The 57671-nt window shown below is 39.1% G+C and carries 52 protein-coding genes and 8 pseudogenes (2 of these 60 cut by a window edge); 22 read left to right on the top strand and 38 right to left on the bottom strand.

From position 1 onward, the window contains the following. Window positions 1-1482, bottom strand: partial view of a sensor domain-containing diguanylate cyclase gene (locus VSAL_RS16875; RefSeq protein ID WP_231850957.1) — the 5' portion only. 63 nt of this gene lie to the left of the window's left edge; 1482 of the gene's 1545 nt are visible here — the first part of the coding sequence; its start codon is at window positions 1480-1482; the stop codon falls past the left edge of the window. Between the two features lie 155 nt (window positions 1483-1637). On the opposite strand from VSAL_RS16875, the gene dbpA reads away from it, so the two are divergent. After that, window positions 1638-3026 (top strand): ATP-dependent RNA helicase DbpA, encoded by a 1389-nt coding sequence (gene dbpA / locus VSAL_RS16870; RefSeq protein ID WP_012551552.1) that lies wholly within the window; start codon window positions 1638-1640, stop codon window positions 3024-3026. A 129-nt stretch (window positions 3027-3155) separates the two neighbouring features. On the opposite strand, the gene emrD is transcribed toward dbpA, so the two are convergent. The 6 genes from emrD to VSAL_RS16840 form a co-directional block, all read right to left on the bottom strand. Next, entirely contained in the window at window positions 3156-4358 is a 1203-nt protein-coding gene (gene emrD, locus VSAL_RS16865) for a multidrug efflux MFS transporter EmrD (protein WP_012551551.1), read from the bottom strand. Window positions 4359-4655: 297 nt separating this feature from the next. Next, entirely contained in the window at window positions 4656-6068 is a 1413-nt protein-coding gene (locus VSAL_RS16860; RefSeq protein ID WP_129546109.1) for a sensor domain-containing diguanylate cyclase, read from the bottom strand. 168 nt (window positions 6069-6236) lie between these two features. Further along, on the bottom strand, window positions 6237-7685 hold the full coding sequence (locus tag VSAL_RS16855; protein ID WP_012551549.1) for a sensor domain-containing diguanylate cyclase: 1449 nt from the start codon (window positions 7683-7685) through the stop codon (window positions 6237-6239). 301 nt (window positions 7686-7986) lie between these two features. Further along, window positions 7987-9474 (bottom strand): DEAD/DEAH box helicase, encoded by a 1488-nt coding sequence (locus VSAL_RS16850; protein WP_012551548.1) that lies wholly within the window; start codon window positions 9472-9474, stop codon window positions 7987-7989. 205 nt (window positions 9475-9679) lie between these two features. Further along, window positions 9680-10402 (bottom strand): YebC/PmpR family DNA-binding transcriptional regulator, encoded by a 723-nt coding sequence (locus VSAL_RS16845; protein ID WP_012551547.1) that lies wholly within the window; start codon window positions 10400-10402, stop codon window positions 9680-9682. A 92-nt stretch (window positions 10403-10494) separates the two neighbouring features. After that, complete coding sequence (locus VSAL_RS16840; RefSeq protein ID WP_012551546.1) at window positions 10495-10701, bottom strand: DUF3283 family protein; 207 nt, start codon at window positions 10699-10701, stop codon at window positions 10495-10497. Between the two features lie 291 nt (window positions 10702-10992). Between VSAL_RS16840 and VSAL_RS16835 the strand changes: the two genes are divergently transcribed. Next, complete coding sequence (locus VSAL_RS16835) at window positions 10993-11484, top strand: hypothetical protein (protein ID WP_012551545.1); 492 nt, start codon at window positions 10993-10995, stop codon at window positions 11482-11484. Between the two features lie 85 nt (window positions 11485-11569). Here VSAL_RS16835 and VSAL_RS16830 read toward each other — a convergent pair whose 3' ends face one another. Further along, the gene (locus VSAL_RS16830) at window positions 11570-11770 is read right to left on the bottom strand and encodes a hypothetical protein (RefSeq protein ID WP_012551544.1); all 201 of its coding nucleotides are present in this window, start codon (window positions 11768-11770) and stop codon (window positions 11570-11572) included. A gap of 336 nt (window positions 11771-12106) precedes the next feature. Between VSAL_RS16830 and VSAL_RS16825 the strand changes: the two genes are divergently transcribed. Then, the gene (locus VSAL_RS16825) at window positions 12107-12463 is read left to right on the top strand and encodes a YkgJ family cysteine cluster protein (protein WP_012551543.1); all 357 of its coding nucleotides are present in this window, start codon (window positions 12107-12109) and stop codon (window positions 12461-12463) included. Window positions 12464-12466: 3 nt separating this feature from the next. Here VSAL_RS16825 and VSAL_RS16820 read toward each other — a convergent pair whose 3' ends face one another. The 3 genes from VSAL_RS16820 to gbpA form a co-directional block, all read right to left on the bottom strand. Further along, window positions 12467-12958: a M48 metallopeptidase family protein gene (locus VSAL_RS16820; protein WP_012551542.1), complete on the bottom strand. Its 492-nt coding sequence runs from the start codon at window positions 12956-12958 to the stop codon at window positions 12467-12469. A gap of 525 nt (window positions 12959-13483) precedes the next feature. Continuing rightward, window positions 13484-14023, bottom strand: coding sequence for a cytochrome b (locus VSAL_RS16815; RefSeq protein WP_012551541.1), 540 nt, complete (start codon window positions 14021-14023; stop codon window positions 13484-13486). Window positions 14024-14084: 61 nt separating this feature from the next. Further along, window positions 14085-15557 carry an N-acetylglucosamine-binding protein GbpA gene (gene gbpA, locus VSAL_RS16810; protein ID WP_049940440.1) on the bottom strand — a complete coding sequence of 491 codons (1473 nt, stop codon included), beginning with the start codon at window positions 15555-15557 and terminating at the stop codon, window positions 14085-14087. 658 nt (window positions 15558-16215) lie between these two features. Between gbpA and VSAL_RS16805 the strand changes: the two are divergent. From VSAL_RS16805 to VSAL_RS16780, 6 genes and pseudogenes are all read left to right on the top strand, one after another. Continuing rightward, window positions 16216-16959: pseudogene (locus tag VSAL_RS16805) on the top strand (SLC13 family permease); the annotation flags it as partial. A gap of 82 nt (window positions 16960-17041) precedes the next feature. Continuing rightward, window positions 17042-17356 (top strand): IS66 family insertion sequence element accessory protein TnpA, encoded by a 315-nt coding sequence (tnpA, locus tag VSAL_RS16800; RefSeq protein ID WP_012548925.1) that lies wholly within the window; start codon window positions 17042-17044, stop codon window positions 17354-17356. Continuing rightward, window positions 17353-17700 (top strand): IS66 family insertion sequence element accessory protein TnpB, encoded by a 348-nt coding sequence (tnpB, locus tag VSAL_RS16795; RefSeq protein ID WP_012548924.1) that lies wholly within the window; start codon window positions 17353-17355, stop codon window positions 17698-17700. Before tnpA (VSAL_RS16800) ends, tnpB (VSAL_RS16795) begins: the two co-directional genes overlap by 4 nt. Window positions 17701-17771: 71 nt before the next feature. Further along, window positions 17772-18629 (top strand): annotated as a pseudogene (locus VSAL_RS16790) (IS66-like element ISVsa2 family transposase); the annotation flags it as partial. 80 nt (window positions 18630-18709) lie between these two features. Next, the gene (locus VSAL_RS16785; RefSeq protein ID WP_012548955.1) at window positions 18710-19903 is read left to right on the top strand and encodes an IS91-like element ISVsa9 family transposase; all 1194 of its coding nucleotides are present in this window, start codon (window positions 18710-18712) and stop codon (window positions 19901-19903) included. A 165-nt stretch (window positions 19904-20068) separates the two neighbouring features. Beyond that, window positions 20069-20698: pseudogene (locus VSAL_RS16780) on the top strand (IS66-like element ISVsa2 family transposase); the annotation flags it as partial. Window positions 20699-21529: 831 nt separating this feature from the next. On the opposite strand, the gene VSAL_RS16770 reads toward VSAL_RS16780, so the two are convergent. The 10 genes from VSAL_RS16770 to VSAL_RS16725 form a co-directional block, all read right to left on the bottom strand. Next, on the bottom strand, window positions 21530-22351 hold the full coding sequence (locus tag VSAL_RS16770) for a tyrosine-type recombinase/integrase (RefSeq protein ID WP_012551538.1): 822 nt from the start codon (window positions 22349-22351) through the stop codon (window positions 21530-21532). 342 nt (window positions 22352-22693) lie between these two features. After that, on the bottom strand, window positions 22694-23578 hold the full coding sequence (locus VSAL_RS16765; RefSeq protein ID WP_012551537.1) for a metal ABC transporter substrate-binding protein: 885 nt from the start codon (window positions 23576-23578) through the stop codon (window positions 22694-22696). 42 nt (window positions 23579-23620) lie between these two features. Continuing rightward, window positions 23621-24496 (bottom strand): metal ABC transporter permease, encoded by an 876-nt coding sequence (locus tag VSAL_RS16760; RefSeq protein WP_012551536.1) that lies wholly within the window; start codon window positions 24494-24496, stop codon window positions 23621-23623. After that, complete coding sequence (locus VSAL_RS16755; RefSeq protein WP_012551535.1) at window positions 24496-25260, bottom strand: metal ABC transporter ATP-binding protein; 765 nt, start codon at window positions 25258-25260, stop codon at window positions 24496-24498. Before VSAL_RS16755 ends, VSAL_RS16760 begins: the two co-directional genes overlap by 1 nt. After that, a complete protein-coding gene (locus VSAL_RS16750) occupies window positions 25260-26183 on the bottom strand; it encodes a metal ABC transporter solute-binding protein, Zn/Mn family (RefSeq protein ID WP_012551534.1) in 924 nt (307 codons plus the stop codon). Before VSAL_RS16750 ends, VSAL_RS16755 begins: the two co-directional genes overlap by 1 nt. 22 nt (window positions 26184-26205) lie before the next feature. Beyond that, window positions 26206-26769 carry a DUF6162 family protein gene (locus tag VSAL_RS16745; RefSeq protein WP_012551533.1) on the bottom strand — a complete coding sequence of 188 codons (564 nt, stop codon included), beginning with the start codon at window positions 26767-26769 and terminating at the stop codon, window positions 26206-26208. Beyond that, entirely contained in the window at window positions 26766-27083 is a 318-nt protein-coding gene (locus tag VSAL_RS16740) for a hypothetical protein (protein WP_012551532.1), read from the bottom strand. Before VSAL_RS16740 ends, VSAL_RS16745 begins: the two co-directional genes overlap by 4 nt. A gap of 57 nt (window positions 27084-27140) precedes the next feature. After that, entirely contained in the window at window positions 27141-27971 is an 831-nt protein-coding gene (locus VSAL_RS16735; RefSeq protein WP_085941893.1) for a DUF4198 domain-containing protein, read from the bottom strand. A gap of 50 nt (window positions 27972-28021) precedes the next feature. Then, complete coding sequence (locus VSAL_RS16730; protein ID WP_231850980.1) at window positions 28022-28504, bottom strand: DUF2271 domain-containing protein; 483 nt, start codon at window positions 28502-28504, stop codon at window positions 28022-28024. A 75-nt stretch (window positions 28505-28579) separates the two neighbouring features. After that, window positions 28580-29224, bottom strand: a complete 645-nt coding sequence (locus VSAL_RS16725) for a PepSY-associated TM helix domain-containing protein (protein WP_012551529.1) — start codon at window positions 29222-29224, stop codon at window positions 28580-28582. Window positions 29225-29453: 229 nt separating this feature from the next. Here VSAL_RS16725 and VSAL_RS16720 point away from each other — a divergent pair, with 229 nt between their 5' ends. Next, the gene (locus VSAL_RS16720) at window positions 29454-30647 is read left to right on the top strand and encodes an IS91-like element ISVsa9 family transposase (protein WP_012548955.1); all 1194 of its coding nucleotides are present in this window, start codon (window positions 29454-29456) and stop codon (window positions 30645-30647) included. A 175-nt stretch (window positions 30648-30822) separates the two neighbouring features. Here the strand turns inward: VSAL_RS16720 and VSAL_RS16715 are convergent, their stop codons facing one another. The 7 genes from VSAL_RS16715 to VSAL_RS16685 all read right to left on the bottom strand — a co-directional run bounded on the left by VSAL_RS16715 (window position 30823) and on the right by VSAL_RS16685 (window position 37858). Beyond that, window positions 30823-32025, bottom strand: a complete 1203-nt coding sequence (locus tag VSAL_RS16715) for a tetratricopeptide repeat protein (RefSeq protein WP_012551528.1) — start codon at window positions 32023-32025, stop codon at window positions 30823-30825. Continuing rightward, window positions 32022-32642: an energy transducer TonB gene (locus VSAL_RS16710; protein ID WP_012551527.1), complete on the bottom strand. Its 621-nt coding sequence runs from the start codon at window positions 32640-32642 to the stop codon at window positions 32022-32024. Before VSAL_RS16710 ends, VSAL_RS16715 begins: the two co-directional genes overlap by 4 nt. Beyond that, window positions 32642-33046, bottom strand: a complete 405-nt coding sequence (locus tag VSAL_RS16705; RefSeq protein ID WP_012551526.1) for an ExbD/TolR family protein — start codon at window positions 33044-33046, stop codon at window positions 32642-32644. Before VSAL_RS16705 ends, VSAL_RS16710 begins: the two co-directional genes overlap by 1 nt. Then, on the bottom strand, window positions 33043-33552 hold the full coding sequence (locus tag VSAL_RS16700) for a MotA/TolQ/ExbB proton channel family protein (RefSeq protein WP_012551525.1): 510 nt from the start codon (window positions 33550-33552) through the stop codon (window positions 33043-33045). The genes VSAL_RS16705 and VSAL_RS16700 overlap by 4 nt, the downstream gene beginning before the upstream one ends. Continuing rightward, window positions 33552-34907 (bottom strand): MotA/TolQ/ExbB proton channel family protein, encoded by a 1356-nt coding sequence (locus VSAL_RS16695; protein WP_012551524.1) that lies wholly within the window; start codon window positions 34905-34907, stop codon window positions 33552-33554. Before VSAL_RS16695 ends, VSAL_RS16700 begins: the two co-directional genes overlap by 1 nt. A gap of 1 nt (window position 34908) precedes the next feature. Next, a complete protein-coding gene (locus VSAL_RS16690; protein WP_012551523.1) occupies window positions 34909-35676 on the bottom strand; it encodes a DUF3450 domain-containing protein in 768 nt (255 codons plus the stop codon). A 100-nt stretch (window positions 35677-35776) separates the two neighbouring features. Further along, window positions 35777-37858, bottom strand: coding sequence for a TonB-dependent siderophore receptor (locus tag VSAL_RS16685; RefSeq protein ID WP_012551522.1), 2082 nt, complete (start codon window positions 37856-37858; stop codon window positions 35777-35779). Between the two features lie 348 nt (window positions 37859-38206). On the opposite strand from VSAL_RS16685, the pseudogene VSAL_RS16680 reads away from it, so the two are divergent. The 4 genes and pseudogenes from VSAL_RS16680 (at window position 38207) to VSAL_RS16665 (ending at window position 43486) form a co-directional block, all read left to right on the top strand. Beyond that, window positions 38207-39299, top strand: a pseudogene (locus tag VSAL_RS16680) (NapC/NirT family cytochrome c). A 10-nt stretch (window positions 39300-39309) separates the two neighbouring features. Further along, window positions 39310-40878, top strand: coding sequence for a molybdopterin-dependent oxidoreductase (locus VSAL_RS16675; protein WP_269447626.1), 1569 nt, complete (start codon window positions 39310-39312; stop codon window positions 40876-40878). Continuing rightward, a complete protein-coding gene (locus VSAL_RS16670; protein ID WP_012548955.1) occupies window positions 40857-42050 on the top strand; it encodes an IS91-like element ISVsa9 family transposase in 1194 nt (397 codons plus the stop codon). Before VSAL_RS16675 ends, VSAL_RS16670 begins: the two co-directional genes overlap by 22 nt. Window positions 42051-42295: 245 nt before the next feature. Beyond that, window positions 42296-43486, top strand: a complete 1191-nt coding sequence (locus VSAL_RS16665; protein ID WP_012548923.1) for an IS91-like element ISVsa9 family transposase — start codon at window positions 42296-42298, stop codon at window positions 43484-43486. A 166-nt stretch (window positions 43487-43652) separates the two neighbouring features. Here VSAL_RS16665 and VSAL_RS16660 read toward each other — a convergent pair. Beyond that, window positions 43653-43985: pseudogene (locus VSAL_RS16660) on the bottom strand (four-carbon acid sugar kinase family protein); the annotation flags it as partial. 2 nt (window positions 43986-43987) lie between these two features. After that, window positions 43988-44893 (bottom strand): L-threonate dehydrogenase, encoded by a 906-nt coding sequence (gene ltnD, locus VSAL_RS16655; protein WP_173362145.1) that lies wholly within the window; start codon window positions 44891-44893, stop codon window positions 43988-43990. 287 nt (window positions 44894-45180) lie between these two features. Between ltnD and VSAL_RS16650 the strand changes: the two genes are divergently transcribed. Further along, window positions 45181-45936, top strand: a complete 756-nt coding sequence (locus tag VSAL_RS16650) for a DeoR/GlpR family DNA-binding transcription regulator (RefSeq protein WP_012551520.1) — start codon at window positions 45181-45183, stop codon at window positions 45934-45936. 69 nt (window positions 45937-46005) lie between these two features. On the opposite strand, the gene msrB is transcribed toward VSAL_RS16650, so the two are convergent. Then, window positions 46006-47151 carry a peptide-methionine (R)-S-oxide reductase MsrB gene (gene msrB, locus VSAL_RS16645; protein WP_012551519.1) on the bottom strand — a complete coding sequence of 382 codons (1146 nt, stop codon included), beginning with the start codon at window positions 47149-47151 and terminating at the stop codon, window positions 46006-46008. 227 nt (window positions 47152-47378) lie between these two features. Between msrB and VSAL_RS16640 the strand changes: the two genes are divergently transcribed. The 6 genes and pseudogenes from VSAL_RS16640 to VSAL_RS23425 all read left to right on the top strand — a co-directional run bounded on the left by VSAL_RS16640 (window position 47379) and on the right by VSAL_RS23425 (window position 51278). Then, window positions 47379-48485: a M20/M25/M40 family metallo-hydrolase gene (locus tag VSAL_RS16640; protein WP_044583528.1), complete on the top strand. Its 1107-nt coding sequence runs from the start codon at window positions 47379-47381 to the stop codon at window positions 48483-48485. Between the two features lie 169 nt (window positions 48486-48654). Then, window positions 48655-48747: pseudogene (locus VSAL_RS24280) on the top strand (IS6 family transposase); the annotation flags it as partial. Between the two features lie 406 nt (window positions 48748-49153). After that, window positions 49154-49417 (top strand): annotated as a pseudogene (locus VSAL_RS16635) (hypothetical protein); the annotation flags it as partial. 122 nt (window positions 49418-49539) lie between these two features. Next, window positions 49540-50712 (top strand): alpha/beta hydrolase, encoded by a 1173-nt coding sequence (locus VSAL_RS16630; protein WP_012551516.1) that lies wholly within the window; start codon window positions 49540-49542, stop codon window positions 50710-50712. 132 nt (window positions 50713-50844) lie between these two features. Next, window positions 50845-50967 (top strand): annotated as a pseudogene (locus VSAL_RS24315) (DUF4344 domain-containing metallopeptidase); the annotation flags it as partial. A 140-nt stretch (window positions 50968-51107) separates the two neighbouring features. Next, the gene (locus VSAL_RS23425) at window positions 51108-51278 is read left to right on the top strand and encodes a hypothetical protein (RefSeq protein ID WP_231850956.1); all 171 of its coding nucleotides are present in this window, start codon (window positions 51108-51110) and stop codon (window positions 51276-51278) included. 12 nt (window positions 51279-51290) lie between these two features. Here the strand turns inward: VSAL_RS23425 and VSAL_RS16625 are convergent, their stop codons facing one another. From VSAL_RS16625 to VSAL_RS16605, 5 genes are all read right to left on the bottom strand, one after another. Then, on the bottom strand, window positions 51291-52778 hold the full coding sequence (locus VSAL_RS16625) for an IS66-like element ISVsa2 family transposase (RefSeq protein ID WP_012551496.1): 1488 nt from the start codon (window positions 52776-52778) through the stop codon (window positions 51291-51293). Between the two features lie 40 nt (window positions 52779-52818). After that, complete coding sequence (locus tag VSAL_RS16620) at window positions 52819-53700, bottom strand: IS982-like element ISVsa6 family transposase (protein ID WP_012548944.1); 882 nt, start codon at window positions 53698-53700, stop codon at window positions 52819-52821. A 156-nt stretch (window positions 53701-53856) separates the two neighbouring features. Continuing rightward, a complete protein-coding gene (tnpB, locus tag VSAL_RS16615) occupies window positions 53857-54204 on the bottom strand; it encodes an IS66 family insertion sequence element accessory protein TnpB (protein ID WP_012548924.1) in 348 nt (115 codons plus the stop codon). Further along, window positions 54201-54515 carry an IS66 family insertion sequence element accessory protein TnpA gene (gene tnpA, locus VSAL_RS16610; protein WP_012548925.1) on the bottom strand — a complete coding sequence of 105 codons (315 nt, stop codon included), beginning with the start codon at window positions 54513-54515 and terminating at the stop codon, window positions 54201-54203. The genes tnpB (VSAL_RS16615) and tnpA (VSAL_RS16610) overlap by 4 nt, the downstream gene beginning before the upstream one ends. A gap of 48 nt (window positions 54516-54563) precedes the next feature. After that, on the bottom strand, window positions 54564-55169 hold the full coding sequence (locus tag VSAL_RS16605) for a LysE family translocator (protein WP_044583526.1): 606 nt from the start codon (window positions 55167-55169) through the stop codon (window positions 54564-54566). Window positions 55170-55247: 78 nt separating this feature from the next. Here VSAL_RS16605 and VSAL_RS16600 point away from each other — a divergent pair, with 78 nt between their 5' ends. Further along, window positions 55248-55706 (top strand): outer membrane protein, encoded by a 459-nt coding sequence (locus VSAL_RS16600; protein ID WP_012551515.1) that lies wholly within the window; start codon window positions 55248-55250, stop codon window positions 55704-55706. A gap of 167 nt (window positions 55707-55873) precedes the next feature. On the opposite strand, the gene fruA is transcribed toward VSAL_RS16600, so the two are convergent. Both fruA and pfkB read right to left on the bottom strand, forming a co-directional pair. Next, window positions 55874-57613: a PTS fructose transporter subunit IIBC gene (fruA, locus tag VSAL_RS16595; RefSeq protein WP_012551514.1), complete on the bottom strand. Its 1740-nt coding sequence runs from the start codon at window positions 57611-57613 to the stop codon at window positions 55874-55876. A 30-nt stretch (window positions 57614-57643) separates the two neighbouring features. After that, window positions 57644-57671, bottom strand: partial view of a 1-phosphofructokinase gene (gene pfkB, locus VSAL_RS16590; RefSeq protein WP_012551513.1) — the 3' end only. 950 nt of this gene lie beyond the right edge of the window; 28 of the gene's 978 nt are visible here — the last part of the coding sequence; its start codon lies beyond the right edge, outside the window; it ends in the stop codon at window positions 57644-57646.

The raw sequence follows: 57671 nt of genomic DNA, 5'->3' as shown, positions 1-57671 counted from the left end.
CAATCGATCATCGGCAATACTAAGAAGTTCAGGAATCGTTACTTTTGGATCCGTGATCGTGCTTATGCCCATGCTGCACGTCATACTTAATTCGATATTTTCAATTGGCACCGCAATCTTGCGGATCACCGCTTGCAGCTTTTGAGCAACAAAATGCGCCTGCTCATGACTTTGTTCTGGAAGCAAAATGACAAATTCATCGCCGCCAAAACGGCCTAAAATATCAGAATCACGCAAGTTAGCTAAACACGCTTCAGCAAATGAGGTGATCATCGTATCCCCCACTTCATGGCCGTACTTATCGTTGTATTCTTTAAAATTATCAATATCACACATAATAATTGAAAATGGTTTTCGATTACGGCGATAAGTCGCAAGCACTTGAGAACCCTTTAGGTCAAACGAGCGGCGATTATTCACCCCTGTCAGGTAATCGTTATACGCTAACTCGGAGTATTTTTCTTTTTGTTCTTTTGTTCGTTTCACATAATGTAAATTAAACATAAGAAGCGCAATAATGACGAAAAAACAGCCCACAATACTCAGCAACGATAAAGACACAATGGTTCGCCAATAATCTTGCTGCTTGGTGACCACAATAATGAAAGGCAAATCTTTAATTTTACGAGCATAAATCGTATCAATAGTGCCATCGTTGTATATGTCAGAACTGAACACCACTTCGCCATTTTTATACAGTGTTTCAAACACCTCTGGTTTGATTTTTGACACATTAAGCCTTTTTCCAATGATCTCACTTCCTTTTGGCACTGCTGACAACAACTTAAGATTAGAACTTAAAATTGCAAGCCCTGTTGATGAAGGCAATTCCAAATGACGGATGGTCGAATTAAAAAAACTTAAATTCGTCGAAATACCCACCATACCTAAAAAGTCGTTATTTACATTGGTTATTTTGTGGCCTTGAATAACGACATCTCGGCCAGCCAGATCGACTAAAGGCAGAGTAACAACCTCGGTTCTTTCTTTGTTTTTCTTAAAAACCCGGCAATACTCGCGTCGAGAAACATCAACGCCACTCAGTGTTTTACTGTGCGTTAATATACAATTCTCATCAATAATAAAAGCTAAAATAGCGTTAGGGAGTGCATCTTCTTTTTCTCTAAGGTAATCAAGTTCTTGCTGATATTTTTCATTATTTCGATCAGCAGAATGAAGCCCTCCAGAAGAAAGGTCCTCAACCATATCCTTTAAGACTAAAGACGAATCATGGAAAGATTTAGTCAGCCACAAATCAACAAAACTGGCATTAAATTGCAAACGATCAATCACTCGGTTGCGGTCACTTTGATACGCGCTATAAATATAGGATGCAGAAAGGAAAAAAATAAGAAACCCAATGATCAATGAGCTATAAAAAAATGCACTTCTCTTCCTCATACCTTTCCTATTTTTGTGACAGCCATTCCATTTCAAGCGGGAATATAACATAGGATAATAATTTGTAAAATCAATGGCCAAATTTTAAGCCTTTCTAAAGTAATGAATCTTATACAGTTGATTTTTTTATAGCGACATAAAATGTGATCTCCCTTGCTTTTTAGCCCTCTTCTTATTACTCTCCCATCCACTAGGTAATTATTACTTTACCCCTACTTGTTTTATAGGAAATCACCTTGAACCAAACATCTTTCTCATCACTTAATCTGAACCCATATCTTCTGCAAAACCTAGACACTTTAGGCTATACAGAGATGACCCCAATTCAAGCTCAAAGCTTACCATTCATGTTGGAAGGGAAAGATGTCATTGCCCAAGGAAAAACAGGGTCAGGTAAAACAGCAGCATTTGGTCTTGGCTTACTTGCGAACTTAGACGTAAAGCGTTTTCGTGTTCAATCATTAGTATTATGTCCAACACGTGAATTGGCTGACCAAGTTGCGGTAGAAATCCGAAAACTTGCTCGTTCTATCCATAACATTAAAGTACTGACTTTATGTGGTGGTGTTCCATTTGGTCCACAAATTGGATCGCTTGAGCACGGTGCACACATTATTGTGGGTACCCCTGGTCGTGTTGAAGAGCATCTTCGTAAAGGTTACTTAAACCTAGACAATCTAAATACGTTCGTATTGGATGAAGCGGACCGCATGCTAGAAATGGGCTTCCAAGACGCGATTGACCTAGTATTGGATCACGCACCAGCTAAACGTCAAAACTTATTGTTCAGTGCAACGTTCCCACCGCAAATTAAATCAATTGCCGATCGCATCATGAATAATCCAATCATGACGAAAGCAGAAGATAAAATAGAAGAAACGTCGATTACACAGCACTTCTACAAAGTAGACGATTTTGAAGACCGTTTAAAAGCACTTCAAATCTTATTGCTTAAGCACCGTCCTGAATCAACGGTTATCTTCTGTAATACAAAACGTGTTACTCAAGAAGTCGCTGATGAGCTTCGTCATTTCGATTTCAGTGTGACAGCACTTCACGGTGATTTAGAGCAACGTGATCGTGATAAAGCATTGGTTCGTTTTGCTAATAAGAGTACCTCTATCCTAGTTGCAACCGACGTTGCGGCTCGTGGTCTTGATATTGACTCTCTAGATGCGGTGATCAACTTTGAGTTGTCTCGTGATCCTGAAGTTCACGTTCACCGTATCGGTCGTACTGGCCGTGCTGGTAAAAAAGGCATCGCATTAAGCTTGTTCAACAATAAAGAAACAAACAGCTTTGCTCAAATCGAAGATTACATGAGCTTAACTCTTAATGATGAGCCATTACCTAGCGAAGATCACCTAAGCGAACAACCTCATTTCCCTGAAATGATCACGCTTTGGATCGACGGCGGTAAGAAAAACAAATTACGCCCAGGCGACATTCTTGGTGCGCTTACCGGTAAAGACGGTGTTGATGGCAAGCAAGTAGGTAAAATCAATGTATTTGATTTCCATGCTTATGTTGCTGTTCATACTTCAATTGCAAAGGCAGCACTACAGAAGCTAGAAACAGGTAAAATGAAAGGCCGTACGTTCCGTGTAAGCCGCATGCGCGGTTAATACCACATATAAATAAATAGTAGCATCAGCTAACGTGATAAATCGCTTAGCTGACGTTACATACAAAAAAGGCCGAGTAGATACTATCTACTCGGCCTTTTTTATTACTGTCTATTTAACGATTAAGTTTTATACCGCTAATGGCATTTCGCTTGATGGTGGTGTTGAGTGTACTTTTCTCAAACCATAAATCGCTAATAACGACATCAAGAACATAATCAACCCCACAGGCATTTGACTGTTGGCAGGGATCATTGATGCTGCCATTGTTGTCAAACCTGCGCCTAGGTTTTGCATGCCCCCTAATAACGCACCAGCCGTTCCTGCATGATGTGGAAAAGGAGATAAAGCCCCTGTTGTCGCAGCAGGAAATAAAATACCCGCGCCTAAGAAATACAGCACAGCGCCACCAACTAAAGTGAGTGCCGTGGTTAACCCCATGATCCCAGGGATCAAGACAATCGCAGAACCAAAGACGATAGACACTAAACCAACATCTAATGATTTTTTCTCAGACCAACGCTTTGCAATCACAGCCGATAGACCAGCTCCAGCTAAATAACCAGGAATAGGCAAGATGAATAGGATGCTCACCATCGTTGCCGGTAATTTTAATTTACCTCCAAGCAAAACGCCTGCCGCCGCTTCAAACACGGCAACACCCGCAAACGTAGCCACTAAACAGATTAAATAACCTTGAAAGCGGTGCTCTGATAATACATAGCGGTAACTTTTTAATACAGGTTCTTTACGGCGAACCTCAAGTGGCAATGTCTCTTTCATTGACGTTGTCATAATGATCATCACAGCAATACTAAACAAAGCTAAAAATAAATAGCTTGAACGCCAACCAAACGCTTCCGTTAAATAACCACCTAACACTGGTGCCATTAACGGAGAGAACATCATGCACATACTAATTAAACTGTTCGCTTTATGTAACTCCGCACCAGAGAAACAATCTCTTGGTACAGTACGGCACATCGCTCCAGCAGAACCAATACCTAGCCCCTGAATAAAGCTACCAACAAGGAAATAAGTATAATCATGAGCAAATAATGCCAATAATGCCCCAACAATATACAAACCAAGACCCGATAAGATAACAAATCGACGTCCTAAACGATCAGATAGTGGTCCATAAAAAAACTGTGACAACCCGTAAGGGATTAAGTAAACAGCCATTACTGCTTGTAATGATGCTGGACTTACTTTGAATTCACTTGCCATGTACCCAATTGAAGGTACATACATAGTTTGAGTCATTTGACCAACAGCAACAAGGATTACGATCAGAAAGCTGAAGGTACCAAGTGAATAAGATTTTTGCATGACTGCTCTCCAGAAAAAACAGTAATAGATAAGAAAAAAGAATAAGTTAAATTGGTTTGTGACAAATTATTTAAATAAACGGTTTGTTATTATCACGACCCTAATGGCGCGAGATAATAGTCTTATTCAGTAAACCTAGCAATTTAAATTCATGTAATTTCAGGAGAGTTTTTTTACGAATTTGGATTAGTTTTTATAATGAAATAATTCTCGTATTAACCGCAATCAAATTGGCTATCTTTGATACAAAAAAAGCCAGATAAATACCTTTACCTGGCTTATATCAAAAAATTAGTGTTAAGCCTTTAAAACCACACAGTTACGACCTTGTTTTTTCGCTTGATAAAGTGCTTTATCTGCTCTTTCTAACCACTTAGCAATTGACTCGTTAGGCGAACGTACCTCTGACATTCCGATACTGCTCGATACCGATATTGATCCTAATGGTGTTTCAACGCGTATCGCTCTTATCTTATCTAACAGCTCATTAATACATTTCGTGGCTTGTTGCCCATTTTGGTTTGGTAAAAGCATGACAAACTCATCACCACCGAGTCTCGCAAACACATCGCAGTGAGTGATGTGTGCTTGGCATATTTGAGTAAAGCTTCGTAATACTTCATCCCCTTTATCATGCCCATAGGTATCATTAATCTGTTTAAAATAATCAATATCAAACAAAACCGAGACAATTGAGGTTGGGCTGGATTTTGCCAACTCAAGTACCTGTTTGGTATTTTTTTCAAATCCTCGACGATTTAGAACCCCCGTTAATTCATCATGTAATGCGAGCTTAAAATAATGATCATTTTGGGAAAGTAATTTGGATAATAGAAACGTATTTTTCATTAATAACGCAACCACCAACGAAATAACTAAAATAAAAGAAATAATAGAAAGGTACGCATAATCAGCCCAAAAATACTTAGGCTTCGATACGATTAAAATAAAAGGGTAACCCGGTACTTTTTTTGCAAACACCATCTGATTAAAACCGTGGTGCTTTCTCATCGCTTCAAAAAACACCTCTTGATTATCAGCTAAACCCTGAAGTATTTCAGTCGATTCTTTACTAATCACAGGGCGGCTACCGATCTTAAGTAATTCAGTTCTATTGGTCGCTAATACCATAAGATCAGAACTTAAAATTGACACGGATGATTTTGTCGATATATCCAAGGCACTTAAAGCACTAGAGAAAAAGTCTAACCCGCTTAAAATACCAACCATACCTATAAACTGATCTGATTTATTGGTAATCCTAACCCCTTGAGCAACAACTGTTTTCCCAAATAAATCCACGAACGGATCAGTGAAAATAGTATGCTTATTGCTTTCTTGTATTTGTTTACAATACTCACGAGAAGAAAGATCAGCACCAACGTCTGAAATTGCATTAACTAAAATACATTTGTTGTTAATAGCAAATATAGTTGATGCATTAATAAGCATCTCCGCTTCTATATTGAGTAATTTTTTTTGCTCATTTAATACCATTGGATTCAAAGGAACAGTCAATAAGTGATTGTTATAAAGATCCGTTGCCATTCCTTCTAAAACGTTATTTGAATGCTTGTATACTAAATTTAACCACGTAGAAACAAAGTTTGCATTAAACCTTAATTCACTTTCCAATCTTTTATTATGCTGCTGATAATTATTTGAAATAGTAATAATTAATACTGTAGAAATTAACATCACAAATAACATAGAGCTATAAAAAACCGTTGTCCTCTCTTTCATGTAAAAAACCAACTAAATAACACTTATGGATAACGCTACACTAATAATAGTTACATCAACAAGAGAATCTTTACTTTAATTTTCCATGTGTATAGTTTACGAAACATGCACTCTCAATAAAGAAACATAAATGGATTATCTGACGACGACGCCATTTCGACCACTTCTTTTTACTTGATAAAGCGCTTTATCTGCTCGCTCTAATAGAACCGAAAAATCATCATTCTTTGTTTTCATTTGTGTAATACCAATACTGCTCGATATCTTCAATTCACCTTTTGAGGTCATGACTGATAATCGCCTAATTTGATGTAATAGCTCAGTCATAATAAGTGCTGCTTCTTGGCTTGTTTTATTCGCCATTATCATTACAAATTCATCACCACCCAAACGAGCAAAAATATCTTCTGGTGACATCACACTAGAGCACGTTTTACTAAAAACTCTAAGCACTTCATCTCCTCTATCATGGCCATAAGTATCATTAATGTCTTTGAAGAAATCGATATCAAAAATCACTAACGAAAACACAACACCTTTCTGTTTATATTCCTCTAAAAAAGATGACATGACTTTTTCAAAACAGCGGCGATTACATACCCCCGTTAATTCATCATAAAGTGCTAATTTAGAATAATGCTCAGCTTGGTATATCAATGTCTGAAAATAATACGCATTTTTAAAAATGAAAAAAGATAAGAGAATCATTAACATCGATACAATAAAAATAGTAATGTAAAGGGGAGTAAACCAATAATACTTTGCTTTAGTCACCAATATCATAAAAGGTAAATCCGATACCTTCTTAACTAAAATACCTTGGTGCTCACCATTATAAGTTTTAGCAGAATCAAACATCACCTTTTGATTATATTTTAATCCTTTAATTTTATTTTCAGGGATATAAGAAAAATCTAATTTTTCACCTATAGGTAAATGTTGTGGCGCTGTTGATGCCAATACAGTGAAATCACTGCTCAAAATAGAGATTGTTGAATTCTCAGATAATTTAACATTTTTCAATACCTGATTAAAAAAAGTGAAATCTGTTAATAAACCAACAATACCTGCAAAGTTATTCTTTTCATCCGTGATTTTAACACCCTGAACGATCACATTACGATTTAAGAGATCTTTAAAAGGAGAGGTAATGATAGATTCAACACTCTTATCATCTTGCTTTAATATTTGACAATACTCTCGGGAAGAAAGATCAACGCCACCAATCGTTTTTGTATTCAATAAAATACAATTTTTATTAACCACAAAAACATGAATTGCGTTAATCAGCGTTTCATACTGAAACTCAAACACATCACTTTGTTCTTGATAAGATTTACCAGACAGAGGCAATGTTGCAAACCCATCTTGCTCTAATGTATCCGAGAGTTGATGTAGTACATCATTTGAATGATAAAATGCGGTTTTAAGCCAAATAGAAACAAAATTGGCGTTAAACTCTAAATCACTTTCTATTAGTTTACTTTGCTTATTGTTACTTTTAACCACATAAGTAATAGAGCAAGCTAGAGCCACACTAAGCAGTAATAGCGACCCTACTGAAACAATATTTTTTACCCTCATTATCACCTACAAACATTCACAGCCACGAACAATGTTAACAAGGTACATTAATAACATTTACATCAACATGAATCATTTGCCCGTTTAATGCCCGTATCAAAAATGATACACATTCTTAATATGAATAAAATTTATTCATAAAATATGACTCACATCACACTAAGTGGAGGCATTGGTTTAATTAATGACCACGGCACGACAACCGATAAGATATCAAGGTGATATATTGAGTTATTCAAAACAAAAAAAACCAGCTAACGTATTAGCTGGTTTTTTGAATTAAGCATTATCGGTTAGATAATTATTGAGCTACTGGCTTACGCGCTGGACGTGGGCCTTGGCGACGTGGTTTTGTCGCATCTGATTTTGGTTTACCACTACCAAAGTTACTGCCATTACCGCGGTTTTCACCATTGCCTTTCGATCTAGGTTTACCACCATCAGTAGGACGTTTCTTAGCATTACCGCCTTCTTTCTTAGCAGCACCGTCTTTATTCTCAGTGTTACGTCTTGGAGCCGGTTTCGCGCCTTGCTTATGACCACTGCGGTTTTCACCTGAACGTTGACCATCTTTATGCTCTACACGTGGTGCATGTGTTTTCTTTGGTTTCTTTGCTTTGATAGGACGAGAATCTAATCTTGACTCAGGCACTTTCATTTCAGGTTCAAAACCTTCTAATGTATGACGAGGTAAGATTTTTTGAATTAGACGCTCAATCGCGAACAATTCACTTGCTTCATCTTCACTCACAAAAGAGATTGCTTTACCCGTTGCGCCAGCACGACCAGTACGGCCAATACGGTGAACGTAATCTTCAGGCACTTTTGGTAAGTCAACGTTGATAACTTGTGGTAATTGCTCGATATCCAAACCACGAGCAGCAATGTCTGTCGCTACTAATACACGAACTTGACCGCTCTTGAAGTTAGCTAATGCTTTCGTACGTGCACCTTGGCTCTTATTGCCATGGATAGCCGCAGAGCTAATGCCTTTCTCTTCAAGAGTCTTCGCTAAACGGTTTGCACCATGTTTAGTTTTGCTGAAAACCAATACTTGTTTCCAGTCATTGTCTTTAATTAGCTTAGTAAGAACACGCGCTTTTTTCGTTTTATCAACAACGTAAACTGATTGTTCAACCGTTTCTGCCGTTGTGTTACGCGTTGCTACTGAAATCTCAACGGGGTTATTTACAAGCCCTTTTGCTAACTGACGGATCTCATCAGAGAACGTCGCAGAGAAAAGTAGATTTTGACGGTTCTTAGGTAATTTATTTAAGATCTTTTTAATGTCGTGAATAAAGCCCATATCTAACATACGGTCAGCTTCATCCAAAACTAGAATTTCCAGTTGATCGAATTTAATTGCATTTTGATTCGCAAGATCCAACAAACGGCCAGGGGTTGCAACCAATACATCAACACCTTTACGAAGGCGTTGCATTTGTGGGTTTGCTTTAACGCCACCAAATACGACATCAGAAGTTAGTGGAAGATTCACACTGTATTTTTCAACACTTTCATGCACTTGCGCTGCAAGCTCACGAGTTGGTGTTAAGATTAATGCACGAACTTGGTTAAACTTAAGTTTTTGACCTTTTGATAAACGCTCAAGAAGAGGAAGTGTAAAGCCTGCTGTTTTACCTGTTCCTGTTTGAGCCGCCGCCATAACGTCCTTCCCTTCAATTACCGCTGGAATCGCTTGTAATTGGATTGGTGAAGGCGTGCTGTAACCTTGAGCTTCTACAGCTTTTAAAATAGGGGCAGATAAGCCCAGAGAGGTAAAACCCATACTAAAATTTTCTCTAATAATGATCATTAAGCGCAAAACTGCGAGCGCTGTAGGATACAGTAACTGAGAGATTACTCAATCTTTGATTACTGTAACCAATAAAACCTTAATTTATTCAAACCGTATAATTGGCTGAATAAATTAAGGCTATAAAAAAACCGAGTACTTCTACTCGGTTTTTATGAGGCTAATTGAGCAGTGTCAATTAATCTTCTAATTCCGCGTTATGATAAACTTGTTGAACGTCATCACAATCGTCTAATAGATCTAAGAATTTTTGGAATTTCTCAGCATCTTCACCCGTTATTTCCATTGGGTTTTGAGGAACAAACGTAATTTCTTCCACATCGACCACTAGATCAGGGTATTCAGCAGCCAGTGCTGTTTTCACTTTAAAGAACTCAGTGTTTGGTGCAAATACGGTGATCACGCCATCTTCAAGTTCAATGTCAGTGACATCAACGTCTTGCATCATTAATGCTTCAAGTACTGCTTCTTCATCTTCACCTTTAAACTGGAATACAGCTTGGTGATCAAACATGTGAGAACTTGTACCAGGGCTACCAATTTTAGCGCCTGTTTTAACAAAACATTGACGAACGTCTTGGAAAGTACGGTTGCCATTGTCTGTTAAACAATCAACGATTACGCTTGCGCCGCCTGGCGCAAAACCTTCATAGCGTGCGTGTTGGTAATCTTCACCACCACCGCCATTTGCTTTGTCGATTGCTTTATCAATAATGTGTGTAGGAACCTGATCTTTTTTCGCTTTCGAAATAAGATGTTTTAGAGACAAGTTCATGTCTGGATCAGGACCGCCATTCTTAGCACACATGTAAATTTCTTTACCGTATTTAGAATAAACTTTGATTTTTGCGCCTTGTGTTTTAGCCATTGAAGACTTGCGCACTTCAAAACTTCTTCCCATCGGAGTTCTCTCTTTTTTGTTTATGGACTTTAAATTATGGCGGGATTCTACCAAATTACAGATATGGTGCGCTACTAAAGATCAAGGAACCTTTACGCTACGCCCATTTTTGACTTGTATTTTTCAATAGATTGCTGAAAAAATAGACGTTCTGACTCATCTTCAAGCTTACCCGCCTCGGTTACCCAAAGGTCAGGACCTGCTTTTGCATTTTTTACCTTCCAAACAAAGAACGCAGCTTGCTTATCTAATTCGATTTTATTTTTTTCTTTTGGAGGCAACAGCGACAGGTTTTTCATAACAAGCTCATTTAATTAATCACCGCCTAAGTTTAATCTCTTGCCTTGCTATTTTCTAGCATTAAAAAAACATCCATAATCAACACGTTAAAATTGTCTCATTTGCGCATAATTCCTGCAATTATTTAGGATACTTATAAAGTTAATGTGTATTTTATCAACTAATGATATAAAATCAGCACCCTACCTGCGATTAATGCAGGTCGATATGTTTGCAATTTACATCAATTTTTATGCAACCATTACATAGCTAATACTAAATATACATTTAAGTTAATGAGTCGCTCTTTTATGAAAAACAATAAAAAATTCACTTCTACAGAGTTAATCATTGTTGTGGTTATCTTAGTGATATTAGGTCTTGCTGCCACGCCTTTCTTACTCAATATTCAACACAATGCAAAACAAAGAGTCATTAATGGTGTTAAAGACGCTACAGAGCACGCAGATAAAATGGCACATGAACAATACAATCAAGGGTATACGGTTCAAATTGGCACAACTGACCGTTATTTTTTAGATTTAAATCAAAACAGTTTACAAGACATCAATGAGCCAATATTAGTTCTAGGCCATTTAGACAATGCGTCAGTGGTAACCTCATTGAATCTTCAAGGTAAATTGCTCGTTTCAGAGTCAAAAAATACGAATAACGACGCATTATATATTGGCTTTGCAAACTCGATTGATGAGCTTGAGAGCTCACAATGTTATTTCCGTTATGAGCAAGCAACACCATCTACTCCAACGCCAAGCTTTATTGTTGAGAGCAGTGGGTGCTAATAACGACACAATAAAAATGCGCTCCAATTAAAACTGGTGCGCATTAATGATAAAACAATGAAGGTATGAAGGTAGAAATCAAAAATTAATGAATAAGGCCTAAGTCTTTCGCTTCTGCAAGCGTAAGACCACTCTCTCGAATTTCTCGCATTGTTTCAATGCGACGACGTGCTGCTGTTTTTTTCTGACACTCTGTAATATTTGTTACTACTTCATCGGCAATATCGTAATCATACTTGCCTTTCATTTCGGTGATATCACCGTGATCAATAGAATTAATAGACATAATAACCTCCTAAATCCATACCTTTCAGCCGTATATTTAGCAAAGGAGTGTCTGCTTGGTAAGTCTGTTTATTCTATTCTGTGAGCTAACCATTATTTGTGATTTCTTTTATAAAAAAGACTATCTTTAATAGTATCAGTTGGACTACATTTAAAGTTCTACCCTTGATAAAAAGACACGCGTTTTCTCTCATTTTTTCCACCATCAATCTTCTACCATTTCAATGATGCTTGTCCCTTATCGATTTAATTATTCGCGGTGTTTTCTTTTTATTATTCGTGATATCGGTCTTGGTGAGTTACCCTAGTCACAATATTGCTTACAATCACGATAATTATGACCATCAACTCAATCGACATTACTGTTCTAACTGAATCTTCTCCTACAGAGTCTCTATTAACTACGGCATCATTAAATACAGGATCTGGCATTACTTGTGAAAATTGCCAAGCTTGTTGTTGTAAGTTAGAAGTGATGATCATTACAGACACTGGCGTACCAGAAGTCTACATAGACCGTGATGAATGGGGAAGTGAAGTGATGTTACGCTCAGAAGATGGTTGGTGTGCCGCTGTCGATCGCGACACCCTAATGTGTACTATTTATGAAAACCGACCATGGATATGCCGTGAGTTTGAAATGGCCTCTTACGAATGCGAAGAAGAACGCAAAGAACAGGGCATCGATAAATAGACGCTATATCGTTTCTAAATACGTTAAATACAAACGCGCATCAAACTCTAATTGATGATACTCAGGCTCCATATGACAACACAGCGCGTAAAAGGCTTTGTTGTGGGCTTTCTCTTTGATGTGCGCTAATTCATGAACCACAAGCATACGTAGCAATGGTTCAGGTGCCTTACGAAACACACTTGATATGCGGATTTCATTTTTTGCTTTCAGCTTATTACCGTGAATACGAGAAACAAACGTATGCAAACCCAACGCATTATTGACAATATGTATTTTAGGATCGTACACCACCTTACTTAACGGTGATGATTTCTTAATGTATTTGTTTTTGAAAGCTTGAGTGTATTCAAATAAGGCTTTCTCTGAGGTAATGTCATGCATTGTTGGGTATTTATTTTTTACCCACTCGGCTAACTTCCCGTTATCTATCATCAGCTCAATCTGTGCCAGAATATGCTCAGGATACCCTTTTAAATATCGCAATTTAGTCATGGTTTGTACTCATGATCTCATTTTACTAATAATAGCCTATTGTACCCTACTTTCTTTGTCGCTACTCTACCCCTCAACGTTCTTGCCCTTGTCATTATTAATCAAAGAGATCTTATGAGTTTTCGTCGTTCCGTTACTAATACCCTCACTCAAATCAAAACGGCTATTGGTGAAGTCATTGAATTTTAATCACGAATTTGGATCATTAACATTCATGAAGGCACTCTAAATGATGAATCTTTTGTTATTAATGAAGATAACTTTGAAGAACCAATGCAATGGATGGTAAAAAGAAAATACAGCGCGGAAATGATAGAAAAAGTGGATATAATGAAACGTTCACAAGTGATTGTTTTAATGCTTAATAACGTCGAGCATCGACTGATTCGAGTAAAATAACCCCTCATCTTTTGCCCTGCACAACCAATGAATCTCTTTTATTCGTCGGGATGTGAATATGTGCTCACTCACATAACAAAGGGCCTCCATGGTTAGAAAGCCCTTAAATTAATACTCTTTACTTATTTAAGATTGCTCTTTGTATTTCGTCATTCTATCCAGTAATCGATTTTTTCGGATAAAGTGATGATGGCAAGCCGCTGCAACATGAATAATCACACTCAAGCCTAATAAAGCACACCCAGCTCGATGAATCATAAAAAAGAATTGATTAATGGCAAGATTTTCAACCACATTATTGACATCAAATAACCAGAAAAATGTGTACGGATGTTCTAACATCAAAAAGCCAGAAACAAAAACAACAAACATTAAGAAATACAACAATGCATGCATAAAACCAGCAACATTCGCTTCTATTGCGCTCTTATGATCGACTTCTTTTATTGCTGGCCGGAAATAAGACCAAAACCATCGAATAATAAATAGTAGGGTTCCAATCGTTGCCAATGACATATTAATGATTGATAACACATAAAAAACAACTGGATAATTATTAATAACTAAATGCATCACATAGCCTGCAATTGTGGCGTAAATGATGATGGTAGCCATTACCCAATGCAATATTTGGCTAAAACGATCATAATAAGTTGGTAAGTTCATATAACCTCTTTGAAAAATTAGCCATACCAAACGATATGGCCAATTAATTTACAGACTTTGGTTAGATTTTATCCCAAGCCATTGCCCAATCAGAGCCAACACCTGGGGCAAAATTCGTCGCAGTTTCTGTCCACTGAACACAGTAGCCAGAATATGGGAATGGTTTACATTGGTAGATAGCACCATCTTCAGCTAATACTTTAGTACCTGCTGTGTAGTTTTTTACATTTTCAGGGAACACAAACTCATAATCACCCGCTGGAGGTGGTGTTTGCGCTTCCATCAGATGGAAATCAGACGTAATTTGATCGATTAACTCACCTTTTGTATTTTTGATAATAGAAACAAGCATATGATGACCTTTTTCTGACTTAGATAACGTCATAACTATCGGCTCAACATCTCCGTCTTTCATATCAACCACCGTATTCGCTAACGCTTCTTTCGCGTGGTTATATACCGTTAGTTCCACATTCATATCACCAGTAGCCGCAAGCGTAAGATCTAACTCTGTTGCTTCTTCACCGATAGTATACATAGGTTCTAAGCCTTGAACATTTAGCTCATAGCTTGGTTCTGGCGCTTCAATTTGGTAACCAATTTCTACGTTATTTAAGCCGCTGCCTGATTTCAAATACACTGGATTTGAACCAAAGCTAGGTGAGAATTCACCTTTATCATTCAATTGACCGGCACCAATATTTTCTTGCTCTTTATTGATCTTAGTTGCTAACGCATAAGTCCAGTTATTTGCTTGACCTTGTGTTGCGTTATCAATAACCAACCGTGTTGATAATGCAGAGTTCTCACCTGATGTAACAAATACACGTGTGTAAACCTCATCACCAACGTTTAAATCACGAGTTGGGTTAATTTGCCCACCTTGAGTCCAAGTTGGATCAACCACACCACCGTCGCCACTAAATTTCACATCAATCACGTTATAAAATGCTTTTGATGTATCACCAACATCCCAAACCGCTAGGATAACTTGATAACCTTCACGCTCAGGAACCACACACTCATGAGAAAAGGTTTCTGGAGCAAGTGGCGGTTGGTTCATGTTATAGCCAAGTTCACAAAATGGCGTCAGATCAAAAGAGTCACGCGTTAAAACGGCATTTTGATTCCAGTTCTGCTTTGTCATGTAATACGTCCACGTTTTTGTTACGTGGTTTGCTCTAAATGTCCATTCAAACGTTTGTTTCCCAGCTGTAATAGGTCGCTTTACCCAACGATCAGACGTTTGTTCATTTAATTCTGAAAACTGCGATAGACCCGCACTTGCAATTTGGCCATCAGCAGGACCGAATTCAGGGAAGCCCTCATCGCCTTCAACACTTTGTGGTTCCCACTGAACAGAACCACAGTTTGTGTTTTTTTCTTGAGTATCAGACGTCGGATACTTACATAGCGCAGCACGAGATCCCGCAATACCATCATTTGTTTCTGATACGTAACCATGAGCAGCAACACCTGAACTAGCAGCAATCAATGACAGTGCAAGTAGTGTTTTCGTTGAGCATTTATTCATCATTTATTCCTTAAAATTATAATTATTTTGTTCATATCACACAGCCAAGGATGAACATTGTTCAATATTCATACAAATCAAACCGAATCCATTTACCACAACCAGAAACGTAAAATAAGGCATTGTTATTTATTATTTATATCAACAAGCCTACTGCGTGAGTGATGGAATGTAGTCTAAAGTCCAAATCAACACGATAAACATCGATATAAAATGGAAGTCAAATCACAAAAGAAATAAATTTAACCTGTTGTAAATAAAGAAAAAATCCAATATTCACATCAATACCAAATTCAACATACATTAAAAAAACCAATCAATAACAATTAATTACTCAACGATTAACAATGTAACTCAATACCTAGACGTCAAGTACCAAGGTTGATACAGGACTAAATTTGTTAATTTTATTAACAAATTTACAATTAACATAAAAGCAACAATCTTGTACCCAATTGTGTTTAAAACGTGAATGAAAGCATACTTATGAAATTACAGAAACGATCAAAACGACAAACCCCATAACCTCTTATTTACTAAGGTTACTATTCTGTGACAATAGCAGCCAAAGTTAGTCAATAACTATCGATCTAGAAACTGTGCTCATCAGGGAATTCTTGGTCATCAGAAACAATTCATCGTCAGAATGGAGCTCAACATGCACAAAAACGAAAACATACCTTTACCCACAAATACCACGGAATGGTTCCTGAATAAAAACAGTCTGATCATTCTCTTCGACGTTATTCTTTTTGCTCTTCTCTATAATTTCTTACCTTTCGAACGAGACGTTGTGCTTGGATTAAGCATCTTAGTCTTTGTCGCCATTCTATGGCTCACAGAAGCACTGCATGTGAGTATTACCGCCCTTCTTGTCCCTGTACTTACCGTGGCTTTTGGGATCTTTGATACAGGCAAAGCCTTGAGTAATTTTTCGAACCCAATTATCTTTTTATTCTTAGGCGGGTTCGCTCTTGCAGCCGCATTACACAGACAAGAATTAGATAAAGCCATTGCAGATAAAGTTCTTGTATTAGCAAAGGGAAAAATGAGCACCGCCGTCTTTATGCTGTTTGGGGTAACGGCCGGTTTATCAATGTGGATAAGCAACACAGCAACCACAGCCATGATGCTGCCACTCGTGCTGGGTGTATTGAATAAAGTAAATTCTAAAACAGGTCACAATACGTATGTGTTCGTTCTGCTTGGTATCGCTTATTGTGCCAGTATCGGTGGCATTGCAACCATCGTTGGTAGCCCACCAAACGCGATTGCCGCGGCAGAAGTGGGGTTAAGCTTTACGGAATGGATGGCCTTTGGTGTGCCAGTCACGCTGGTTCTATTACCGATCACGGTTGGTCTGTTGTACTTTCTATTAAAGCCAAACCTTAACGAAGTGTTCCGTAAGCGTGCGGGGAACTACACCTAACAAATAAAATTCATTATGCGTATCTTACGATCTTTCATTTAACGAGAACGTAATTATGCAAAAAGATAAAAAGAGAACACCAGAGCAATGGCACGCTCTATTTGAATCTCAGCAATCTAGCAAGCTTAGTGCCGCTGAATTTTGTCGTAACCATAATATTCTGCCAAAGACATTTAGTGCACGTAAAGCACGATGGAAACAAAAGATTAACGCTTCTACTTTCTTGAAAGTAGAAGCGTTAACATCAACTATCATCGCCACTCCACAATTACCAGATATTCAACTTTCTATCGGAAAATTGCGATTAACATTGCCAGCTAATACTGAACCTCACTGGATAGGACTCTTATTAAAAGGGTATCAATCATGAATGTATTTACTGATGTTTCCACCATTTATCTTCATCGTGATTTTGTCGATTTTCGCAAGGCCATTAATGGCCTTGTCGTGATTGTTGAGCAAGAAATGCAACTATCACCGTTTAGTGATGCTCTATTTATATTTTGCAATAAGCCTCGTGATAAACTCAAAATATTGTATTGGGATAAAACAGGATTCGCTTTATGGTACAAGCGATTAGATGAAGACCGCTTCAAATGGCCACGAAATATAAATAACGATACGTTAGCATTATCAGAGCAGCAACTGACACTGCTATTACAAGGTTTTGATATCTTAGGACATCAACCGGTACATTATCAAACAACCCTTTAAATAGTTGATTCTCAGTCAAGAATAGGAGGCAACCGATTGATTACCTGTATTATCGTTATATAGTCATCTACATGACTGATAAAATAAAACCACTTCCTGATACCATTGACGAGCTGAAAGCACTTGTGCTTCAGCTTGAAAATAAATATAACCGTCTTCTAGAGCAATTTCGACTGGCTCAACATCAGCGCTTTGGTAAAAGCAGTGAATCTGACTCGACTCAATTTGATTTATTCAATGAAACAGAAGAAGAAATCATCATTGAAAATGATGACACACAAACGATTACCTACACTCGTCAAAAGCCAAAACGCCAACGCTTACCTGAAGACTTACCGCGTACTGTTATTATCCACGACATAAAAGATAAAACTTGTAAGTGTTGCGGTCTAGAGATGCATGCGATGGGTAAAGACATCAGTGAAAAGTTGGAATTTGTACCAGCTAAAGTGGAAGTTATTCAACATGTTCGTCCTAAATATGCTTGCCGAAATTGTGAAAAAAACAATACTTCAGTAGACATTAAACAAGCCCCAATGCCAGCGTCACCAATCCCTAAAGGGATTGCGACCGCAAGTTTACTTGCTCAAATTATTACGGCTAAATTTCAATACAGTCTTCCACTTTATCGTCAAGAAACGTTATTTCAGCAATGGGGTATCATTATTGGACGGCGAACGATGGCGGATTGGTTAATAAAATGCTCGGTACTATTTACCCCTCTTAATAACGAGTTACATCGTATTTTGCTTGAACAACCCACTCTGCATTGTGATGAAACAACGGTAAATGTGTTGGATGTTGAAAAAGCAAAATGTTATATGTGGGTCTACTGCTCTGGCTATGATTCTCCAGGCTCTGGTGTTTTGCCTGGAATTGTACTTTATGATTATCAATCTAGCAGGCATGGCTACCATCCAGTTAACTTTTGAACAATAGGCGCCTACGGCGCAAATCAAAAGGACTCAACCTCTTCCATTGTTGCCAATAAATCGTTTATCCTATCGCCATGCACGCATATAAACCCCTGAAACAATTATTTAATAGTCAAAATAACTGGCTTAAATTTCTTCATAATAACAAAGCTAACCTAAGAGCGGTCGTGATTGAAAATGTCACAAAGATGCTGTCCTGTGGGACAGCGGCTTTTGGCTCTCGCGAATATCATTGTTGCAACCCTGACTGTACCCATATCAAATATATTCACCAAACCTGTAAATCTCGAGCGTGCAGTAGCTGTGGCATGAAAGCCACAGAGCGATGGATACAAAAGCAACAACATGTCTTCCCTGAATGCGAATATCAACACATCACCTTTACCCTTCCAAACACGCTATGGCCTATCTTTCGTCATAACCGTTGGCTGTTAAATAAATTATTCAAATGTGCTGCAAACATTCTGCTGGGATGGGCAAAAGATAAAGGAATAGATGTCGGTATCTTTTGTGCTCTTCATACTTACGGTCGAAAACTGAATTGGAATACGCACTTACATTTATCGGTCACTCGTGGGGGAATTTGTGAACGTACCGGTTTATGGAAACCCATTTACTTCCAAATGAAAACGACAGAGCCTTGTTGGAGAGCGGCTATCGTCAGTTTATTGGGTAAGGCTTATTATGAGCTTGATTTATCAAGCGAAGAATGCCCCTATATCCGTAATAAAACGGATTGGTCACGCTTTTTAAGCAGTCAATATAATCGTCGTTGGAAGCTTCATTTTGCTAAAAAGACAAATAATGTAAAACCGACGATGAACTATCTTGGTCGGTATTTAAAACGGCCCCCAATTTCAGCGTCACGTTTAAGTCATTACGCCAAAGGCGGAATGATAACGTTTAATTATTTAGACCATCGAACAGGAACAACAGACAGCCTAACATTATCACCAGAAGAGATGATAAGACGGATAGTAGAGCACTATCCTGATAAACATTTCAAGATGATCCGATACTACGGTTTTTTATCAATGCGTCGTCGTGGAGAAGCTCTGCCTAGAGTTTATGCAGCTTTAGGTATGACAATAGAAGCTGAGCCGAAAATGCCAGGGTATGCCGCAATGTTAAAAGGATATGTAAAAGTAGATCCGTACGAATGTATTTTATGTGAAAGTCGTCTGGTGTTTACGAATTTCCGAGTCGGAAATTCGGTCAATGATTTAGTCACCCATGCGATAGTTCAGTCAGAATTGAGGGCAGCATAATAAGGTTTGTAGGATAAGTGTATCTAAAACTCATGAAATAGGGCTAAAACAGTTATAAAATCCCCGATAATTATATTTTCGATACCTTTTAAAAAAACAGCGATGGTGAAATTGGCTTTTTTAGACGGGCCAATGCTAACTCAGCAACATTCAAATTCCTTACCTTTAAAAGGTTATAACGGGTATTTACATACCGATGGTTACCAAGGTTATGAACAAACTGAAGCGATTTTAGTTGGCTGTTGGGCACACGCACGTCGACGATTTATTGAGGCTCAACGTGTTCAAGTAAAAGGGAAAACAGGGAGTGCAGATTGGGTATTGAGTAAAATCCAAAAGCTATACCGGATCGAATCGTTATTAAAAGAGGCTTCCCCTGAAGCCAAGTATGTTGCTAGGCAGACAGAAGCCCGCGATTTACTTAAAGAGCTCCGTGATTGGCTTGATAGCGCAGTTAGTCGAGTATCACCTAAAACAAAATTAGGTGAGGCGATTAGCTATACATTAAATCAATGGGATAAATTAGTTCGTTATATTGATGATGGATTGTTATCTATTGATAACAATCGAGCAGAGCGAGCGGTTAAACCGTTTGTTATCGGCCGGAAAAACTGGTTATTTTCGGGTTCAACGGCTGGTGCAGATTCAAGTGCAATGCTTTACAGCATTGTAGAAACAGCAAAGGCAAACGGATTAATCCCTTACGATTATATTAGGTATTGTCTAGATCGTTTATGTGTTGGATCGCCAGATATCGATTCACTTTTACCTTGGAATGTAAAAGACAAGGTGTAGTTCCCCGCACGCTTACGATCATTTTATTCAAATCTTCAATGTAAAACATAAAATCATACCTTAAATAAATAATTTTAATTGTGAATGTGGCTACTCTCGATATATCTATAGATTATTTTTTAAAAAGCACATTAATGAATTAGCTGTATCTAATTTATCAAAAGTACCGTTATGTTTAATACTTCTATTCCGATTGCTCATCTTTAGCGATTTTTCCATTTTCAAATATGAATACAGAGTACGATTTTTTTTAGATTGAATAATGCTATTCATATTTACGTGATCCATTTCTATGGGATCAAATGAGTTATCAGTTCGATAACCAGATTGATATACAAAATAACTGTCGATTATTGACTCTAGAGATAAGTAGCCAGAAACATTGACCGCCTTATGAAATCGGCTGTAAACCCTTTTTCTCAGCATGTCCATAATTAGAATTCACCGTAATATCATGAATAAACACACAATTCCAAGACGTAACAGTACACCTCAAAATAAACTACTTTAATTTAAGGAAATATGAAGCCGTATATTAATAAAATCCTACTTAACAAATGTAAGAGATTGTTAGATAAAGATAAGAAAGTAAGATAGGCAGTGGTTTGCAAAGATAGGAGGAAATAGTTTAGTATAAAAAATAACGTTAATACACCGAAACAACTTAGTCGTAAATTATTGATATTTAAAGAATAACCTATAAAACGAACCGTTTCTTACATCTGTTAAATAAAGCCGTGTTTAAAACACATATGCATACATTTTTAATATGAAATACATTTAACTCATTATAAATGGTTAATATTAAGGTCATTATTTGCGGCCTAGTTATCATATGCGAGTTTTTCTCGATAAATAGACAATTAATTTTTTTTGAGCCAACTCAGTCTCATCTTTGGACAAGCCTATATAGCGTAAACTCATGCTTTCAGATTGATGTCCAATAACGGTCATCAACAATCCAATATCTTTACCCGTAGCAAAATACAAATGTCGAGCGAAGCTCTTCCTTAATGTATGACACCCTACCTTTACATCAACACCAATCTCTTTCAATATCGCTGTCAATTTAGAAAAAACATACCAACAAGCTTGTCGAGTCAACAGTCCCTCCCCTCCTTTTGCACGATTACTTGAGAGTGTCTGACGATTAAAAATATAGTCATTAGCTAGCTCTTTATACTCTTGTTTTCGTTGTTTAAGAGTTATTAGAATAGATTCACTCAAATAGAAAGTTCGAGTCACAGGTGAAGCAGAGTCTATTGCGTGCTTTACTCTTTCATTCACTGTCGATTCCCAAGATTTAGGGATAAAAGAAACAATCAGCTGAGGCGGGGTAATATAGATAATACTCATTTTTTTGGACAACCCCCTAGCTTGATAATGAAAAAGCAATTCTTCCTTTACTTTTTTTAACACCCTCATCTTTGCTTTTGCTCTACGAGCCAATGTGCCTTTACTTTCAATGATTTTACACTGTCCATTTGATAAATTAATATTGCGATACTGTAATTTAAGAATATCACTAATCCTTAATCCACTTTCTATACCAATATTCCAAACAAGGGTAAAAGCAAGGTCATGATTTTTTTTAAGATATTTTTCTGCATGTTTCAGATGTTTACGTGTTTTAATCGGTTCTACATAAGACATAGTTTTTCCTTTTTATAAACAATGACAGCGATTCAAAATAATAAAATAAAACAATTCCTCGATCCTCACAAAAAACGACACAACCCTATTTGTTAAAAACCATAAGAACATGGATAGTTTAGTGCTTTTCTGACTCTCATGTTAATCAAAAAATACGACTTACTTAAATTATGTATACGATAATAATCTAATCCGCCTATCTTTAGGGAAAACATCGTCATAATCCCTTGGTATTTAAACTACACTAAATAAAACCATAAAAAAAAGCAGTCGGTGCTAGATCGTAACAATAAGCCCCTACTGCTTTTATTTTTAGAGTAAACTCGCCCAATCTAGATAAGGCTATAACGCTAATTGCCATCTCTGTAATGGCGCTTTACTGTTTATTCCTGCTCTGCCCCAACGATCAACCGCATCAACAACCAATACACGTTCCATTGGCAGAAATGCTTGCATCTGCTTGTTTGGTTTTTGAGTTGTGATAATCCAAACTGACTCATCTTCTTCAATTAAGTCTTTCAACTGTGCTTTATCATCTTCTGTCCATTCAAGAGCTGGTTTTGTTAAGCGATCAACCACAAACAATTGATTGCCAGAGGCAAAGTCTTCTAACTGCTCAGACAACAAAATAACCGAGTCGATATCATTCTCTAAAATCACTTTTTGCTGCTGGTTGATTAATTGACGTACCGACAACATAAATTGCTCTTGGTTTTTTTGGATCTGCTCTGATTTATCAGGCCAGATACGTTGAAAATCATCACTCACAATCGCTACCATTCTGATTAAGTTTGTTGGGTTTAACCATGCGTATTTTGAGGTCGTTCCATCAGATAAACGTAACGCTGCCACACCTTGTGCACGAGGAGTTATCGCTTGAGAGGCATCGACTTCAATAATCTGAATATTGCTGTATCTTGCGTTCACATACAGAGGATCATCAGCCCATACCGCCCCAATCGTCACCACCGCTTGGGCTGTTTTTACTGAGTCTTGAACGGTTTTCGCCCCTTTATTGGCAAACCAATTGGGTAAACGCTCAATCCCATAACGATTTGGCGGTAAATACTTTGTCGTTAATGACGTTTCTTTTAATAACTCGCTTGATAGCATATACGTCACGGGGGTTGCCGTTAATACATCTGCCGCTATTACTGTTTTGATGCTAAATAGTGAGGCTACACATATACTAGCAATCGCTATCCATTTCATTGAATTCTGTTTCATTTCTTATCCTATATTCTTCGATTATTATTGAGGTCTACGCTGTTAATTCTTACGAAGAATTCGGTAGGTGGTCGCAAGTAAAAAGAAGAAAGCTGAAACAATAATAATCGCAGCCCCAGAAGGCACTGGCATTTCTAATTCCATCGGTAATACGGTGCCAATCAAGCACGATATTGTCGCTAATAGTGCAGACATCAAGACAAAACTGCCCATATTCTTAGTTAACAATCGAGCCGTTGCACCAGGTATGAGCAATAACGCGCCAACTAAAACCGCACCGACAATTTTTACCGATGCAATCGTCACAAGGGTAATCATCATCACAAATAGGTAATCATAAAAATTGGTTTTGTAGCCACGAACTCTAGCAATATCAGGGCTGATACAGGTTAATAAAATACGATTAAACATCGGAATTAATACCACGACAATCAATAAGCAACTGCCTGCTAAAATCGCAATGTCTTGGTCCGTAACCGTTAAGATAGAACCAAACAATACGTTCTCTAGCATGTGAATATTAATTTTACGTGCTACGTACATCAGTAATGCAGCGCCCACAGCCAATGCCAAGGCAAGGAACACCCCAACTAACGTATCGTAAGGCACATTGGTTCGGTTTCTTACAAAATGCAGTAACAAAGCAAAGATCATACAGAAACTAAATAAGCCGATGATTGGGTTCTCTGCTGGCTCTCCCAATAACACACCTAACGCGATACCCGTTAAGGCGGCATGACCAACCGCTTCAGAGAAAAAGGCTAAACGCTTTGCAATCACTAACGTCCCCAAACCACCTAACAATGGCCCTAAAAGGATAGCGGCAACAATAGCATTAACCATAAAGGCATACGAAAAACTGTCACTTAAGAAACCTTGATCGACGCCATATAACGCCCACTGACGAAACAGTTCCATTACGCAGCCTCTCCATTGTTGGTTTTTGATGCATCGTACTGAGCACTTGCACCCGTATAATGATTGAATAAACGTTCAATTTTCTCAGGTTTTAATACTTCTGAATAACAACCAGAATCAACCAAATTACGATTGATAACATGAACATGTGCTTTAAGACGGCGAACAGCGGTCACATCGTGGTGAACGGCTAATACCGTTTTACCTTGCGCGATAAATTCATGCATTAAGGATTCAAGATAACGAACCCCGTGCTCATCCATTCCTGTTGTTGGTTCATCAAGAACAAGTAAATCGGGATTATCCAGTAACGCTTGCGCGAATAACACACGTTGTTGCTCACCACCAGAAAGTTGCCCCATGCGACGATCGGCACGGTTAGACATACCAACACGCTCTAGCTGCGCCATTGCAAATGCTTCTTGGCTGCTTTTCTTACGCCATAACGCACTTAAAAACAGAGGCACTCGCGTTTGATTCAATAAAATGAAATCTTTCACCGTTAGTGGCAAGCTAGATTCAAAAACGGCTTTTTGTGGCACATAACCAATCACCCCTTTCTGCTCTGGCCATTCAATATTAATTTCACCTTGAAACGCGGTTAATCCTAAAATTGAACGCAATAACGAGGTTTTACCTCCGCCATTAGGCCCCATCACCACATGGCATTGACCGGCTTCAAAGCGTTGGTTCACCCCTTCTAAAATGGTATTTTCACCATAAGTCAGCCCAACATTGGTTAACGAAATTGCTGGTCCTGACATTATTTAGCGTCCTTATCAGCGGCAAATTTCATGGCTTCGATTAGGGTGTCTAAATTTGATTTCATTTCAATTTCAACTTTATTGTCTTCATAAGGACCGTGCGTCATGTGCGAAAAGCGATACAACTGAACGCCTGTCGCCTCTTCAATCGTGTCGACAAAACGGTTTGGCATGTTCAATTCATAAAATAAAACATCAATGTCAGATTCACGGATCTTTTCAATCGTCCCTTGCAGTTGGCTCGCGCTTGGTTCTACGCCGTGAGCAGGTTCAATAACTGCAGCGACATCAACACCAAATTCTTGAAGAATATAACCATACGCATTGTGCGTTGTTGCTACTTTCATTCCTGCGGTATCTAATTCACCTAGAGATAACATGGCATCACGCTTCATTAATCGGAATTTTTTCGCGTATTTACGTGCATTTTTACGGTAGAACGACGCATTTTCACGGTCAATTCGAGATAGTTCATTGGCAATGGTGTAAACCTTTTGAATTGTTGTAGATAGACCAACAAATGTGTGTGGGTTCACCGCCCCTTTACCTACAGATTGCCCCATTGCTGGTAACAACGGAACGTCTTTATTGGCTTCTAATACCATTAACTCGCTGTTGTTTGCCGCCGCAATCACTTTTAGCGCAAAGTCATCATGACCAATGCCATTAACAACAATCACATCCATTTTATTTAAACGTTTTAAATCGTTTGGTTGGGGTAAATAATTGTGGGGATTAAACCCTGCATCAACCAAAGGAAGAATTTCTGCTTTATCACCTACTACTGCTTTCACATAGCTGTAATAAGGTTGTAAGGTAATGCCAATCACCAAAGGTTTTTCTGCCGACATCGCCGACGCAGAAAACAAAGAGAGTAAGCTAAGCAGAACAAAAGAACGTACGTATAAAATAGATTTCATCATTATTATTTATCTTTAATTGGTATCAATTTAAATGAGTATCATGAGCAGGAAATACAACTTGTACCCATTGCTGTTGAATGAGTTCGCTTTCATTCCAAGAGATTGAATCAGAGGAGATAGAGGTCGACATCAATTCAGGGTGCAGCCAAAGCTCAATATCATCGCCTTTCACATTAAAAATGAATGACGCAGCGCCTTCTTTTTTCACTTTTAAACCCAGATAAACTCCAGAACCTAAATGCTGCCATTGGTGTTTTCCGCGACGTTCCCAGCTTTGGTCTTGCACAAAAGGCGGTAACCATTCATCCGCTAAGTAAACAATCTCTGGCCATGCATTTTCTTCTGTTGATTCAGCCTGAATATCGTAAATTTCTTCATAGGCTAAACGTAGCTCAGCAATCATAGCTAAATCGTCTTGCGCTAAATCGGTGATAAGAACTTGGTGTGATTCAAGCTTTACGCCTTCATCGTTCGATTGATGATATGGCAACCCGACCACCGCAATAAGCAAAATGCACCCAATAATGAGTGCGATCCATTTGCCTTCTGCGCTTCCATTATCTGGAGTGACAGATTGAATAATCATTTCTCTGAGATCTCGACAACATCGACTTCAACTGGGCTTTCATGTCCAGAATCAAACACCAAATAAAAGTCTGTTTCAGGATTCGCAAATTCCGCAATTGAACGTTTATCTGTGGTGACTTTTGCAATCAGGTTGTCATCGTAATCGTACATATTCACATCATAATCAACGGCTTTGCTGCCATCACTGTAGCCTGTTTCGCACAGCACTTGATTCGATTCAAACCAACAGCTCATTAAAGGAAAATGCGCAAAACTCGCAGAAGAAAAAAGAAGAGAAGATACAAAAAGGGTTTTCAGGTTTACTTTAGTCATGAATAAATCTCGATAAAAAAGCACCACCCACCTTTACGGAAAGTGGTGCTAACTGCATTATTGAAGTAGTGCTTCAAACGTTAAGTGAACATTTACGCTTGCTTGTTCTGCAAGTGGGTGGTCTTTCAGCTCACCTTTATAATTTGATTTCATCAGGTAACGACCCGCAGTTTCAGGAGTAAAAGTGATTTTTCCCTCTTTATCACTCACTACGTCTATTTGCTCTTGATGATTGCGGTATAACGTTCCTTCACGAGTAATATCCGCCGTTACACCTGCTTGAGGTTTACCATTAAAGAAGAACTGAAAAGTAACTGGCTCACCTTCAAGAATATCTGATGGGTGTGTTAATGGCTTAAGCTCTAACAGCGTATTATCAAGCTTCATTGCTTCTGTTGTAGGCTTGCCTACTGTCACGTAACTTTCAGCACGAGTAAAACTTACCTGGCTTACCACATCACGCGCTTTCTCAGGAAGCACTAATGCACGATCCGCCTTAGTTGCTTTAATCCATTTCACCGTATCGCGACGGCCTGCTTTATATTGGGTGTAATACGTTGGCTCGTTATTAATTCGAACTTTATGCGTGCCTTCTTCTTCAAAATAGAAGTCAAACATTGAACGACGTTTGCCTTTAACGACAAAGTTTGGACGCTCAGTACGACCATCAGGCATCACTACTTGTGCTTGATCACTGCCTGCCGGTTTATCAAATACAAACGTACCGTGTGAAGCGGTAACATCAAACGTAAGCCAATCACCACCTTCTTTAGAAACCGTAAAATGAGAAGGCAATACCCAACGAGGGTGAGCGTTCGCAGTCGTAGCAACCAGTAAACCTGCTGCCATTACGCCACTTAATATTGCGGCCTTTACTTTATTGTTCATTATTGTCGTTTTCATAATTCGTTTAATTCCCTGATAAATGGACATCTAGATTAATTTTTATATTCGATTGTGATTACGCCAGTCTCTTCAGTTGGAGCAAGTTGGTATGACATATCAGTGTCGGTCAATTTCATTTTTTGGCGTAAATAATTACGACCACCATGCTCACGAACCACTTCGATATGTAACGTATAATCCCCTTGTGGTAGCGTCTGGCCTGAGTCGTCTTTTCCATCCCAACTGAATTTATATTTTCCTGCTGGTCGAGTTGCAGAAGTAACAGCATCAACTAATTCACGATCGTAACGACCGACTTTGCGCCACCAACTTCTTAGATCTTTTAGCCACTCATCTTTACCTACCCACAGCTCAATCGTTTTTACTGATTTACGTTCGCTGTTTTCAATCCACACCGCCACATAAGGACGCGCGTACATGGTGGTCGTAATCGTCGGAAGCTCAAAAGCAACATCGACTTTCGCACTCTCAGAAATAGCCGCTGAATTAGCCAAAAGAGGTGTAGTTAAGACCATTGCAGCAATTGAATGACGTAAATAGGTAGAGAGTGAAGCCATTGTGATGTCCTTATGGATACAAGATTAAAAGGGTTAAGGTACGGCAATAAAATACAATGCAAGCGTGATTGACGAGCCAAATGCCATCCACTTCATTGATGTCATCAGTGTTCTTTTTTTCGGTAAAATTAAGCACACACCTGTGAGTACAAAAAAGACCATTAATAGCGCGGTAATATCAATGAATGCCTTCCAGACCTCACCGCTGTTTCGTCCTTTGTGTAAATCATTTAATAACGCAACAACACCATAATTTGAGCTTTCGATGTCTGCTATACCTGTCGTTAAATCAATATAAACAGACGCGTTATAACCGGGGCCTTTATAGTTTAATGACAATTCACCCTCGACTAATTCACCGTCTTCAACGTCGGTAAAAATATCGACATTAGAAGGCGTTCCAGAAAGGTTGGTATGTTGATTTAAGTAATCAAGCAAAGCGACGGTGTTTGGTTTATTCCAAAGAACGTGGTGTTTTTCATCTAGAGAAAAAAGCACATCATTAGGAACAGAAAGAGTGGTGTTTTTGATGTCTGGAGAGCTGCTGACAAACCAATCAGGGCGATTTAGCGTGATCCCTGTGATCGAGAAAAATAAGACAACGAGTAGAAGCGCCATTGATACGTAAACATGTAAGCGACGCGCCCACAATTGTACTTGTTTGTTTTTCAGCAACATGAATAAGACAGGATCATTTAAGAATAATGGATGGTAATGTAATTGATAATGATTTGCGTTGACATTCAATTTACATTGTTTACGTTTGGGGATTGTTTACTGTCTATTTTACGAGCAATAGAAAAGCCCTCATCATTCGATAAGGGCATTGAACAATAGGCGCCTACGGCGCAAATCAAAAGGACTCAACCTCTTCCATTGTTGCCAATAAATCGTTTATCCTATCGCCATGCACGCATATAAACCCCTGAAACAATTATTTAATAGTCAAAATAACTGGCTTAAATTTCTTCATAATAACAAAGCTAACCTAAGAGCGGTCGTGATTGAAAATGTCACAAAGATGCTGTCCTGTGGGACAGCGGCTTTTGGCTCTCGCGAATATCATTGTTGCAACCCTGACTGTACCCATATCAAATATATTCACCAAACCTGTAAATCTCGAGCGTGCAGTAGCTGTGGCATGAAAGCCACAGAGCGATGGATACAAAAGCAACAACATGTCTTCCCTGAATGCGAATATCAACACATCACCTTTACCCTTCCAAACACGCTATGGCCTATCTTTCGTCATAACCGTTGGCTGTTAAATAAATTATTCAAATGTGCTGCAAACATTCTGCTGGGATGGGCAAAAGATAAAGGAATAGATGTCGGTATCTTTTGTGCTCTTCATACTTACGGTCGAAAACTGAATTGGAATACGCACTTACATTTATCGGTCACTCGTGGGGGAATTTGTGAACGTACCGGTTTATGGAAACCCATTTACTTCCAAATGAAAACGACAGAGCCTTGTTGGAGAGCGGCTATCGTCAGTTTATTGGGTAAGGCTTATTATGAGCTTGATTTATCAAGCGAAGAATGCCCCTATATCCGTAATAAAACGGATTGGTCACGCTTTTTAAGCAGTCAATATAATCGTCGTTGGAAGCTTCATTTTGCTAAAAAGACAAATAATGTAAAACCGACGATGAACTATCTTGGTCGGTATTTAAAACGGCCCCCGATTTCAGCGTCACGTTTAAGTCATTACGCCAAAGGCGGAATGATAACGTTTAATTATTTAGACCATCGAACAGGAACAACAGACAGCCTAACATTATCACCAGAAGAGATGATAAGACGGATAGTAGAGCACTATCCTGATAAACATTTCAAGATGATCCGATACTACGGTTTTTTATCAATGCGTCGTCGTGGAGAAGCTCTGCCTAGAGTTTATGCAGCTTTAGGTATGACAATAGAAGCTGAGCCGAAAATGCCAGGGTATGCCGCAATGTTAAAAGGATATGTAAAAGTAGATCCGTACGAATGTATTTTATGTGAAAGTCGTCTGGTGTTTACGAATTTCCGAGTCGGAAATTCGGTCAATGATTTAGTCACCCATGCGATAGTTCAGTCAGAATTGAGGGCAGCATAATAAGGTTTGTAGGATAAGTGTATCTAAAACTCATGAAATAGGGCTAAAACAGTTATAAAATCCCCGATAATTATATTTTCGATACCTTTTAAAAAAACAGCGATGGTGAAATTGGCTTTTTTAGACGGGCCAATGCTAACTCAGCAACATTCAAATTCCTTACCTTAAATGGAGTTTACGCTGAAGTATTGGCTGTTTTTCTCAATTGAGACAAATACTTTATCCACCCTTTCGCTTCATTTGATGGCGTAAAATCATTGGCTCTTTTCGCATAAAGTAAGGCTGAATCTATTTGGTTTAGCTTGTAATAGGCTCTCACTTTAGCTAATGCAATATCATCTGTCTTTTTGTAATCTTTAACCTTATCTAAAGTCTTCAAGCCTTGTTGATGATGACCCTCTTGGATCTGCAATTGGGCCACTTGCCAATAATAACGTGAATCTAGCGTTGCAGCCTTTGACCAAGTGACAGTGGCTTTATCCCACTCTTTTGCTGCTTGCCAATAACTTGCCTGCATTGTCAGTAAATCAATATCACTTTGCGCTTCATCTAACTGACTTAATACTTCTGCGGCTTTCTCTGGGATACCGCGCTGAGCATAAAGTTGAGCCAACAATTTCAACTCTGATTGACTCAATTCAATTCCTTGTCGCTCTGCAAGAATAAGAGTATCTAACGCATTTTTAGGTTGATTCAAACGAAGCTGAATACTCGTTAACTGCTGCCACCATGTCGCTTTATTTGGTTCAAGTACAATTAAACGGTTCAAGGTAGGGATCGCCGATTTCCATTGTTTTAATTGTAGTTGTGCCCCTAACTTCAGCACTAGCGATTGGCTTCTTTCACTTTGTTTCTTATATATCGCAACACGTTCATGCTTATTTAATGCAGAAAGTACCTTTCCCCATTGCGCCAACTGGTAATGGGTTTGAGAAATACGGAACCATAAATCGCCTATTTTTTGTTTTTCAGGCACTGAGTTCGCTAGTTGATAATAATGCGGTAACGCATCACTAAAGCGCTGCTCTGTTAATAATAAATCGGCAAGCATACGTTGCGTTATCCATGCTTGCTCATCGGCTAATTGCTGGCTATTTACCGCTTTAGTGAGATATTTAACGGCCGACTTACTACTCCCGGCCTGCCAATGAAACACACCCAACATACGTTGAATATAGGCTTTATCATAATCCTGAGAAGGGGTTAATTCGGCCAAAACAGCAATTGCCTCGGGCATTTTTTCTTGCTGTTGTAATTGCAACGCTCGCTGCACTTTACCCGCATTGTATTGACTAAGTTGCTGAGCTTGCACTGCCCCAGAAAAAAATAAAGCGAAGCTAAGAATAAGAACAGAAGAATGTAATTTTAATTTCATCATTTTGCTAACGTAAACTCCAATTTCACCGTTTGTCCAACTTGAGCAATGGCTTTCCCATCGACCACTTTTGGCTGATATTTCCATTTTTCCAGCGCTTTTAACGCTTCTCTTTCAAACATTCGGCGTGGTTTTGCATCCGTCACTTTTACATTGGTTGGGCGACCTTGCTCATCAATGGTAAATGACATAACAACAAACCCCTCAGCACCTCTTTTCATCGCTTTTGAAGGATAACGAGGCTCAACACGATACAACGGCATCGCTTGTTGGTTACCTGTAAAATCGGTGAAACTCGGTGCATTTATCGCTAAGCCTGAAATACTTGAATCAAGACCGATTAGCGGCATATTACTTTGCGGCGTTGCCATCGACGTTTGTGTTTGAGACGCCATTGGTTTTGCCTCTGGTGGCGGCTCTGGTGTTTCTGGTTTTTCAGGCACTCGACGTTGACGGCGCTGAACATCTTGTTCTTGCTCTACCATCACCATGTCAAAGCGAATCGTCTCACCACTTTCTGGTTTGCCGTTATGACCGTTGTCTACCATCCATGCCATAAACGTGAATAGCCCTACCGTCATAGAAAGCGCAATAGGCACTGCCAACAATAATCGCCACATTAGTTTTTCTCCGCAGCCAATGCGATGCCTTTAACACCAGCCCCTTTTGCCGCATCCATCACTTTCACAACCGTGCCGTTATACGCATGTTCATCAGCTTGAATGACGAGCGACGCATCAGGTTGTTCTAATAATAAATGCTCTAATATGGCTTGAACTCGCTCGGCGTCCACCATGCGTTTATCAATGAAAATATCGTTTGAAGCCGTAATAGCAACAAAGATACCCGCGTCTTTTTGACTCGATACATTGCTTGCTTGAGGGCGATTCACTTCTACCCCTGATTCACGCACAAATGAGCTAGTCACAATAAAAAATATCAGCATGATAAATACGATATCGAGCATTGATGTTAAATCGATCTGTGCTTCTTCTTGATTTGAAGAACGACGGCCAAGTCTCATGACTGACTCCTTAATGCTTTTTCTAAATGATGTTCTTTACGGCGGCAGACTTTGGCTAAACGAGCATGAACAAACATTCCTGCTAATGCTGCTACCATTCCAGCCATCGTAGGCAATGTGGCTAATGAAATACCAGACGCCATCAATTTAGGTTGACTGCTGCCTTGATTTGCCATTACATCAAACACAGAGATCATGCCTGTTACTGTGCCTAGCAAACCGAGCATTGGGCAAATTGCCACAAGAACTTTGATAAAATTCAGATATTGATTTAATTGAAGATGAGCTTCGCTTACCCAACCATCACGGATCGTTTTCGCATACCACGAATCATGATCGTCTCGCTGTTGCCATTTATCTAACCATACTTTTCGTTGTGCAGGAAAAGTGAATAATAAGAAAAACACACGCTCAACCACCAATAACCAACATACCGCAACAACTGCGCCCAACCACCATAAAATGGGGCCGCCTTGTGCCATAAAATGAGAGAGAAAAGCCGTCATTACGCTGCCATTCCTACTGGTGTATTATTGGTTTCTTTTTCTGCTTGCTCTGCCACCAAACTCAAGCCTTGCTTTTCAAGGATAGTGCGAATGCTTTCTGCTTGAGAGCTTAAAATATTGTGAGTTAATAACAGGGGCATCGCTGCAACTAAGCCCAATACGGTTGTTACCAATGCCATAGAAATACCACCCGCCATCACTTTAGGATCGCCATTACCAAATTGCGTGATCACTTGGAACGTTTCGATCATGCCAGTAACCGTACCTAACAGACCTAACATAGGTGCTAATGCAGCGAGAAGCTTAAGCATTGATAGGCCTTTTTCTAAGCCTTGCTGCTCATCAACAATTGTTTCTAATAAGCGAAGTTCTAATGCCTCTACCGAACGAGTTTTTTCTGCATCATAAACTGATAAAACACGACCAAGAGGATTATTACCGATGTGTGCAGGATCTTTTAATTGAGTGCGGATCTGCTGACGAATAACCAACAATCTCGCACCATTAAATAACGAAATAAGCAGGCCAATTGCCAATAGAGCGATAATGATTTGTCCAACCACACCACCCGCTTGAAGGCGATCTTTTAGCGTTGGCGAATTTGCAAGTTGCTCTAGCATGATGCCACGCGATGGATCCACTGCCATCATCATTACTTGCTGCTGTTGCATATCAGATAATGTAGCGACTGATGGCGCAAGGTCTGGCTGTTGTGAATAATACGTTGCTACGCTCTTTTTATTATCCCAACGTAGGAAGCCTTCATCACCAACAAGCGCCATATTGCCTAAACGGTAAGCATTGATTTCAGAGCGGTGCCCTGCCCCATTGATTACCGTCACCGGCATTAACGCCGATTCTGAACTCGCTTGCACTTGTTGAACCATGGTTTGCCATAACCCTGTTAACTGAGTCATTGATGGCAATGATTTAGCCTCTACAATGTCATTAATCACTTGTGCATTATTAGCATCAATTGAACCAGTCACTGAGTTTTTTAATTCAGAATTAAGATCTTTTGCCGTTTGTCTTACCACACCAAACAGCTCACCTAAACTGCCTGTTTCTAAATGTAGTTGCTGCTCTATCGTGGCAAGTGATTGCTCATTACTACTGAATAAAGAACTCAGTTCATCGCTCTCTTTTTGCAGTTTTTTACGCTCAGCAATCAAGGCGTTCTTTTGTGCTTTAAATTCTTTCTCTGTCAGCATAAAGTCAGCTTCACGTTCGGCATTGTGTTGTTTTTGAACATGGCTTGCTTGCTTTGTTTCTTGAACTAATTCACTACTTGCCGCTAACGTGTTTAGGGAAAAACCGAATAAAGACATCGCTAAAATAAGTGGTTTGATTGACATATTATTTCACCTCTTTCAGTGATAAAGAAACGGGTAGAGTCAATAAGCTCGGTGCCACTTGTTTGTAAGCGACAGAATACGCTTTTGCTAAGTCGTCATTAAATGATGAATCCAATAATGTCCACTGATTACGGTAGGTATTCCAGCTCCAGTATTGTGAAGAATCCAAACGACGAGCAAGCAAAGAAACACGACCTAAATGCAGCATATCCGCATCGATCACTTCGTCATTTCCAACCATAATTTGAGTTTGGTATGACCCCAGTTTTGAGCCGTAATCCATTTCGATTTGATACGCTTCCAGAATACGGCGGTATTTTTCTGCATCGCTCACATCCGCTCTTGTCATCATGTGATCAAGTTTTTCGATGCGTTGCTGACGTTCTGCAATCTTGATTGGTTTATCTTGTTCAACTAATACCGTAAGACCTGACAGCATCTTATACATCAATGGCACTACGCCTTGTCTGGTGTCTTTAATAGTCTCGATTTGATTATTTAAGTTCGTCATTTCTTGTTGTTGGCTATCGACTAAACCAGTCAAATGATCACGATAAACGGCAAGATTTTTGACTTCTTCTTGTAGCTGCTCAATTTCAGCTTTATACGTTAATGTCACTTCAGCACTCTTATCTATTTTTGTTTGGCTCACAGCAGAGGCTGCATTCGATTTATTTTCGATAGATAATGCTTGATCAAGCGTAGAGGCTTGAGCGGTTGTGATCATGGTAGCTAGGGCGATACCAATGCTGGTTTTTAAAATATTCATATTGTCGATTTCTTAATTATCATGTTTAAAGGATAAAATTCACATTCAAATAAACGCATTAAAGGGAGACCGAATTCTCCCTTATATTTGCTACGCTAACTTAGTATTTAACTTGCAGTGTCGCCATGTAGTTTCGGCCTTCACCAACAACCACATCACTTGCACTACCACCAGCTAAATAATCAGTATCTAATAGGTTTTCTACATTAAATCGAGCGACAAAATCTAAACTGTCGTCGTACTTTAAGGTATGTGAGATACCCATATCTACTCGTGTATAAGCGTCTTTTTTGAATTCGTTTTTAGAATCACCATAACGCTCGCCTACGTGATAAACACCAAGGTTAATACCTGTGCCGTTATTGAAATCGTACTGAGACCAAATACTTGCGCTAAATTCAGGTACATCCGCAGGTGTTTTACCTTCTAACGCTGGATCATTTTCATATTTAGCATCAAGAAATGTCGTTGATGCGCTTAATGAGAACGCTTCTGTCAGGTAACCCGTCGCCGCTAATTCAATACCAGTATGAACTTGCTCACCGACCTGTGAAGTACGTGTATTTGAACCACCGTTAATATCTTCAGACACTTGCATGTTTGACTGTACAATTTGGAATAAAGCACCAGACACATACAAGCTGTTATCTAATAGTTCCCACTTAGATCCTAACTCGTATAAGTTTCCTTTCATTGGATCTTGTTTTTGACCATCATTCACATCATCAGCATCATTTATCGTTGCTACTGGTTCAAAACTTTCAGAATATACGGCATAAATAGAACCATTTTCAGCAGGATGATAAATAACACCAAGCTTAGAAAGAATGTTAGTGTAATCTTCTTTTTTTCCTTTGCTGTCTTCTGTTTTATCTACAGCAAAACGTGCGCCAGCAAGTAACTGCCAAGAGTCATTAAATGTCACTAAATCTTGAAGGTAAATACCGTAATGTTGGCTCTTAGAGTGGGGCCCAACCGTATCATTACTTGAATTTAAATCACTAGGGCGATTAAAACCGTCACTGCACGTATCAGTGCTTGTTATGCATGATTTAGAGCTATCGTATTGACGCTTATAATCATAATTCAGGCCATTACCACCCACTAATAAACGGTGGTTAACGCCTAAGGCATCAACATCACCCATGAAATCAACATAAGCAGTATCAAATGTCCATTCATCATGACGATCTGATGATTTGTAGCTACTACCATCTTTATTAATATCCGATTCAGTACGCTGACGCTCATAATACTGACGGCTAATACCCGTTTTAACAGACCATGAATCCGTCAAGTTTGCAGTTAAGCCTACACCGTAATTAGCCACATCATTGTCTGTCTTCGCCCAGTTTTGGTCTTTAACCGTATTTGGGTCAATGACTTCACCGGTTGTTGTATCAACCTTTGAACCATTATCCAAATCACCGATTTCATTTGTTCTATCGTAATGAGCAGAAAGCATGATGTCTTCGTTAATATCATAATCAACAAAAAGACCACCAACAGTACGATCAGTTTCAACAGCAGTGCCATCAAAACGTGTACGCCAAGAATCTTGATTTTCTTGAGATAAAATCACGCGAGCACGTAATGTTTGGTCCTCATTCAATGAACCACTTACGTCAGCAATTGAACGAGTATAATTATTTGAACCGATATCTTGACTGATGGTTACTTGTGTTTCATAAGTCGGTTTTTTAGAAATCATGTTCACTAAGCCACCAGGCGTGGACTTACCGTAAAGTAAACCTGCAGGGCCTTTCATTACTTCTACACGTTCTAATAACTCAATTGGTTGACGATAATGAGACCAGTGTTGAACACCATCACGTAAGAAACTTGAACTGCTGCTTAATTTAAAACCACGCAAGTAAAAACGCTCACGGTTCGTTGATTTAGAGCCTTCAGAAATACTTGAATCATTCTTCAGCACTTCACCTAGTGTACTCGCACGTTGCTCATCAATGATTTGCTCATCAATAACCGTTACTTGCCCAGGAGTTTCTAGTTGCGTTGCTTCCATACGCATTGACGTTGAGTTTGTGTCTGCTTTATAACCGTAATCACGACCAGTAACGACCATGTGCTCATCAGTAGTTGATGCATCTGTTTCAGCGTAAGCAAAAGGGATAGATAAAACGGCGCCAATAACAAGAGCCAACTGACTTTTAGAAAACATATTCCATTATCTCCAAATCTTTCATTAATAAAACGGGTGATTAAATTCTGAGATGGAATATAAATGATAATCGTTTTTATTTGTATTAAATTTACATTCTTTGCATTCGTAAAGTTTTGTAAATCAAAAAAATAGGGTGCAACAAAAAAAGTAACCCAACAACAAATAAAGAAGAAACTAACATCAAAAAACGTCTTAAGATGAAACCTTATTAACAGAAATGTCAATTTAGAGGGTAAAATTAAATTTATTGACATAAATACCACTTATTTCATAGAAAAATAATACAAAAGTGGTAGGATTTGCGATTGACCATACAAAGAATATGGCTATATCAAGGATCATATTATGAAAAAACGTTATATCGCTTTAATCGCTGCCGTTGGTATTGCCATCGGGTGGATAACTTTGGGGGGGACGCAAGCCGTGCTTCATGCGACATCAACCACTGAATTCTGTGTTTCATGTCATACAATGGAAAAACCGTTGCATGAATACCAAGGTTCAGTTCATTTCAGTAACCAAAAAGGCATCCGTGCAGAATGTGCCGATTGCCATATTCCAGAAGAACCTATTGATTACCTAATTACAAAAATTCGTGCGTCTAAAGACATTTATCACGAGTTTGTTACTGGAAAAATAGACACTGACGAGAAATATGAAGAACATCGTTTAGCGATGGCAGAAACCGTCTGGGAACAAATGCGCGAAAACGATTCTGCTACTTGTCGTTCTTGTCACAGCTTTGATGCAATGGAAACTTACGACCAATCTGCTAGTGCACAAAAAATGCACGCATACGGAAGAGAAAACAATCAAACCTGTACTGATTGTCATAAAGGCGTTGCTCACTTTGCACCACAAGCCACATTAGATACGTCTGCTTTTGACCACCTTTTTGACATGGCGAAAAACACCAAAGCGGATGCAGAAAAAGTTTACCCGATTAAAAGCATTAAAATGGCCGATCTTGCGACAATTAACCCAACGGTTGAACTAGCAACGGTTAGTAACGATGAAGGCAAACGTACAGTGACTATTTCTGGTTACCAAATGAAAGGCGCAGAATCGGTTATCTACATGGGAGAAGGCCAACGTGCAATTATCGCTACTCTTTACTGATACAGGCATCAAAGCACTGACATTAGGTGAAGCGAACACAGATGCTTATGGTAACGAATGGCGCACCGCTGAGCTAACTGGCACAATCGATGCACCTGTTTTAGCTTCAAACCAACCATTATGGGATTACGCAGAAGAGCTAGACAACGTCTATTGTGCAACCTGTCACGCCAAAATCCCACCAAATCACTTCACTGTGAATTCTTGGGGACCTGTCGCTAAAAGCATGGGCGCTCGCACCGATATCTCAGAGCTTAACCTTGAGATCTTGACTAAATTCTTCCAAAACCACGCGAAAGACGTGGCAACTCATCAATAAGGGAGTGACTATGACTACTATTTCTCGTCGCGGCTTTTTAAAAGGCGCAGGTGCATCAGCGGGTGCATTAGCGATCACGTCTATCGCTCCGTTATCTGTGAATGCCTCTACGCTTGGCCGTACAGATTCATTAATTCTAACCTCAAGCCGTATGGGACCATTACTTTGTGAAGTCAAAGATGGTCAGCTTATCGCGACAAAAAGTGGGTTAGCTCAAACCGTACCAAACAGCTTGCAACAAACAGGACCTTCTCAGGTTCATACTAAAGCACGTGTAAAATACCCAATGGTTCGTAAAGGGTATCTAGAAAACCCAAGTAACCCTCAAGGGGTTCGCGGCAGTGACGAATTTGTTCAAGTATCGTGGGAACAAGCGTATCAACTGATCCATGAGCAACATACACGAATTCGTAACGCGTATGGCCCAGAATCGATCTTCGCAGGTTCTTATGGTTGGCGCTCAAGTGGTGTATTACATAAAGCTCAGACTTTACTTCAACGCTACATGAGCATGTCTGGTGGTTATGCAGGACACTTAGGTGATTACTCAACAGGTGCTGCTCAAGTAATTATGCCGCACGTGGTTGGTTCTATTGAAGTGTATGAACAACAAACGACTTACCCTGTTATTTTAGAAAGCAGTGATGTGGTTGTTCTATGGGGTTTAAACCCATTAAATACATTAAAAATTGCGTGGTCTTCAAGTGATGGGCAAGGACTTGAGTTCTTCCATCAACTGAAAAAATCAGGAAAAACAGTCATTATTATTGACCCAATGCGTTCAGAAACGGCTGAGTTCTTTGGCGATAAAGCACAATGGATTGCCCCTAACCCGCAATCTGATGTCGCGATGATGATGGGTATTGCTTACCAGTTAATCAAAACAGAACAACACGATACTGAATTCCTTGCTAAATACACGGTTGGTTTTGATCAATTTGAAGCGTACTTAATGGGTAAAGAAGACGGCATTGAGAAAACCCCACAATGGGCAGAAGCGATCTGTGGTGTTCCGGCAAAACAAATGGAACTACTGGCTAAGATCTTCAAAGAAAACCGCACCATGCTAATGGCTGGTTGGGGTATGCAACGTCAACAACACGGTGAGCAACGTCACTGGATGCTAACAGTTCTAGCTTCAATGTTGGGTCAAGTTGGTCTACCGGGCGGTGGCTTTGGTTATTCATACCATTACTCAAATGGCGGTAACCCAACGCGTGATGCGGGTGTATTACCTGCGATGTCCCCATCGTTAGGTGGGAGCTCTGCCGGTGGTAACGATTGGGCCGTTCAAGGTTCTGTTACTGCTTTCCCTGTTGCTCGTATTGTTGAATGTTTAGAAAAACCAGGCACAGAATATCAGCACAACGGCCATACACTTACCTACCCTGAATTGAAAATGATCTGGTGGGCGGGCGGTGCAAACTTTACGCATCACCAAGACACAAACCGTTTAATCAAAGCGTGGCAAAAACCTGGAACAATAGGCGCCTACGGCGCAAATCAAAAGGACTCAACCTCTTCCATTGTTGCCAATAAATCGTTTATCCTATCGCCATGCACGCATATAAACCCCTGAAACAATTATTTAATAGTCAAAATAACTGGCTTAAATTTCTTCATAATAACAAAGCTAACCTAAGAGCGGTCGTGATTGAAAATGTCACAAAGATGCTGTCCTGTGGGACAGCGGCTTTTGGCTCTCGCGAATATCATTGTTGCAACCCTGACTGTACCCATATCAAATATATTCACCAAACCTGTAAATCTCGAGCGTGCAGTAGCTGTGGCATGAAAGCCACAGAGCGATGGATACAAAAGCAACAACATGTCTTCCCTGAATGCGAATATCAACACATCACCTTTACCCTTCCAAACACGCTATGGCCTATCTTTCGTCATAACCGTTGGCTGTTAAATAAATTATTCAAATGTGCTGCAAACATTCTGCTGGGATGGGCAAAAGATAAAGGAATAGATGTCGGTATCTTTTGTGCTCTTCATACTTACGGTCGAAAACTGAATTGGAATACGCACTTACATTTATCGGTCACTCGTGGGGGAATTTGTGAACGTACCGGTTTATGGAAACCCATTTACTTCCAAATGAAAACGACAGAGCCTTGTTGGAGAGCGGCTATCGTCAGTTTATTGGGTAAGGCTTATTATGAGCTTGATTTATCAAGCGAAGAATGCCCCTATATCCGTAATAAAACGGATTGGTCACGCTTTTTAAGCAGTCAATATAATCGTCGTTGGAAGCTTCATTTTGCTAAAAAGACAAATAATGTAAAACCGACGATGAACTATCTTGGTCGGTATTTAAAACGGCCCCCGATTTCAGCGTCACGTTTAAGTCATTACGCCAAAGGCGGAATGATAACGTTTAATTATTTAGACCATCGAACAGGAACAACAGACAGCCTAACATTATCACCAGAAGAGATGATAAGACGGATAGTAGAGCACTATCCTGATAAACATTTCAAGATGATCCGATACTACGGTTTTTTATCAATGCGTCGTCGTGGAGAAGCTCTGCCTAGAGTTTATGCAGCTTTAGGTATGACAATAGAAGCTGAGCCGAAAATGCCAGGGTATGCCGCAATGTTAAAAGGATATGTAAAAGTAGATCCGTACGAATGTATTTTATGTGAAAGTCGTCTGGTGTTTACGAATTTCCGAGTCGGAAATTCGGTCAATGATTTAGTCACCCATGCGATAGTTCAGTCAGAATTGAGGGCAGCATAATAAGGTTTGTAGGATAAGTGTATCTAAAACTCATGAAATAGGGCTAAAACAGTTATAAAATCCCCGATAATTATATTTTCGATACCTTTTAAAAAAACAGCGATGGTGAAATTGGCTTTTTTAGACGGGCCAATGCTAACTCAGCAACATTCAAATTCCTTACCTTGAACAATAGGCGCCTACGGCGCAAATCAAAAGGACTCAACCTCTTCCATTGTTGCCAATAAATCGTTTATCCTATCGCCATGCACGCATATAAACCCCTGAAACAATTATTTAATAGTCAAAATAACTGGCTTAAATTTCTTCATAATAACAAAGCTAACCTAAGAGCGGTCGTGATTGAAAATGTCACAAAGATGCTGTCCTGTGGGACAGCGGCTTTTGGCTCTCGCGAATATCATTGTTGCAACCCTGACTGTACCCATATCAAATATATTCACCAAACCTGTAAATCTCGAGCGTGCAGTAGCTGTGGCATGAAAGCCACAGAGCGATGGATACAAAAGCAACAACATGTCTTCCCTGAATGCGAATATCAACACATCACCTTTACCCTTCCAAACACGCTATGGCCTATCTTTCGTCATAACCGTTTGTTAAATAAATTATTCAAATGTGCTGCAAACATTCTGCTGGGATGGGCAAAAGATAAAGGAATAGATGTCGGTATCTTTTGTGCTCTTCATACTTACGGTCGAAAACTGAATTGGAATACGCACTTACATTTATCGGTCACTCGTGGGGGAATTTGTGAACGTACCGGTTTATGGAAACCCATTTACTTCCAAATGAAAACGACAGAGCCTTGTTGGAGAGCGGCTATCGTCAGTTTATTGGGTAAGGCTTATTATGAGCTTGATTTATCAAGCGAAGAATGCCCCTATATCCGTAATAAAACGGATTGGTCACGCTTTTTAAGCAGTCAATATAATCGTCGTTGGAAGCTTCATTTTGCTAAAAAGACAAATAATGTAAAACCGACGATGAACTATCTTGGTCGGTATTTAAAACGGCCCCCAATTTCAGCGTCACGTTTAAGTCATTACGCCAAAGGCGGAATGATAACGTTTAATTATTTAGACCATCGAACAGGAACAACAGACAGCCTAACATTATCACCAGAAGAGATGATAAGACGGATAGTAGAGCACTATCCTGATAAACATTTCAAGATGATCCGATACTACGGTTTTTTATCAATGCGTCGTCGTGGAGAAGCTCTGCCTAGAGTTTATGCAGCTTTAGGTATGACAATAGAAGCTGAGCCGAAAATGCCAGGGTATGCCGCAATGTTAAAAGGATATGTAAAAGTAGATCCGTACGAATGTATTTTATGTGAAAGTCGTCTGGTGTTTACGAATTTCCGAGTCGGAAATTCGGTCAATGATTTAGTCACCCATGCGATAGTTCAGTCAGAATTGAGGGCAGCATAATAAGGTTTGTAGGATAAGTGTATCTAAAACTCATGAAATAGGGCTAAAACAGTTATAAAATCCCCGATAATTATATTTTCGATACCTTTTAAAAAAACAGCGATGGTGAAATTGGCTTTTTTAGACGGGCCAATGCTAACTCAGCAACATTCAAATTCCTTACCTTCAAAGTAAAGTCATCGCCTAGTTCAGCTAACAATACATCCGTTACTGGCCCTATATTTCCTTTATTTGTGCTATCAAACGTTGAGCAATATTTAAAATAAAACTGTTGGCAACCTTGAGATTGAAGCCATTTCAACGCAGATACAGATTCTGAAATAGCTTGTTCGACAGAACAAGAACGAGATTTAAGACTGATCACAACCGCGTCTGCCATTGCATCAATATCGCCTGTTGGAATGCCGTTTAATTGAATCGTACTCATGCCATTTTCTACAAGAAAACCCGCGATGTCCGTTGCACCAGTAAAATCGTCAGCAATAACTCCTAATAACATAATTACTTCTCCACACCCGGTAAGTCGATACCTTTAAATATTTTAATCACAGCACTGTCGTCTTCTTTACCAAAGCCTTCATTACTCGCACTAACAAACATGTTCAGAGCAGTACTTGACAACGGTAATGGAAACTGAAGATCTTTCGCTGTATCAGACACTAAATTCAAATCTTTAACAAAAATATCAACCATTGATTTTGGTGAATAATCACCATCAACCACATGCTTCATACGGTTTTCAAACATCCACGAATTGCCCGCGGCATTCGTTACGACGTCGTACATTAAATCCAGAGGGATATTCGCTCGAGCCGCTAACGCCATCGCTTCAGCACCTGCAGCAATATGCACACCAGCAAGTAATTGGTGAATAATTTTAACCGTTGCACCTAACCCAATCTCTTCACCGATGTTATAGACTTTCGAAGCTGTTGCTTCTAATACAGGCTCTAACTTATCAAACGCTTCTTTAGAACCAGAAGCCATGATCGTCATTTCTCCCGCTTCCGCTTTAATTGCACCACCAGAGACTGGCGCATCAAGCATAGTGAGTTGGTATTCTTTTAATTTTGCTTCGATTTGTTTCGCATCATCCGCAGCAATCGTCGCAGATACCATAATCGCCGTATTTGGTTTTAACGCCGCAGCAAAGCCAGAATCAAATAACACCGCGTTTACTTGATTTGCATTAACAACAAGAATTAACACTGCATCCAATTTATCCGCAAATTCAAGGACATTAGTTGAAACCGCTTTCGCCCCCTTATTTTTAAGAACCTCCAAAGCGTGTGTATTTAAGTCAATGCCATACACATCAAGCCCAGCACGAATACAAGAGTTTGCAGCTCCCATGCCCATAGAACCTAGACCAATAACGCCAACCGATTGAGCTTTTTGATTTTCCATAACGCCCTCTAATAAATTTGTCAGTAGTGGATACAATGAATCAATATGTTAATTTGTGTTTATGTTTGTGATTATATGGTAATTAAAGCAATTCAACTTCGTTGCAAGTCACACAATTAACAATAGTTAACATTCATTGGTAATATAACTCTTTATAGGGAGGTGCATTCTCACTATATCTGTCAAAAATTCATATTTATCTATAAATAAAACATTTATTCACAGATATTCACAACGTAGATAAATGTTGTTAGGATAAGTAAAAACAATAATATAGCGGCATAATCATGATCCCAGCAGAACGTCAGAGAACCATTTTATCGTTGTTATCACACCAAGAAGTCATCAGTATTGTTGAGTTGATTGAACACCTCGATGTATCACACATGACTATACGTCGTGACATTGTCAAACTTGAATCGTTAGGAAAAGTGATTTCAGTATCCGGTGGGGTTCAGTTAACAAGAACCATTCATAGCGAGCTATCGCATGACAGTAAAATAGAACAGCAAACCAATGAGAAAGCAGTAATTGGTACTATTGCCGCTGATTTAATTCCACCAAATTCAACGGTATACCTAGATGCAGGTACCACCTCTTTAGAGCTTGCTCATAAAATATCCGCGCGCGATGATTTACTTATTATTACGAACGATTTCGCTATTGCTGCCTATCTCATTAACCACAGTGAATGTGAGATTTATCATACTGGTGGAAAGATTGATCGAAATAACCAATCAGCAATAGGCAGAAAGGTTGTGGAGTTTCTGCTCACTATGAATATTGATATTGCTTTTATTTCTACCTCATCGTGGAGCCTAAAAGGATTATCAACCCCCTATGAAGGAAAGGTTGACGTTAAGCAAGCCATCGCAAAATCATCACAAATCACTTATTTAATTTCTGATTCAACGAAATACGGTCAAGTAGCCACTTTTCATGCATTAGATATCGAATGCATTCATGGGGTGATTACTGATAATAACTTAGCTGAAAGTGTGGTTAATGATCTCGAAGAAAAAGGCATTAACGTTATTCGTTAATAAAAAAGCCCTCATGACATTCATCATAAGGGCTTTATTTTTATCATTATAAAGTTAACACATATCTAATTACGACGATTGATTAAACAGATACAAATATTCTTCATAGCCTTCTTTCTCTAAATCTGATTTTGCTACAAAACGCATTGCAGCTGAGTTCATGCAGTAACGTAACCCCGTTGGTTTCGGTCCATCACTAAAAACATGCCCTAAATGTGAGTCTGCAAACTTACTGCGGATCTCGGTACGTTTACTGAATAATGCAAAATCATCTTCTTCAGCAATATATGCTTTATTGATTGGCTTAGTAAAACTTGGCCATCCCGTGCCTGATTTGTATTTATCGGTTGATGAAAATAACGGCTCACCACTGACGATATCAACATAAATACCTTCGGCTTTATTATCCCAATATTTATTATTGAACGGGCGCTCGGTTCCTTCCTCTTGCGTTACGTAATATTGTTGGTCCGTCAGCATCTTTTTAATCTCAGAGTCTGATGGCTTATTGTATGGCTTTACGTTTTGCGCCATTGTTTTCTCATCAATGTATTGGCGTAATGTCTTTGGATTCTCATTTCTATCTTCACCAAACACCGCATCTAAGTACTGATCACGTCCTGAGTTGTAACGGTAATACTTATAACGTACTGGATTATTTTTGTAATAATCTTGATGATAATCTTCTGCTGGCCAAAATTTCTCAAACTCAATTAGCTCTGTTGCTAATGGTTTTGGGTAAATTCCCGCCGCATCAATCGCATTCATGAACTCTTGAGCAATCACTTGCTGATCTTCATTATGGAAGAAAATAGCGGGACGATATTGTGGACCTCTATCAACGAATGAGCCTTTGCTATCCGTTGGATCCATATGCCTAAATAGCTGATCAAGCACCTGCTCATAGCTAACGATCTTAGGATCAAACGTCACTTGAATTACTTCAATATGTCCAGACTTTCCTGATGACACTTGTTTGTAGGTAGGGTTTTCAAGTGAGCCTCCTGAATAACCGGATACCACATCCACCACCCCATCTAACTTTTCTAAATCAGATTCCGTACACCAAAAACAGCCTCCCGCCAATGTTGCAACTTCGTAGTTTCCTTTCTTCAGCGTAGACATATCTTCAGCGGTTGAAAAAAAACTGGTCATGACAGCAAAAAATGGAATAAACAGTAGTGCTATCGTTGTAATTTTTAATCGGTACTTCATAACAACCTCTTTATGGTTTCTTATTAATATAGTTATCAGAGTGATGTGAATCGAGAAAGTTGCAATTTATTGTTAAATATTAATTCTGTGTTATAGCTTTTCGTTATTAAGATATAGCTCATACATATGGTAATGCTGTCGGGCTTTTTATTGATTCAGTGCATCTTTTTTCACACTTCCTTTGGGTAGAGTGGTTTTATATTTCCTTTCAATATAGAAGAAAAATCATGACTCAAGTGAACCAAGAGCGTTTAATTAATCACTTTCTAGATATTGTTCAAATCGACAGTGAATCAAAAAATGAAAAAGCGATTGCAAAAGCACTTGCAGAACAACTAGGTGAACTAGGCTTTACCGTTACTAAATTACCCGTGCCTGAGCACGTATCAAACGGCTTTAATATTTACGCAAGATTAGAAGGCGAGTTAGAGGGCAGCATTGTATTTAGCTCTCACATGGATACGGTAACTCCAGGTAATGGTATTGAACCGATTATTGAAGATGGCGTTATCCGCTCTAAAGGCAACACCGTTCTTGGTGGTGATGATAAATCAGGTATCTCAGCGGTAATGGAAGCGGTACGTGTTATTAAAGAAAATAACCACGCACACAAAACGATTGAGTTAGCGTTTACTGTCTATGAAGAAGGCGGCTTACACGGCTCTAAAAACTACGATATGAGCTACATTCAATCTAACCACGCGATTGTGCTAGATTCAGGCGGCCCTATTGGCACTATTATTACTTCTGCTCCTGGTCAACAAAACCTTAAAGTAACCATCACAGGCCGTCCAGCACACGCAGGTTTAGCGCCAGAAGAAGGCATTAATGCCCTAACGGTTGCCGCTGATGCAATCATGAATATGACACTTGCACGTATTGACGAAGAAACAACAGCCAACATTGGTGTGGTTCGTGGTGGTCAAGCGACAAACATCGTTATGCCAGAACTGTACATTGAAGGCGAAGCGCGCTCTCTGGATGATGTGAAGCTGGCAAAACAAGTTGAGCACATGGAATCAACGTTCAAAGCAGCAGCAGATAAACACGGCGCTCAAATCGAGATGATCTCAACGCGTGCTTATAACGCTTACAAAATTTCAGACGACAATTCACACGTTGCAAGCATTAAAGAAGCGTTTGAGAGCATTAACATTAGCCCGTTCACTAAATCTACTGGTGGCGGCTCTGATGCGAACGTATTTAATGAAAAAGGCTTAACAACAGTAAACCTTTCTACGGGTATGTCTAAAGTTCATACTACGGAAGAGTTTATTAAAGTCTCTGATATGGTTGATATTACTCGTTTCTTAACGGCATATTTAACTCATTAATTACCGTCTAAAATCAATATATTAATGTAAATAGTCACTACAATATTAAGTGACTATTTTATGGATCTGTTGTGAAAATTCAATTTAACGTCAAGATCCCACAATCTTTCATATCATTTCGTAGCTAATGAGCAATTCTGAATTTAAATAGAAACACTTTACACAAGAAATTATACTTTAGTGTTTACGTTGGCATGGTTCAACACCAATGAGTTACGCAAATCTCAGTGACATATTTGTTACGGAGTCTGTATCGGCTTCATCTCATGGTAATTGTGCAGTAATTTCTTTTTCATAAATAGAATTACTACTTTTTCCCGATCTAATAATTGCTTCAAAGAAAGCATTTAAACTCTCGAATATTTCATTTTTATTTAATAAATAAAAAAAATGGCTCAGTATAAACTGAGCCAAAAAACCACTACGTATGAGAGATCGCCTGTCTAAAAAACAAATAGTAGTCTTAATCGGTTGTTCCTGGTTACATTATCTAATCTATTCTTATATGCCTTCTCTTTCTACCGTAAAATCCAACAGGTTGAATTCTAAATTTCAGCATGACCAATCAACGTATAACAAGGTTATACAATGAGAAAAGACCCAAAGGTAGTAAAATAAAAGCAGTAATAACTAGTCAACTGTAGAACTTATTTACCCACTCAGATTTTTTGCAACAACCCCACTTAAAAGCCATTGAAAGTGAGAAAGTAGATATCGGTACTCAGCAAGCCTCCAAACAAACTCGCATTACGTCTTATGATTTTCTAGACGCCATGCTCGCTATCCACATCTGTATTATATTAGGCGCAATTATGGACGTTAGTGGATTTAGCAGGGCCTATCTTTATTATTTTGGCTGTGCAGGATTTGGAGGGATATCTCTGGGCTCTACTCCAACCGCTATGGAAAATATGTCAACTGTGGCACAAAAATAAGGTAATTCACATCAAGCATTTATTATTGTGCCTTTATCATGTTTATAGCTGTTCACACTTTATTCATTCTCTCTATATTATGCTAATCTCATCTTATTATCGTTCAACAGGTCATTCACGTGATTTCATCGTTATTTTCTCGCTTTGCGTTCATTGGTTCTCTGACAATATTAGGCGCGTGCAGCCAATCCACCACTGATGCCAATTATCTCGCATCAGAGTCGCTACCTAACTATTCACAAACCAGTTTTCAACAATACATCGATGAAACCAAATTATGGTTAGCAGATCACCGTGTGTTTAAAAGTGATAATATTGAAAAAGAGTTAATGGTGAATTTACCTTTTGAAATAAAGCCAAATAAACCTAACGGAAAAGGCGTGCTTTTAGTTCATGGCTTAGGTGACTCTCCTTTTTCATTTATTGATGTTGCTCAGCACCTAGCAGATAAAGGCTATTTAGTCCGCTCAATATTACTTCCAGGGCATGGAAGTAAAGTGGCGGATCTCATGCTACCGAGTTTAGAAGACTGGCAAAATGTCGTTCATCACCATACCCAATTACTTAAAGCTCAAACAGATGAAGTGTGGCTTGGTGGTTATTCTACTGGTGCAAATCTAGTGACCTCAGAAGCACTGAAAGACGATGATATTGCAGGGTTACTTTTATTTTCTCCGGCATTTAAACCGGGATCATCGACCGTAAAATTTGCAAAAATCGCAAGCTATTTTTTGACATGGGCAGATCAAGATCCTGAAACTAACCCTATCCGTTATAACTCACTCCCTATGCACGGTGCGGCGGTTTATTATGATACGGCGAAAATTGTCCAACAGGATCTTAAGGATAAAAACTACACCAAACCTGTCTTTATGATAACCAGTGAAGGCGACAGAGTCATTGATACAAAATTTTCCACTACCGTATTTGAAACCCAATTCACTAATGCTAAAAATCACTTAGTGTGGCAAGGTGAGAATGTATTCCCTGCAACTAATGCCACTACATTTAGCATGAACCGTCCAGATCTGAAAATAATCGATGGATCTCATATGGGGCTATTATTTTCACCCAATAATCCTGAATATGGCAAAAAAGGAGTTGTACGAATTTGCAGTAATGGGCAGACAGAAGAGCAAGAACTGGCCTGTGAAGAAGGTGCTGATGTGTGGTTTTCATCTTACGGAATAAGAGAAGAAGGTAAGATTTTTGCGCGCTTAACTTATAACCCTTATTTTGAACAAAGCATGGAAATTTTAGACTCAGTCATGAACGTCTCCGCCTCCAATTAATCACAAGTTAACACAGTCACTAAGCACCATTATGTGTACGGTTCTTTATTTATCTAATAGCGCAATTGATGGATTGATCATGGTAAAGCATTCGTTTTCATTTCTCTGTTTTACTGTTTTAACAATGTCGATTTTTCTACCTTATGTTTAGTGTATGGCAGTAACCAGAAAGCACATGATTATTTACTTGATGAAGTCGAAAATAATTATCTCGCTGATAGAAAAGAATTTTGTGTATTTCAATTTAGCGCATGAACTCAACGTTGGGTTCATGACTTTACTTCATCAACATTTAACCATTAAACGCACATAAAAGAGTAATAACCATCGTATTCATTCTAGGTTCATATTGAATACTTTATGGTGTTTTTTTTACTCTGTCGCTAAGGTTTCTTATGACTCGCTATTCTCGACAACAGATTATATTCCACTGGCTTAGCCTTCTTCTTATTACCATTACTTACGTAGCAATAGAAATGAAAGGCTTAGTCCCTAAAAGTAGCCCATGGCATGATTATCTAAAATTGATTCATTTCAATGCCGGTTGCTTAGTATTTATAACGTAAGCGTGCGGGGAACTACACCTTGTCTTTTACATTCCAAGGTAAAAGTGAATCGATATCTGGCGATCCAACACATAAACGATCTAGACAATACCTAATATAATCGTAAGGGATTAATCCGTTTGCCTTTGCTGTTTCTACAATGCTGTAAAGCATTGCACTTGAATCTGCACCAGCCGTTGAACCCGAAAATAACCAGTTTTTCCGGCCGATAACAAACGGTTTAACCGCTCGCTCTGCTCGATTGTTATCAATAGATAACAATCCATCATCAATATAACGAACTAATTTATCCCATTGATTTAATGTATAGCTAATCGCCTCACCTAATTTTGTTTTAGGTGATACTCGACTAACTGCGCTATCAAGCCAATCACGGAGCTCTTTAAGTAAATCGCGGGCTTCTGTCTGCCTAGCAACATACTTGGCTTCAGGGGAAGCCTCTTTTAATAACGATTCGATCCGGTATAGCTTTTGGATTTTACTCAATACCCAATCTGCACTCCCTGTTTTCCCTTTTACTTGAACACGTTGAGCCTCAATAAATCGTCGACGTGCGTGTGCCCAACAGCCAACTAAAATCGCTTCAGTTTGTTCATAACCTTGGTAACCATCGGTATGTAAATACCCGTTATAACCTTTTAAAAAGTTAACTGGATGGTTGCCATGCCTGCTAGATTGATAATCATAAAGTACAATTCCAGGCAAAACACCAGAGCCTGGAGAATCATAGCCAGAGCAGTAGACCCACATATAACATTTTGCTTTTTCAACATCCAACACATTTACCGTTGTTTCATCACAATGCAGAGTGGGTTGTTCAAGCAAAATACGATGTAACTCGTTATTAAGAGGGGTAAATAGTACCGAGCATTTTATTAACCAATCCGCCATCGTTCGCCGTCCAATAATGATACCCCATTGCTGAAATAACGTTTCTTGACGATAAAGTGGAAGACTGTATTGAAATTTAGCCGTAATAATTTGAGCAAGTAAACTTGCGGTCGCAATCCCTTTAGGGATTGGTGACGCTGGCATTGGGGCTTGTTTAATGTCTACTGAAGTATTGTTTTTTTCACAATTTCGGCAAGCATATTTAGGACGAACATGTTGAATAACTTCCACTTTAGCTGGTACAAATTCCAACTTTTCACTGATGTCTTTACCCATCGCATGCATCTCTAGACCGCAACACTTACAAGTTTTATCTTTTATGTCGTGGATAATAACAGTACGCGGTAAGTCTTCAGGTAAGCGTTGGCGTTTTGGCTTTTGACGAGTGTAGGTAATCGTTTGTGTGTCATCATTTTCAATGATGATTTCTTCTTCTGTTTCATTGAATAAATCAAATTGAGTCGAGTCAGATTCACTGCTTTTACCAAAGCGCTGATGTTGAGCCAGCCGAAATTGCTCTAGAAGACGGTTATATTTATTTTCAAGCTGAAGCACAAGTGCTTTCAGCTCGTCAATGGTATCAGGAAGTGGTTTTATTTTATCAGTCATGTAGATGACTATATAACCTGAATTCTGGATAAAACATGCTTTAAGCGAGGATTAGTTCAAATTCACATTCTGATAGCTTAATTCGTGGCTTTTGTTTTTTTAAACAATAAGCCACAACGCCTGAAATTACATTTAGCATGAAACCAGTCACGCTACGATGACGGCTATGTTCAATTTGAGAGATATTCTTCAATTGGTCATTTATCGTTTCGATAATGTATCTCTTTGATAACATAGCCTTATCAAAAGCACTTATCTCTTTTGCTTTCATGTTTTTTCGCGAGGTAGTCACTAAATCGACATCAGAGTTCTTTAAGCTCTCACTCAACTTTTTACCTATGTACCCTTTATCAGCGTACAATTTCCCCGAGAGTTCTTTGCATAAATCAGGTACAGGAGTCCTATCATTTACATTGCCAGCTGTGATTTTCAGCGAAATAATTTCTCCAAGATGGTTAATCAATAAATGAAGTTTGAAGCCGAAAAACCATCCCATGGTACCTTTTCCTCTTTTCGCAACACCATCAAAGACTTTATGGCGAGGAATTCGAATGTTATGGCATACTTTAAGACTCGTGGAGTCAACAAAAGCAATGCCAGTCGGCTTACCTTTGATAGATTGAAAATAGGCACACATTGGGGCGATTAGGCTAGGCATTTTGCTCACAAATCGAGTGTAGCTAAGTAAATTTGGAAAGTATCCTTTCCAATATTGATGAACTAACCCGATATAGAAGTTCTTGAAATCTCTATGATTTGATTGATGAAAAGCGATGACAATAGTCATACATTCACTAGTAGACATTACTGACTGACGTTTTCTTTTTCTCTCACTAGCCTCAACAAGGTATTTTTCCCATTGAGATAAGAATTGATAACAAAAATCATCGACATCACAAAATATATCAACTAATTTATTCATCTTGCCCACCTTTTAAAATACGTTCAAATAATTCTTGGTCGAAAGATCTGATCGTTAGGTGGGCAATTAGTTCAGCCTTATCCAGAATTCAGGTTATATAACGATAATACAGGTAATCAATCGGTTGCCTCCTATTCTTGACTGAGAATCAACTATTTAAAGGGTTGTTTGATAATGTACCGGTTGATGTCCTAAGATATCAAAACCTTGTAATAGCAGTGTCAGTTGCTGCTCTGATAATGCTAACGTATCGTTATTTATATTTCGTGGCCATTTGAAGCGGTCTTCATCTAATCGCTTGTACCATAAAGCGAATCCTGTTTTATCCCAATACAATATTTTGAGTTTATCACGAGGCTTATTGCAAAATATAAATAGAGCATCACTAAACGGTGATAGTTGCATTTCTTGCTCAACAATCACGACAAGGCCATTAATGGCCTTGCGAAAATCGACAAAATCACGATGAAGATAAATGGTGGAAACATCAGTAAATACATTCATGATTGATACCCTTTTAATAAGAGTCCTATCCAGTGAGGTTCAGTATTAGCTGGCAATGTTAATCGCAATTTTCCGATAGAAAGTTGAATATCTGGTAATTGTGGAGTGGCGATGATAGTTGATGTTAACGCTTCTACTTTCAAGAAAGTAGAAGCGTTAATCTTTTGTTTCCATCGTGCTTTACGTGCACTAAATGTCTTTGGCAGAATATTATGGTTACGACAAAATTCAGCGGCACTAAGCTTGCTAGATTGCTGAGATTCAAATAGAGCGTGCCATTGCTCTGGTGTTCTCTTTTTATCTTTTTGCATAATTACGTTCTCGTTAAATGAAAGATCGTAAGATACGCATAATGAATTTTATTTGTTAGGTGTAGTTCCCCGCACGCTTACAGATAAACGATCAATCCACTGCGCTTTACTTCTTAGCTTATCAACAATTTTTGGGGCTGATAATAAACAACTAATTAATGTATACCATAAACCATCGATGATAATTGGAGTGATAACAATAATCGCTTTATCTATTGGTGTATTACCCGCAGCAACAAATTGACTGAATAACGCCAAAAAGAACAAGGCTATTTTAGGGTTCAATAATGAAATTAACAGACCTTCTTTCGCCGACTCAAGCAACGTAACTTGCTCACCTGATTCCAGTTTTGCAGCGATACCACCCGTTGAGCGTAAAGCGCCATACCCTAAATACGCAAGATAAGTCGCTCCTAAATAACTGATCGCTTTAAAGACTACTGGCGATTGCTGCAATACCACAGCCAAACCAATCACCGTGATAAAAGCATAAATACCAATACCAATACCAATAGAATGCGCCCATGCCGCTGCAATTCCGTTAATACGGCGACCAGATAACGTATGTTTTGCAACCGTAGCTAAACTAGGCCCTGGTGACATCGCACCGAGCATTGAAATCAATAATAATGAAAACCAAATAGTTAATGTCATTTCTTCCCTTAAATTATCTTTACAACATCGTCTCATTCACAATAAAATCTCACCTTCGGTTACAAAGACGAGTTTACAATGAAAAGATTCATACCACTTTTATTGCTAGGTGCGACAACATCGGCACAAGCAACAGACACTTTACACCAAATCTATATTCAGCCAAGTCTTGCTAACCTGAAAATTGATGGTTCCCATGTGGATGGTTTAATGACTCAAGTGGGTTATAACTACCATTTTGCGCCAATGGTGGCTCTGGATCTCAGTTATTACATGACGGAATCAATGGATAATGTCACAAGTAACAACGACAGTGCCGCTGTTGATGGCGCTTCAATTGCCGCGAAGATGTATTTCCCAATGTCTTACTATGGCTCTTTCTATGGAAAGATGGGACTAAACCGTACTAACGTTGAATATAAAAATACGGTAGGTAACCAAACCATGAAACAAGACTCAACAACCACTAAGCCTTACGTTGCTGTTGGTGGTGTAATGAAATTATACCCATCAGTCACGTTCAATGTTGAATGTTGAATATCAATATATTGACTTAGCGTCTGGCGATTACCTTTCGGTTATTGGTGCAGGTGTGAACTTCATGTTCTAGGACTGCTTTGATGTTAATCTCTGCATTAATATCAAAAAAAATGGGCGCTTCCAATTATCATTGGAAGCGCCCATTTTATTTTTAGTTATTCTTTTTATGCAGCGACTACTTCTTTCGCATCCGCTTTATTTTTCAAGAAAGCGTAAGTGAAACCAGTTACCGCAGTACCTGCAGCTATCGCTACCAAGTACATGAACACGGGTGTAATCGCATTTGGAATAAGAAGAACAAATAAACCACCGTGTGGCGCGAGTAACTGAGCACCAAACAACATAGACAGACCACCCGTTAATGCACCACCTGCCATACAGCTTGGGATAACACGCATTGGATCTTTCGCTGCAAATGGAATCGCACCTTCAGAAATAAAACATAAACCAAGCACGAATGACGCTTTGCCCGCTTCACGCTCGCCCGCTTCAAATTTATTTTTAGCAAGAAATGTCGCTAAGCCCATACCAAGTGCAGGAACCATACCTGCGGCCATAATTGCGGCCATTGGACCATAAGTTTGTGACGCTAACAGACCAACACCAAACGTATAAGCGGCTTTGTTTACTGGACCACCTAAATCGAAACACATCATACAACCAAGGATAACACCCAGTAATACCGCGTTAGTTGAACCCATGTTGTTTAAGAACTCAGTCAGTGCAGACATGATGCCTGCTACTGGGCCACCAACGATGTAAACCATGACCAAACCGGTGAACAAACTCGCCACAAACGGAATGATTAGAATGGGTTTTAATGCTTCCATTGATTGAGGAAGAGACACTTTATCTGCAATGAATTTTGCTGCATAACCCGCAATGAAACCGGCAGCAATACCACCAAGGAAACCAGCGCCTGTTGAGCTCGCCAACATACCACCGATTAAACCCGGCGCTAAACCAGGGCGGTCAGCAATCGAGAACGCGATGAAACCAGCAAGAACAGGGATCATCAAGGCGAAGGCTGCTCCACCACCAATGTCTATTAACGTTGCTGCAATCGTACCGGGTTCTTTAAACGCTTCAATACCAAACACAAACGAAAGCGCAATCAACAAACCACCTGCAATTACGACAGGAAGCATGTGTGATACCCCTGTCATTAGGTGTTTGTACATGCCTTTACTCTCTTCTGCTTGAGAAGATTGAGCCTTACCAGACGCTTGGAAAACCGTTGCCTCTGCAAATGCTTTATTCATTTCTTGTTCTGTTTTTTTCAGAGCAAGTCCCGTACTTGTTCTGTACAAACGCTTGCCGTTGAAACGCTCAAGAGGCACTTCAATATCCGCAGCGATGATAACAAGATCCGCATCCGCGATGTCTTGATCAGTCAGCTGATTTTTAGCACCTACGGAACCGCGTGTTTCTACCTTAATAAAATAGCCTTGGCGTTTACCTTCTTCTTCTAGTGCTTCTGCGGCCATGAAAGTATGGGCAACACCCGTTGGGCAAGCCGTAATAGCAACAATTTTTTTAACTGCATTTGAATCAACAACAACCTCGTTGATTGTCGTTACTTCTGAAGCCGTTAGCTCGGTTGCTGTATTTACTGCGTTTTCTAACCACGCTTGTGGGTTAGTCGTGCAATCAGAAATTGAACCTTGATGTACTTTTTTTCCTACAAAGCGTGTCGTATCAATATCGGTATTCGTTGCTATAATAATTGCATCGACGGTATCAATAATCTCTTGAGTTAATACATCAACAGGTAACACACTTGATTGACATTCAATCGAGGCTTTCCAGTTTAGTTTCGCTGCTGCTTGTTCTAATAAACCAGCGGCGATAATGCTGTTTGCTACACCACTTGGGCATGCTGTTACGATAGCTATATTTTTCATATTCTGTCCTTAATCTATGACTAAACGCGGTTACACGTTTGAAGAAATAGGGTTGTGT

This window comes from Aliivibrio salmonicida LFI1238 (assembly GCF_000196495.1).
Lineage (GTDB): Bacteria > Pseudomonadota > Gammaproteobacteria > Enterobacterales > Vibrionaceae > Aliivibrio > Aliivibrio salmonicida.
This window is presented reverse-complemented; position numbering and strand designations above follow the sequence as displayed.

Bases quoted from the DNA above. Each gene is read 5' to 3' on its own strand.
- emrD (WP_012551551.1), bottom strand. From the start codon at position 4,358: ATGCAAAAATCTTATTCACTTGGTACCTTCAGCTTTCTGATCGTAATC.
- VSAL_RS16860 (WP_129546109.1), bottom strand. From the start codon at position 6,068: ATGTTATTTGTGATGTTAATTTCTACAGTATTAATTATTACTATTTCA.
- VSAL_RS16855 (WP_012551549.1), bottom strand. From the start codon at position 7,685: ATGAGGGTAAAAAATATTGTTTCAGTAGGGTCGCTATTACTGCTTAGT.
- VSAL_RS16850 (WP_012551548.1), bottom strand. From the start codon at position 9,474: ATGGGTTTTACCTCTCTGGGCTTATCTGCCCCTATTTTAAAAGCTGTA.
- VSAL_RS16845 (WP_012551547.1), bottom strand. From the start codon at position 10,402: ATGGGAAGAAGTTTTGAAGTGCGCAAGTCTTCAATGGCTAAAACACAA.
- VSAL_RS16840 (WP_012551546.1), bottom strand. From the start codon at position 10,701: ATGAAAAACCTGTCGCTGTTGCCTCCAAAAGAAAAAAATAAAATCGAA.
- VSAL_RS16835 (WP_012551545.1), top strand. From the start codon at position 10,993: ATGAAAAACAATAAAAAATTCACTTCTACAGAGTTAATCATTGTTGTG.
- VSAL_RS16830 (WP_012551544.1), bottom strand. From the start codon at position 11,770: ATGTCTATTAATTCTATTGATCACGGTGATATCACCGAAATGAAAGGC.
- VSAL_RS16825 (WP_012551543.1), top strand. From the start codon at position 12,107: ATGACCATCAACTCAATCGACATTACTGTTCTAACTGAATCTTCTCCT.
- VSAL_RS16820 (WP_012551542.1), bottom strand. From the start codon at position 12,958: ATGACTAAATTGCGATATTTAAAAGGGTATCCTGAGCATATTCTGGCA.
- VSAL_RS16815 (WP_012551541.1), bottom strand. From the start codon at position 14,023: ATGAACTTACCAACTTATTATGATCGTTTTAGCCAAATATTGCATTGG.
- gbpA (WP_049940440.1), bottom strand. From the start codon at position 15,557: ATGAATAAATGCTCAACGAAAACACTACTTGCACTGTCATTGATTGCT.
- tnpA (WP_012548925.1), top strand. From the start codon at position 17,042: ATGCAAAAAGATAAAAAGAGAACACCAGAGCAATGGCACGCTCTATTT.
- tnpB (WP_012548924.1), top strand. From the start codon at position 17,353: ATGAATGTATTTACTGATGTTTCCACCATTTATCTTCATCGTGATTTT.
- VSAL_RS16785 (WP_012548955.1), top strand. From the start codon at position 18,710: ATGCACGCATATAAACCCCTGAAACAATTATTTAATAGTCAAAATAAC.
- VSAL_RS16770 (WP_012551538.1), bottom strand. From the start codon at position 22,351: ATGTCTTATGTAGAACCGATTAAAACACGTAAACATCTGAAACATGCA.
- VSAL_RS16765 (WP_012551537.1), bottom strand. From the start codon at position 23,578: ATGAAACAGAATTCAATGAAATGGATAGCGATTGCTAGTATATGTGTA.
- VSAL_RS16760 (WP_012551536.1), bottom strand. From the start codon at position 24,496: ATGGAACTGTTTCGTCAGTGGGCGTTATATGGCGTCGATCAAGGTTTC.
- VSAL_RS16755 (WP_012551535.1), bottom strand. From the start codon at position 25,260: ATGTCAGGACCAGCAATTTCGTTAACCAATGTTGGGCTGACTTATGGT.
- VSAL_RS16750 (WP_012551534.1), bottom strand. From the start codon at position 26,183: ATGATGAAATCTATTTTATACGTACGTTCTTTTGTTCTGCTTAGCTTA.
- VSAL_RS16745 (WP_012551533.1), bottom strand. From the start codon at position 26,769: ATGATTATTCAATCTGTCACTCCAGATAATGGAAGCGCAGAAGGCAAA.
- VSAL_RS16740 (WP_012551532.1), bottom strand. From the start codon at position 27,083: ATGACTAAAGTAAACCTGAAAACCCTTTTTGTATCTTCTCTTCTTTTT.
- VSAL_RS16735 (WP_085941893.1), bottom strand. From the start codon at position 27,971: ATGAACAATAAAGTAAAGGCCGCAATATTAAGTGGCGTAATGGCAGCA.
- VSAL_RS16730 (WP_231850980.1), bottom strand. From the start codon at position 28,504: ATGGTCTTAACTACACCTCTTTTGGCTAATTCAGCGGCTATTTCTGAG.
- VSAL_RS16725 (WP_012551529.1), bottom strand. From the start codon at position 29,224: ATGTTGCTGAAAAACAAACAAGTACAATTGTGGGCGCGTCGCTTACAT.
- VSAL_RS16720 (WP_012548955.1), top strand. From the start codon at position 29,454: ATGCACGCATATAAACCCCTGAAACAATTATTTAATAGTCAAAATAAC.
- VSAL_RS16715 (WP_012551528.1), bottom strand. From the start codon at position 32,025: ATGATGAAATTAAAATTACATTCTTCTGTTCTTATTCTTAGCTTCGCT.
- VSAL_RS16710 (WP_012551527.1), bottom strand. From the start codon at position 32,642: ATGTGGCGATTATTGTTGGCAGTGCCTATTGCGCTTTCTATGACGGTA.
- VSAL_RS16705 (WP_012551526.1), bottom strand. From the start codon at position 33,046: ATGAGACTTGGCCGTCGTTCTTCAAATCAAGAAGAAGCACAGATCGAT.
- VSAL_RS16700 (WP_012551525.1), bottom strand. From the start codon at position 33,552: ATGACGGCTTTTCTCTCTCATTTTATGGCACAAGGCGGCCCCATTTTA.
- VSAL_RS16695 (WP_012551524.1), bottom strand. From the start codon at position 34,907: ATGTCAATCAAACCACTTATTTTAGCGATGTCTTTATTCGGTTTTTCC.
- VSAL_RS16690 (WP_012551523.1), bottom strand. From the start codon at position 35,676: ATGAATATTTTAAAAACCAGCATTGGTATCGCCCTAGCTACCATGATC.
- VSAL_RS16685 (WP_012551522.1), bottom strand. From the start codon at position 37,858: ATGTTTTCTAAAAGTCAGTTGGCTCTTGTTATTGGCGCCGTTTTATCT.
- VSAL_RS16675 (WP_269447626.1), top strand. From the start codon at position 39,310: ATGACTACTATTTCTCGTCGCGGCTTTTTAAAAGGCGCAGGTGCATCA.
- VSAL_RS16670 (WP_012548955.1), top strand. From the start codon at position 40,857: ATGCACGCATATAAACCCCTGAAACAATTATTTAATAGTCAAAATAAC.
- VSAL_RS16665 (WP_012548923.1), top strand. From the start codon at position 42,296: ATGCACGCATATAAACCCCTGAAACAATTATTTAATAGTCAAAATAAC.
- ltnD (WP_173362145.1), bottom strand. From the start codon at position 44,893: ATGGAAAATCAAAAAGCTCAATCGGTTGGCGTTATTGGTCTAGGTTCT.
- VSAL_RS16650 (WP_012551520.1), top strand. From the start codon at position 45,181: ATGATCCCAGCAGAACGTCAGAGAACCATTTTATCGTTGTTATCACAC.
- msrB (WP_012551519.1), bottom strand. From the start codon at position 47,151: ATGAAGTACCGATTAAAAATTACAACGATAGCACTACTGTTTATTCCA.
- VSAL_RS16640 (WP_044583528.1), top strand. From the start codon at position 47,379: ATGACTCAAGTGAACCAAGAGCGTTTAATTAATCACTTTCTAGATATT.
- VSAL_RS23425 (WP_231850956.1), top strand. From the start codon at position 51,108: ATGACTCGCTATTCTCGACAACAGATTATATTCCACTGGCTTAGCCTT.
- VSAL_RS16625 (WP_012551496.1), bottom strand. From the start codon at position 52,778: ATGACTGATAAAATAAAACCACTTCCTGATACCATTGACGAGCTGAAA.
- VSAL_RS16620 (WP_012548944.1), bottom strand. From the start codon at position 53,700: ATGAATAAATTAGTTGATATATTTTGTGATGTCGATGATTTTTGTTAT.
- tnpB (WP_012548924.1), bottom strand. From the start codon at position 54,204: ATGAATGTATTTACTGATGTTTCCACCATTTATCTTCATCGTGATTTT.
- tnpA (WP_012548925.1), bottom strand. From the start codon at position 54,515: ATGCAAAAAGATAAAAAGAGAACACCAGAGCAATGGCACGCTCTATTT.
- VSAL_RS16605 (WP_044583526.1), bottom strand. From the start codon at position 55,169: ATGACATTAACTATTTGGTTTTCATTATTATTGATTTCAATGCTCGGT.
- VSAL_RS16600 (WP_012551515.1), top strand. From the start codon at position 55,248: ATGAAAAGATTCATACCACTTTTATTGCTAGGTGCGACAACATCGGCA.
- fruA (WP_012551514.1), bottom strand. From the start codon at position 57,613: ATGAAAAATATAGCTATCGTAACAGCATGCCCAAGTGGTGTAGCAAAC.